Here is a 56,505-nt window from a genome sequence, read left to right on the forward strand (position 1 = left end):
GCAAGGTGCCGCCACTGAAGGTGAGGGCGCCCGCCGCCGCGCCGAGATTGGCGTCGGATGCCACCGAGAGCGTGCCGCCCGACAGCGTCGTTCCTCCGGTATAGGTGTTGGCGCCGGAGAACGCGATCGTGCCCGTCCCGGTGATCGATACGGCGCCCGCGCCGGACACCACGCCGGAGACCGAAAGACCTGCCGTTGCCGAGCTGAAGGTGACGAGAGAGCCGGAGCCGAGCACGACGTTGTTGCCGAGCGTCAGTCCGCCGGCCTGGGCGGCGATGGTCGCTCCGGCGCCGGTGATCAGTTGAATATCGCCGATCAGTGTCGAGCCCGTCTGCAAATTCAAGGCGTTGCCGGTTCCGCCGAAGCGGATCGCGGCCGCGTGGGTCGCCCCATCGATGTTGAGGCCGCCGCTGATCGTGCCGGCATTGTTGATGGTGCTGTTTCCATTCGTCATGACACCGATGCCGGCGGCACCCGTGCCGTTCGCGGCACCGCCCGTGATGGTGCCACTGTTGGCCAGCGTATTGCCGCTGCTGGCCAGATTGACGCCGGTGCCGCTGGCGCCGGCGCTGGATGATCCAGAGGCGCCGGTCGCGCCATTGCCGCCGATGCCTCCGGTAACGCCGCCCGTGTTGACGATCGACGTTCTATCGCCAAGCACCAGCAAGCCGTCGCCGCCGCCACCGCCACCACCGGCGTAGCCGCCGCCGCCGCCGGCTCCGCCCTGTCCTCCCGCGATCGTCCCGGCATTCGAGATGAAGGTATCGGCTGCCGTGGAGACCGCGCCTGCGCCGCCACCACCACCGCCGCCAGCATTACTCACGGAACTGGACGTGGCATTTCCGCCGGCGCCGCCCGCGCCGCCTGTGACGGTCACTCCACTATTGACGGTCAGGGATGTGCCCGAAAAATACACTCCGGTGCCGCCGCCGCCGCCTCCCGACGCGAAACGGAATCCGTCCGGTCCCGTGCCTCCGATAACACCGGTGGTTGGTGCTGCCACCGAGGCCGTTCCGGACATTGCCGAGCCCGGGGCGCCGCCGGTGCCTCCAGCGTTGTCGCCCGCGCCGCCGATCCCGCCCGTGCCCCCGCTGCTGGGGCTGCCGGGCGTTTGCACGGTGTTGCCGCCCACAATGGTGGTGCCGTTGCCGCCGGCGCCATTGCCGTTGCCGCCGATGCCGCCACGCTGCTGTGCGAGATCGACGCTTCCCCCGGCAGCGCTGCAGGCGGTGGTGTCGGCCGTGCAGGCCGCCTGGGCGTGGGCCGGCAGCGTCAGGCCTGTCGTGCCGAGGATCAGTGCAAGCGGTGAGACTGTGGCGAGCGCGCGAAAATACCTTGCGCGCGGCTTCGCGTCAGAACAACCGTCGCGTGTACTGTCGAACTGTCCTACAGCGGGACGTTCCGCTGCGTCTTCCAGTGTGGCCACCGCGTTCAGTTCCCGGTAGTAACTTGAATTGTTGCAACTTTCGCCGGGGCGTGTGCGTTGCAGCCCGAGACGACGTTGCGCGATGTGTCAGAGTCGACACAGCGGAGAGATTCCGTAATCGAATGCGATCTGGCCATTACCCTAAGGGGTATACCAACGCGCGCACGAACGATAAGACGGCGAGCGAGGCTTTGCTGCAACATGTGGGCACGTCGCGACGTTGCAGCGATCGCCAAAAAATCAAATCAAACTTGGTCGATCAGAATCCCATGCAACGGGACAGCAAACTCAACGACGAAATCATTCGTCTCTACGAATCCGAACCCAATCTGCACACGCTGCCTGGCGTCCTGTTCGCCGGCGTCGGCCGTCTGATCGATGCGGAGGTGGTGAGCTTTACCGAGTTCCACCGTCCGAGCTGGGATTTCCGGTCGTTGATCTCGGTCGGCGACGATCCGGACGTCCGCGCCCGTGGCATGCAGGCGTTTGCGAAGCACATGCACTCGCATCCGTTCTGGCAACATGATCCCACGTTCTACGGCGAACGTGCGCTGCGCGAGTCGGATTTCTTCAGCGACGAGGAATTCGTCGAGCTGCCGATTGCCAAGGAGGTGTTCCTGCCGTCGAGAGCGCGGCGGATCATGGGGATTACATTCGAGCACGCCGGTTATGTGGTTACGGTTGTCGGTCATCGCGTGGTGGGACGGCCGGCGTTCAGCGACGATGAGCGCGACTGGATGCAGGGATTTCGTCCGCACATCCTGCGCAGCTACCGCCAGGCGCAGGAACGGACGCTGGCGGCGCTGACGCCGGGCGATCGGCTGCGGCTGGCATTCCCTGCCCTGACGCCGCGCCAGATCGAGGTGGCATCGTGGATCGCCCAGGGCAAATCGAATGAGGAGATCGCGGGCATCCTCGGCGTCGGGCTCGATGCCGTGAAAGCGCACGTCAAGGCGATCAACAGCAAGATCGATTCCGACAGCCGGCGCGCCGCGATCGTCATTGCGCACACCACGCCGCCATTCGCCGATCTGCCGCCGCTGTGGAAGCTCGGGCTCGAGGGCTGAGGCCGGGCCGCGAGGTCATAAAGAAGGCCGCCCAAATGGGGCGGCCTCGAGTGAACGGGTTTGCTTTTCTTCTTGGCCGGTGAAGGGTCGGGGCCAAGTCCCTTCACCGCGTTGCCTTCACCGCGTCCAGTCTTCGCCGGCGCACAGCGTTCCCATGCAGCCGCGAACGTTCAGCGTGCCCGACGACACCAGCGTCACCGAGCTCTCATAGGTCTTGCCGTCGTCGGCGTTGTAGATTCGGCCGGCCCATTTTTTCGGGCCGGCGGGCTGCATGTTGATGAAGAGCGAGATGCCCATCACCGGCCGGGTCCGCTGCGCCGGATCGGCGTTCTTGTCGTCGAGCTGGGCCTTGCCGGTGGCCTTGTCGGTCGGCTCCTTCAGCCAGACGACACGGCCGCACAGTGCGCTGCCGCAGCGGTGGATCTTGACCCTGGCGTCGCCGGACTGGGTCAGCCAGACGCCCGCCGGATCGCTCGTCTTGTCGCTGGCCTTTGCGGCATCGGCGCTGCTGCCGAGCAGCGGGATGTAGAACGCAGCCACGATCAGGCGGCGCGCGAGATGAGCATGGATCAGCTGCTTCAGGGCCTTGTGAAAGCCGTCATGGTCTGGGAGTACCGTCATCATCCACCTTCTTCATGAAAGATTTCATGATAAACATGAAATAAATCACGTTTAAGGTTGAGTCAACAACATTACCGCAGCATGATGTGGCGGGCTCGTAACGGCCCGGATTGCAAATTTTTTTGGATGGATGCGATGGGGAAATCGGTTCGTGAGCAGCGCCAGCTTTGGTTTCGCCGGCTCGATCGGGCGTTCTGGGTGATCTGGGCCGCGTTGCCGGTGGTGCTGTGGCTGGCCTATGACCGCACCACGACCGCCGCGGGCGCGATCGCCGAAAGCCTGAGCGGCGAGCAGGCGAAGTGCGCGGCGATCGTCGCCAACCCGCTCACCATGTCGCCCACCGGCAAGATGCTGTTCTGGTCGTTGTTCGCGCTTGGGGTATCGTTTTACGCCGTGTTGATCGGCATCCTGCATCGCATGGTCAATCGATTCGCCAACGGGCGCATCTTCGTGTCCGAAACGCTGCAGGGGGTGTGGTGGATGGGGATCTTCCTGGTGGTCTGGCCGTTTGTCGATACGATCACAACCGTCGCGGTGAGCTATGCCCTCTATCAACTCGGTGACGTCAAGTTCTTCCTGCCGAGCTACGGCGTCGACGTCAGCACCGTCGCCGGCGGCGTGTTCCTGATGGCGCTGAAATTCGTGCTCGAGCACGCCATCCTGTTGCAGTCCGAAAACGATCTGACGATCTGAGGGTGATGTTCGTGCCCATCGTGGTGAACCTCGATGTCATGCTCGCAAAGCGCAAGCGCCGCCTGGGAGACCTCGCGGACGCGATCGGCATCTCGATCCAGAACCTGTCGATCCTGAAGACCGGCAAGGCCAAGGCGATGCGCTTCTCGACGCTGTCGGCGATCTGCCGCGAGCTGGACTGCCGGCCGGGGGATATTCTGGAATATGTGCCGGGCGATGAGGGCGAGACCGAGAGCGGCGAGGGCGGTTGATCCGACAATCAGTCGCCAAGCATCACGGTGACACAGCGAGCCAAATTCGCTGCGCGAGGCCTCTGCGCCGCCCGTTGATCTGAATCAATGTTGGGTGACCGGCGCTCACTAGATTGACGCCCAAGGCAGCGGCCCGGATGCCGCCCCTCCAACGTCCTGAATGAGAAACACGATCATGGCGGTCGTAAACAGCGATGCGAGCGCGCGGCTTCGCCGAACGCGGATGGAAATCTTCGCCTTCCTGTTCCTGACCGCCATCCTGATGCCGGGGCTCGCGGTCGCGACGGTGGGCTCATACGGGCTCGCGGTCTGGATTTACCAGATGGTCGCCGGCCCGCCCGGTCCGCCTCCGCCACATTGAGACAGGGAGCGACACCGTGCCCGTGCGCGACACCGCAATCAATCGCCGTACGCTGATCACTGGCCGCGCGTTGACGATGGAGCGCGTCGTGGCGCCACCCGGCGGCGAGATCGCCAGCATCCTGGTCCAGGCCAGGCCCGAGCGCCTCGATGCGGTCGAAGCCGACATCCTCGCCCTTTCCGGTTGCGAGATCTTTGGCCGCGATCCCAGGGGCAAGCTCGTTGTCGTGGTCGATGCACCCGATGCCGGCGCGCTCGGGGCGACGCTGAACACAATCGCCCTGTTGCCACACGTCCATTCTGCCTCGCTGGTGTTTCACGCCATCGACCTCTGCTGAAGCGCGCCGGGGAGACCGATCATGACCGAAAGCAAGCTCGACCGCCGCCAGATGCTGAAGCTGGAGGCCGCCGCCATCGCCGCAGCCGCCGGCGGAATGCCGGTCGCGTCGGTCGCCGCAAACCTCGTCACTGACCGCGATGCCAGCGAGCTCGACTGGAACAAGGCTCCCTGCCGCTTCTGCGGCACTGGCTGCAGCGTAATGGTCGCAACCAAGGACAATCGCGTGGTTGCTACCCATGGCGACATCAAGGCCGAGGTCAATCGCGGCCTCAACTGCGTCAAGGGCTACTTCCTCTCCAAGATCATGTACGGCCATGATCGCCTCACGCAGCCGATGTTGCGCAAGACCAACGGCAAGTACGACAAGAACGGAGACTTCACTCCAGTCTCGTGGGACGAAGCGTTCGACATCATGGCCGAGAAGTTCAAGGCGGCGCTCAAGCAGCGCGGGCCGAGCGGCATCGGAATGTTCGGCTCCGGCCAATGGACGATCTGGGAGGGCTATGCGGCTTCAAAGCTGTTCAAGGCCGGCTTCCGCTCCAACAACATCGATCCCAACGCGCGCCACTGCATGGCCTCTGCCGTGGTCGGCATGATGCGCACCTTCGGCATGGATGAGCCGGCCGGCTGCTACGACGACATCGAGGCGACTGACGCCTTCGTGTTGTGGGGCTCCAACATGGCGGAGATGCATCCGATCCTGTGGACACGGGTGACCGATCGCAGGCTCTCCGCTGCGCATGTGCGGGTCGCCGTGCTCTCGACTTTCGAACATCGCTCTTTCGATCTTGCCGACATCGGGATCGTGTTCACACCGCACTCCGATCTCTACATGCTTAATGCGATCGCCAATCACATCATCAAGACCGGACGCGTGAACAAGGACTTCGTCACGGCGCATACCGTGTTCAAGCGCGGCCAGACCGACATCGGCTACGGCCTGAGGCCCGATCATCCGCTGCAAAAGAAAGCGACGGGCGCAGCCAAGGCCAACGATGCGACCGACATCACCTACGACGACTACGTCAAGTTCGTCGCAGACTACACGCTGGAAAAGGCGGCGAAGATGTCGGGCGTTCCGCTCAATCGTCTGGAGGCGCTAGCCGAGCTCTACGCGGATCCGAAGATCAAAGTCGTCAGCTTCTGGACCATGGGTTTCAACCAGCATACCCGCGGCGTCTGGTGCAACAATCTCGTCTATAATCTTCACCTTCTGACCGGGAAGATCTCCGAGCCCGGCAACAGCCCGTTTTCGCTGACCGGCCAGCCCTCGGCCTGCGGCACCGCGCGCGAGGTCGGTACGTTCTCGCACCGTCTGCCGGCCGACATGGTCGTCACCAACAAGGGGCATCGCGACAAGGCGGAGGAGATCTGGAAGCTGCCGGAAGGCACAATTCCGGACAAGCCGGGCTATCACGCGGTGTTGCAAAGCCGGATGCTGAAGGACGGTCTGCTCAACGCCTATTGGGTGCAAGTGAACAACAATCTGCAGGCCGGTCCCAATATCAACGAAGAAATCTATCCGGGCTTTCGTAACCCTGACAATTTCATCGTGGTTTCGGAAGTCTATCCGACTGTGACGGCGCTTGGGGCCGACCTGATCCTGCCGACCGCGATGTGGGTCGAGAAGGAGGGGGCCTATGGCAACGCCGAGCGGCGTACGCAGTTCTGGCACCAGCTCGTGACTGCGCCCGGCGAGTCGCGTTCCGATCTCTGGCAGCTGATGGAGTTTTCGAAGCGATTCAAGATCGAGGAGGTCTGGCCGGAAGAGCTGCTGGCGAAGAAGCCGGAGTATCGCGGCAAGACGGTATTTGATGTGCTCTATCGAAACGGCCAGGTCGACAAGTTTCCGCTCTCCGACATCGCGCCAGACTACGCCAACGATGAGTCCAAGGCATTCGGCTTCTATGTCCAGAAAGGGCTGTTCGAGGAATATGCCGTCTTCGGCCGCGGTCACGGTCACGACCTCGCGCCGTTCGACACCTATCACAGCGAGCGTGGGCTGCGTTGGCCGGTCGTGAACGGCAAGGAAACGAAGTGGCGCTTTCGCGAAGGCTCGGACCCGTTCGTCGGGCAAGGAAGAGGCGTGCAGTTCTACGGTTTTGCGGATGGCAAGGCGCGCATTTTTGCGCTTCCCTACGAACCGCCCGCGGAATCGCCTGATGGCGAATACCCGTTCTGGCTCTCCACCGGCCGCGTGCTGGAGCACTGGCATTCCGGCACCATGACCCGTCGCGTGCCCGAGCTTTACCGGGCGTTTCCCGAGGCGGTGTGCTTCATGCATCCGGATGATGCACAGGAGGCCAAGCTCCGGCGCGGCGACGAAGTCAAGGTGATCTCCCGCCGCGGCTTTATCCGGGCACGGCTGGAGACCCGCGGCCGCGACCGGCCGCCGCGAGGACTCGTGTTCGTGCCATGGTTCGATGAATCGAAGCTGATCAACAAGGTGACGCTCGATGCCACCGATCCGCTCTCGCTGCAGACCGATTTCAAGAAATGTGCCGTGCGCATCGAGAAGGTGCAGCAGTCATGACCAGGAACCTGCACATTGTCCTGCTGGTGTTGGCGATCGGGGCCGGGACCGGCACGTTGGCAGCGCAGTCGCTCAATTCCGGGCTCCGCGGGCCTACACCGCTAAATGATGAAGGCCAAGCGTCGCCGATGGCTCCGACGCGCAACACGTCGGAGCGCGAGGTCAGGAACTATCCCGAGCAGCCGCCGGTGATCCCGCATTCGATTGATGGCTACCAGGTCGACCTGAACAGCAACAAATGCCTGTCCTGTCATGCGCGCGCCCGTACGGGAGAGTCACAGGCGCCGATGGTCTCGATCACGCATTTCATGGATCGTGATGGTCAATTCCTCGCGTCTATTTCGCCGCGCCGGTTCTTCTGTACCGAATGTCACGTGCCGCAGAGCGTGACCAACCCGCCCGTGAGCAACGACTTCGTCGACATCGACACCATGCTGAGCCGCGCGGCTCCGGGCGGCCGTCGATGAGTGCGGATGATTCGAAAGCTGCGAAGGAGGGGCTCGTGCGACGCGCATGGGCCTTCGCGCGCGAGCTGTGGGATGTGCTGGTGCGGCCGAGCACGGTGTTCGGGCTCGGTGTCCTGGTGATCGCGGGCTTCGCCGCCGGCGTGATCTTCTGGGGCGGCTTCAATACCGCGCTCGAACTGACCAACACCGAAAAATTCTGCACCGGCTGCCACGAGATGCGAGAAAATGTGTTCGCGGAGTTGAAATCGACCATCCATTTCACCAATCGCTCGGGCGTTCGTGCCACTTGCCCGGATTGTCACGTTCCGCATAACTGGACTGACAAGATCGCGCGTAAGATGCAGGCCTCGAAGGAGGTTTGGGGCCATCTGTTCGGCTTCATCGACACCCGCGACAAGTTCGTCGACAAGCGGCTCGAGCTTGCGCTGCATGAGTGGGCGCGCTTCAAGGCAAACGATTCACTCGAATGCCGCAACTGTCACAGCGCGGAATCGATGGATATCACCAAACAGTCCCCGCGGGCGTCGGTGGCGCACCAGCGCTTCCTCTTTACCGGCGAGAAGACTTGCATCGACTGCCACAAGGGCATTGCCCATCACTTGCCCGACATGCGTGGAGTGCCGGGCTGGCAATGAGCCACCGGCTTTTGCGCCGCCAACCGGTCTGACGAGGTGCTTGCGCAGCGAACCGCTCATGACGCCGAACCGCCGTCTCAACTCATCCAGCGCGGCAGCGGCAGGTTTTTCTTGCGCAGGAAATCGGCGTTGAAAAGCTTGGACTGGTAGCGTTGGCCGCCGTCGGCGAGGATGGTGACGATGGTCTTGCCGGGGCCGAGCTCGCGCGCGAGCCGCATAGCGCCGACGATGTTGATCGCGCTCGAGCCGCCCAGCACCAATCCCTCGTGCTCGATCAGGTCGAACAGAACGGGGAGCGCCTCCTGGTCGGTGATCCGGTAGGCCATGTCGATCGGCGCGCCTTCGAGATTCCTGGTGATGCGGACCTGTCCGATGCCCTCGGTGATCGAGTCGCCTTCGGTCGTCAGCTCGCCCTTCGTGAACCAGTTGTAGAGGGCGGCGCCCATCGGATCGCTGAGCGCGATTTTGACGTCGGGGTTACGTTCTTTAAGGGCGCGCGCGACGCCGCCCAAGGTGCCGCCGCTGCCGACGGCGCAGGTGAAGCCGTCGATCTTGCCGTCGGTCTGCCGCCAGATCTCGGGACCGGTGGTGTGATAATGGCCATCGCTGTTGGCGACATTGTCGAACTGATTGGCCCAGAATGCGCCGAGCTCTGAGGCGAGGCGGCCGGAATAGCGCGCGTAGTGACGGGGATCGGAATAGGGCACGGCGGGGATCAGGCGCAGATCGGCGCCGTAGAGCCGCAGCATGTCCTGCTTCTCCTGGCTTTGCGTGTCCGGCATCACGATCACCGAACGATAGCCGCGGGCATTGGCGACAAGCGCAATGCCGATGCCGACATTGCCGGCGGTGCCTTCGACGATGACGCCGCCCGGCTTGAGCTCGCCACGCTGCTCGGCGTCGTTGATGATGGCGAGCGCCGCGCGGTCCTTGATGGAGCCGCCCGGATTGAGGAATTCGGCCTTGCCGTAGATGTTGCAGCCGGTGGCTTCCGATGGCCCGCGCAGCCTGATCAGCGGCGTATTGCCGATCGCTTCCAGAACACCCGAGCGAACATTCATGCTGCCGCACCCTTCGTTTTGTTCCGCTATCCTACGTCGGGCCGGCAGCGCGTTGGTGCTGTTCTCGGCTTGATTTGGGAAGTATCTCTATCGTCTGCGTAGCGATGCCGGCGATTTCGTTCTTTTGAAGGGGCGGGGTCACGCGGGCTTTCACTTCAATGCCGCAAGGAGGAGGTGTCCGTCATGCGAACGCTGACTATTCTCACCTTCGCAGCGTTTGTCGCTGTTCCGACATCTGTCGCGGCGCAGTCCATGACTGCGCAGCAATATCACAGAGAGAAAGGTCCCTGCGCTTGCCCCGAGGACAAGGACACGGCCGGAAACAAATGTGGAAGGCGGAGTGCCTTCTGTGAGAGCGACAGCATTGAAATCCAGAATTGCTATCTGAAGGACGCTGAGCGCCGGAAGCAAGCGGAGTGCTCGTTCGTTTACGATCCGGTCCGGCCGCCGCCGCTCGCGCCGAAGAGGTAGTCGAACAGGGCGCTGTTTGCCGCACGGCGTGAAGCCGCTGGCGCGGCCACGTATCAAAGGCGAAATCCAGCCGTTTAGGCGCTTGCCTCGACCAATCAAAGATCGCCGCGGTTGCCCGCGGCTACTTCGTTGTGACGTGGATCACGGCAGCACAATCTTGGCGTGCACTAGGATCGAAAGCAAGCGGGGTCGCCTGGCGAACTCTCGCGATATCAGCTGGCGCCACGACAGCTTCGTGGTTCGCCAGTTTCCAACTGGAGAAACCCTCTCCGAGGAGAAAACGTCATGACAGACATCTGGATTCGTTCCGCGAGCAACTTCTTCGCATTCCTGCGCATGGACACCTCCGCGGTGACCAGCTCCAACGGCGCCGGCAGCGGCACCGTCAACGGTCAGTTCTACGGCCCGGGAAGCGAGCCGATCACCGCGACGGGCAACGACGAGGTCTTCTTCTTCGTTCCAGTCTCCGACACCGCTTTCGCACTCCGATCGATCGTTTCCGCGAATGCATATCTGCGCATGGACGGCTCGAGCGTCACTGGATTCAACGCCGCCGGAAGCGGAACGGTCAACTGTCAGTACTATCCCCAAGGTGTACAGCCGCAAGCTGTGCCCGGAAACGACGAGGTATTCCAGTTCGTCTCGATCCCCAACAGTCCCGTCGTTGCGATCCGCTCCTTCAACTATCCGAATGCCTACCTGCGGATGAATGCCGCCGGAGTCACGTCGCGGCAAGGCAATGGAAGCGGCATTGTCAACTGCCAGTACTATGCCCCGGGATCCCTGCCGCAATGGACGCCCGGCAACCTCGAGGTGTTCCACATCTCCGCCATTCCGATCAGAACGTCCTGAGACGGCGAAAGCGCGCAGGAGAGACGTCGTCGGCGTTGCTTGTTGCAGCGCTGACGATCTGAACCTACGGCGCTGACCACGCATGAAAAAAGGCCGCCGAAACCGGCGGCCTTTGATGGTGAGATGCGCTGGGCTTACTCGGCGGCCTGCTTGCGCGGCGGATCGAGCGCGCCGGAGTCGTGGATCTCGGCGACCTGGTGATCGGAGAAGCCGAGCACCTCGCGCAGGATCTCGTCGGTGTGCTCGCCGAGCAGCGGCGAACGGGCGACTTCGCTCGGCGAATCCGACAGCTTGATCGGGTTGCCGACCGAGATGTACTTGCCGCGGGTCGGGTGATCGACCTCGACCACAGTGCCGGTCGCGCGCAGCGACTGGTCTTCCGCGATCTCCTTCATCGACAGGATCGGACCGCAGGGGATGTCGTCCTTGTTGAGGATCTCCATCGCCTCGAACTTGGTCTTGGTCATCGTCCACTGCTCGATGCGGGCGAAGATCTCGTTGAGGCGCGGCAGGCGGGCCGGCGGCTTGGCGTAGTTCGGATCGGTCTTCCAGGTCGGCTCGCCGATCACGTCGCAGATCTTCTCCCAGACCGGGGCCTGGGTGATGAAGTAGATATAGGCGTTCGGATCGGTCTCCCAGCCCTTGCACTTCAGGATGCGGCCGGGCTGGCCGCCGCCGGAATCGTTGCCGGCGCGCGGCACGGCATCGCCGAACGGAATGCCTTCGCCGAACTGGCTGTATTCCTTCAGCGGCCCATGGGCGAGACGCTGCTGGTCGCGCAGCTTGACGCGGGCGAGATTGAGCACGCCGTCCTGCATCGCCGCGGTGACGCGCTGGCCCTTGCCGGAATGGGTGCGGTGATAGAGCGCGGTGACGATGCCGAGCGCGAGATGCAACCCGGTGCCGCTGTCGCCGATCTGCGCGCCGGTGACCAGCGGCAGGCCGTCGCGGAAGCCGGTGGTCGAGGCGGCGCCGCCGGTGCACTGCGCGACGTTCTCGTAGACCTTGCAGTCCTCATACGGGCCGGGGCCGAAGCCCTTGATCGAGGCGACGATCATCTTCGGGTTGATCGCCTGGATCTTCTCCCAGGGGAAGCCCATGCGATCGAGCACGCCGGGGCCGAAATTCTCCACCAGCACATCGCACTGCTTGATCAGTGCGGTCAGCACTTCCTTGCCCTTCGGGTTCTTGGTGTCGAGCGTGATCGAGCGCTTGTTGTGGTTCAGCATGGTGAAATACAGGCTGTCCACGTTCGGGATGTCCTGCAGCTGGCCGCGCGTGATGTCGCCGACGCCGGGACGCTCGACCTTGATCACGTCGGCGCCGAACCAGGCCAGCAATTGCGTGCAGGTCGGACCCGACTGGACGTGGGTGAAATCGAGAATGCGAACGCCCTTCAGCGCCTTGGTCATATCTATTGCTCCGTACTCTGTCTGCCCCTGCACCCGCAGGGAGTGATGGGGTTTAAGGGGTTACTTCTTCTTGCTCAGCACGCTCTGCGGATTGAGGTTGCCGATGCGGCCGCTCTCCGAGCCCGCCGCCGGATCGATCACCGCGTTGATCAAGGTCGGCTTGCCGGAATCCAGCGCCGCATTGACCGCGCGCTTCAATTCGTCCGGCGAGGTGGCGTTGACGCCGACGCCGCCGAAGGCTTCCATCATCTTGTCGTAGCGCGAGCCCTTGACGAACACGGTGGTCGCCGGATCGTCGCTCGTGCCGTTGACGTCGGTGCCGCGATAGATGCCGTCATTGTTGAAGATCACGACGCAGATCGGCAGCTTGTAGCGGCAGATGGTCTCGACTTCCATGCCGGAGAAGCCGAACGCGCTGTCGCCTTCGACCGCGAGCACCGGCATGCCGGTCTCGACCGCAGCCGCGATCGAATAGCCCATGCCGATTCCCATCACGCCCCAGGTGCCGACGTCGAGCCGCTTGCGCGGCTTGTGCATGTCGACGACGCCGCGGGCGAGGTCGAGCGTGTTGGCGCCTTCGTTGACGAAGATGGTGTCCGGACGTTCCGCGATGATGGCGCGCAGCGCGCCGAGCGCGCCGTGATAGTCCATCGGCGAGGCGTTGCTCATCAGCTTCGGCGCCATCTTGGCGACGTTGTCGTCGCGCTTCTTGGCGACGGTCGCGAGCCAATCGCTCGGTGCGGCCGACCAGTTCGCGCCCATCGCATCGAGGAACGCGGAGACGCAGGAGCCGATATCGCCGACCACAGGCGCGACGATCTCGACGTTGGAATCCATTTCCTTCGGCTCGATGTCGACCTGGATGAATTTCTTCGGAGCTTCGCCCCAGGTCTTGCCCTTGCCGTGCGACAGCAGCCAGTTGAGCCGGGCGCCGATCAGCATCACGACGTCGGCTTCCTTCAGCACGGTCGAGCGCGCAGCACCCGCGCATTGCGGATGCAGGTCGGGCAAGAGGCCCTTGGCCATGCTCATCGGCAGGAACGGCACGCCGCTCTTCTCGACGAAAGTCTTGATCGCCTCGTCGGCCTGCGCATAGGCCGCGCCCTTGCCGAGGATGATCAGCGGACGCTTTGCGCTCTTCAAAACGTCGAGCGCGCGCTTCACCGACGACGGGGAGGGGATCTGCTCGGGCGCCGCATCGATCACCTTGACCAGCGACTTCTGGCCAGCGTCGGCGTTCATCACCTGCGAGAACAGCTTTGCCGGCAGGTCGAGATAGACGCCGCCCGGGCGGCCCGACACCGCGGCGCGGATGGCGCGCGCAAGGCCGATGCCGATGTCCTGGGCGTGCAGCACGCGGAACGCGGCCTTGCACAGCGGCTTGGCGATCGCGAGCTGGTCCATCTCCTCATAGTCGCCCTGCTGCAGATCGACGATCTCGCGCTCGGACGAGCCGGAGACCAGGATCATCGGGAAGCAGTTGGTGGTGGCATGCGCCAGCGCCGTGAGGCCGTTCAGGAAGCCGGGCGCCGACACCGTTAGGCAGACGCCGGGACGCTTGGTCAGGAAGCCGGCGATCGAGGCCGCGTAGCCGGCGTTCTGCTCGTGGCGGAACGAGAGCACGCGAATGCCTTCCGCCTGGGCCATGCGGCCCAGGTCCGTGATCGGGATACCCGGCACACCATAGATCGTGTCGATGCCGTTGAGCTTGAGCGCATCGATGACGAGATGGAAGCCATCGGTTAGTTCCTGCTCGGTGCCCGGTGCCTCGGACTTCGCAGCGGTATTCAGCATCGGCATCGTCTCCCTGATCGTTCTTGTTCGGACGATCTGTTTGTCGTCAGAAGCGAGTGGACTCAAAGTATCTAAGTGAACAGTTCCTGACCGTGCGCCTCGACATAGGCGGCAAGGCCGAGTGTGTGATCGCGTGCGCGCTTTTCGGCGAGCTCGGTGTCGCGTGCTTCCAGTGCCTCGATGATCCCGAGATGCTCGGGCAGCGAGGTCGCGGTGCGGTCCTTGCGGCCGATCGTGAGCTGGCGATAGCCGCGCACATGCAGCAGCAGGTCGTTGGTGAGGTCGACCAAGACAGGGGATTCCGACAGCGAGATCAGCGCCTGGTGGAAAGCGATGTTGGCCTTGGAATATTCCTCGACGTGATCCTGCGGCAGGCGGTCGTCGCTGAAGTCCTTGAAGAAGTCGCGCAGCGCCGAGATGTCCTTCTTGCGCGCGGTGGTGGTGATCAGGCGCGCCGCCATGCTCTCCAGCGCCGCCCAGGCGCGGATCATGTCGACGATCTCCGATTTGGTGCGGCGGACCACGATGATGCCGCGGCGCGGCACGGTCTTCACGAAGCCGTCCTGCTCGAGCATCGCGATCGCTTCGCGGATCGGCGTGCGGCTGACGCCGAGACGCTCGGACAATGCGCGCTCGTCGAGCATCACGGGCTCCGGCGTCGCGTAGATGTCCATCTTCAGGATGGCTTCCTTCAAGGCCTCATAGGCCTTGTTCTTGAAGCTCGTCTCCGGCGCGATGCGGACGATGGCGATATCTGTGTCAGCCATGTTGGGCGACGCCTTGGTCTGTTTCGGGTCAGGCACGACTCGTCTCCTCCTCTTGGAGACGTCTTCTTAGCAGAAGAAATTACCTTAGATTTTTGGCATGCCAAATACCAGAATGTCAAGACGTGCTTATTTTTCGGCATTTTTAGGGGGCGACCGACCTTGACAATTACGTTTTTGGCATACCAAATGCCACGAAATTGTCCCAGGAGGAAGCCGATGTCAAATTCGAAGGATGCGGTCCGCAAAATTCTCGATGCGGTCAAGGCCGACAAGCGCACGAGCCTCACCGCGCCCGAAGGCAAGGTGGTCTGCGATGCCTACGGCATTCCGGTGCCGAAGGAAGGCGTCGCCAAGTCGGCTTCCGAGGCTGGCCGGATCGCCTCCGACATGGGCTTCCCGGTGGTGATGAAGATCGTCTCGCCCGATATTCTCCACAAGACCGAGGCGGGCGGTGTGATTGTCGGCGTCAAGAGCGCCGCTGACGCCGAGAAGAGCTACGAGACCATCCTGGCCAACGCCAAGAAATATAAGGCCGATGCCAAGATCGAAGGCATCCAGGTGCAGCAGATGCTGGGCGGCGGCACCGAGGTGATCGTCGGCTCGATCACCGACGGCTCGTTCGGCAAGCTGGTCGCCTTCGGCCTCGGCGGCGTGCTGGTCGAGATCCTCAAGGACATCACCTTCCGCCTCGCGCCCGCGACCAAGGACGATGCGTTGTCGATGCTCGACGGCATCCAGGCTCATGAGATGCTGAAGGGCGTACGCGGTGGCGAGCCGGTCAATCGCGAGGCGCTCGCTGACGTCATTGTGAAGGTGTCGCAGCTGGTCAGCGATTTCCCTGAAATCGTCGAGCTCGACCTCAATCCGGTGTTCGCGACCAGCAAGAACGCGATCGCCGCCGACGTCCGCATCGTCGTCGACTTCGACTACAAGCCGCGCCCGGCGCCGCGTCCGACCGAAGAGATCGTCGCCGCGATGAGCCGCATCATGCAGCCGAAGGGCGTGGCGGTGATCGGCGCTTCCGCCGAGGACGGCAAGATCGGTAACTCCGTGATGAAGAACCTCATCAATGGCGGTTACAAGGGCGAGATCTATCCGATCCATCCGAAGGCTGCGGAAATCCTCGGCTACAAGGCCTACAAGAGCGTCAAGGACGTGCCCGGCGTGATCGACACCGCGGTGTTTGCGATTCCGGCCAAGTTCGTCGCCGGAGCTCTGGCAGAATGCGGCGAGAAGAAAATCCCCGGCGCGGTGCTGATTCCCTCGGGCTTTGCCGAAGCCGGCGCGCCGGAATTGCAGGCCGAGATCGTCGAGGTCGGCAAGAAGTACAACATCCGCCTGATGGGGCCGAACATCTACGGCTTCTACTACACGCCGGCCAATCTCTGCGCCACGTTCTGCACCGCCTATGACGTCAAGGGCCACGCCGCGCTGTCGTCGCAGTCGGGCGGCATCGGCATGGCGATCATCGGCTTCTCGCGCTCGGCCAAGATGGGCGTGTCGGCGATCGTCGGCCTCGGCAACAAGTCGGATATCGACGAGGACGATCTGCTCGCCTTCTTCGAGCAGGATCCGAACACCAATCTGATCGCGCAGCACTGCGAGGACCTGAAGGACGGCCGCGCCTTCGCGGAAGCCGCCAAGCGCGTCTCCAAGAAGAAGCCGGTGGTCGTGCTCAAGGCCGGCCGCACCTCCGCGGGTGCGAAAGCGGCGTCGTCGCACACCGGCGCGCTCGCCGGTAACGACAAGATCTATGAGGACGTGTTCAAGCAGTCCGGTGTGATCCGCGCCCGCTCGCTCCGGCAGCTCCTGGAGTTCGCCCGCGGCGTGCCGGTGCTGCCGACGCCGAAGGGCGAGAACATCCTGATCATCACCGGCGCCGGCGGCTCCGGCGTGCTGCTGTCGGACTCCGTCGTCGACAATGGCCTGTCGCTGATGGCGATGCCGCCGGACCTCGATGCGGCGTTCCGCAAATTCATCCCGCCGTTCGGCGCGGCCGGAAATCCTGTGGATATCACCGGCGGCGAGCCCCCGATCACCTATGTCAACACCGTGAAGCTCGGCCTGTCGGATGAGCGCATCCACGCGCTGATCCTCGGTTACTGGCACACCATCGTGACACCGCCGATGGTGTTCGCGCGCAACATGGTCGAGGTGAAGAAGGAGATGGAGGCCAAGGGCTTCGTCAAGCCGATCGTCGCTTCGCTCGCCGGCGACGTCGAGGTCGAGGAGGCCGCCGAATATCTCTACCAGCACGGCATTCCGGCCTATGCCTATTCGACCGAATTGCCGGTCGAGGTGCTCGGCGCCAAGTACAAATGGGCGCGGGGCGCGGGCCTGCTCTGATCATCCGATCTGTCGAAGACCACAGGCCGCCCCGGACATCATCCGGGGCGGCTTTTTCATTGGTTCCGCGCGCCATGCGCTTCTTCCCGATCGCATCCGGACCGCCAAGGGAGCTTGCCTTCTACATCTGATGTGCTACTGATATGTCAGATGAAGCGCGATGGAGGGACCCGCGATGGAGTTGGCCGCAACAGGGATGACCGACCGCCAGCGCAAATATCGCGCAACCTACCGCGAACGGGTGGTGGGCTGGTACAATGGCTGGCTGCATGTCGTGCTGATCTACACGATCGGCTTCACGGCGCTGTACGTCTATCTGGCCAATGTGCATGACGTGAAATGGTGGGAATACCTCACCATCCCGGTGGTCTTCCTGATTGCGAACTTCTTCGAATGGGCGGTGCATCGCTTCGTCATGCACCGGCCCTCGAACGTGCCGCTGCTGCGCGCGATCTACAGCCGCCACACACTGATGCATCATCAGTTCTTCACCGAGGAGGAGATGCGCTTCGCCGATCATCACGACTGGCGCGTCACCTTCTTTCCGCCCTATGCGCTCGTCGTGTTTACCCTGATGTCGATCCCGCCGGCGATTGTCGCCGGGCTCGTGATCTCGCCCAATACCGGTTGGCTGCTGATCACCACGACGACGTCGATGTACCTGATCTACGAATTCATGCACTTCTGTTGCCACGTCGAGGAAAATGCCTTCGTGCGCAACATGCCGTTCGTCAACACCATCCGCCGGCATCATACCGCCCATCACAACCAGTCGATCATGATGGAGCGCAACATGAACCTGACCTTCCCGGTGATGGATTATGTGTTCGGCACCTCCGATCTCAATCGCGGCCTGCTTGGCCACGTCTTCAACGGCTACAGCACGCGCCACGTGAAGACCGACATGCGGCGGACGGCGCGGACGCCGCGGGTCGTGGTGAAGGAGCAATCGGTGCCGCATGCCGCAGCTTGAACCCAATCTCGCAGGCCTCGCCTGGTTCGGCTTGTTGTGGAGCGTATGCTGCATCGGCTTCCTGCAACTGGCCGGGATGTATCCGCTGCGCGGCCGCGCCGTTCTGCCGGTGACCATTGCAACGATCTTGTGGGGAATGTTGCTCGCTGGCACGCTGGCATTCGCTTTGGTCGAGCTGCGCTGGACCACCGTCGTGGTCATGGGCGGCGTGCTATTCCTGTTCTTGCCTGCACTTTTCCAAGCGATGCCGGAATGGTGGCGCGACGGACGCGCGGGATTGCGGCTGTCCTGTTGCGCGATGCTTGCGGCACTGGCGCTGCTGGTCGGCGTGGCGGCACCGTCGTTTCACATCTGGATGACCTGAAGGGAGATCGCGATGCCCAGCCACATCAAGCTCATGTTGTCGCTGGCGTGCCTCGTCACGGCGGCCTGCGGGTACTTTTTCATGGTCTATCTGGGACAGCAGGGACCGAGCTACGCGGTCGCTTTCCTCGGCGTATTTGCCACGGTCGCGATGTGGATCTTCCCCGAGGTCGTCAAGAAGAACCTCAAGGTCGGTCCGCCCGGATCCCGATAGGGCGCCTGACAGGATGTTGCAGCACGGGGACGATCCAATGGCGAATTATATTGGGGACCGCACCATCGACGGCATTTCCGTCCTGGTCGACGGCGAGCCGCTGTCACCGCATTACGACCAGCTTCGGCTCACCGAGCATGGTTTTGAATGGAGCTATGAGGGGCCCGAGCCGGCACAACTGGCCTTCGCGCTGCTCCACGATCACCTGCACGACGCCGCTGCCGCGAAAGCGCTGCACGCGGCGTTCATGCGGCGCATCGTCGCCAATTTCGGCAATGAATGGGAGCTGTCCTCGGCCGATCTCGACGAGGCAGTCGCTGCGCTGCGGTCCGGACAGCCGGCCTGATCCCACGCTCGTTTCTCCGGCAGAGAGCCCCTTGAGATGCCCCTGAGCTGTCGCGCTGCGGTGCTGCATCAAAGCGGAACGCCGCTCTCGATCGAGCGCGTTTCGCTGGCGCCGCCCACGTCGACCGACGTCGTGGTGAAGGTGCGGGCCGCGGGGCTCTGCCACACCGATCTGGAGGTGATCGACGGATCGCTGCGCTATCCCTTGCCGATGATCCTCGGACATGAGGCGGCCGGCGTGGTCGAGGAAGTCGGCAATGCGGTGCGCGACATCAGCGTCGGCGATCACGTCATCCTGTCCTGGAATCCGCATTGCGGGCATTGTTTCCAGTGCGATCGCGCGCAGCCGATCCTGTGCGAGACCTATCTCGCCCGCGGCGCGGAAGGCGTGCATTTCGACGGCGCGTCGAAGGCGCAACTCGAGGGCGGCAGGAGCCTGGCGCACCTGATGTTCCTCGGCGCGTTCTCGGAATATGTCGTGCTGCCGGCGCAGCAGGCGATCGTGGTGCCGAAGGCCATCCCGTTCGACCGTGCCTGCCTGATCGGCTGCGGCGTCATGACCGGCGTGGGCGCCGCGCTGAACATCGCCGAGATCGGCCACGGCGATACCGTGATGGTCACCGGTTGCGGCGCGGTCGGGCTCGCAGCGGTGCAGGGCGCACGGCTTGCCGGCGCCGGTGCGATCATCGCGGTCGACCTCGATGATGAAAAGCTCGCGCTGGCGCGAAAGCTCGGCGCGACACAGGTCGTCAACGCGGGGCACGAAGATCCGGTCCAGTTCGCAAGGGAGGTGACGGGCGGGCGGGGCGCCGACGTCATCCTCGAGGCGGCGGGCCATCCGCAGGCGTTCCGGCAAACCGCGGAGGCGGTGCGGCCGGGCGGCGAGGTGATCTGGCTCGGCAAGATCGACGTCTCGCACGACGTGAATTTCCGGTGGGGCGCCTTGATGGGCGAGAAGCGATTTCGCCGCTCGAGCTACGGCGGCGCACGACCGCGGCGCGACTTTCCCTGGCTGGCGCAGGCCTATCTCGATGGCCGGCTAAGGCTCGACGAACTGATCACCGGCCGCTGCAGCCTCGACGGCATCAATGACGGTTTCGAGGCGCTGCGGCGCGGTCGCTCGATCCGCACGGTGGTCGAGTTCTGACACTCTCAGAGCGTCGAACGCGCAAAGCTTTCGATGTAGTTGATCAGGCTGTCGGAGGCCGCGCCGGCCGCGTCGACGCGGCGTTCGGCGATCGCTTCGGCGACGTCCGCGTGCAGGCGCGCCGCGAGCGGCAGATCGGCCGCTTCCTTGTAGTGCTGATACCAGAACCGGCGCGACAGGCCATGCATCAGGCCCATGGCGCGGGCGGCGAACTCGTTGCGCGACGCGGCAGAGACCAGGGTGTTGAACTGGTGGTCCAGCCGCATAAAGAGCAGATCGTCGGATTTTTCCGACGCGCGCCGCATGCCGGCGGCGATCTCGGAGAACTGCGTACGCTGCTCGCTGGTGGCGCGCTCGGCGGCGCCGCGTGCCATCAGCCGTTCCAACTCGCGCCGCACTTCGAGCAGCCGGAGCTGGGCCCGCAGGTCGATCTCGGACACCAGCACGCCGCGACGGGCCAGAATGTTGACGAGGCCGTCGCGCGACAGCCGCTGCAATGCCTCGCGGATCGGGGTGCGGCCGATGTCGAGCCGTTTGGCCAGCACGAGCTCGGAGAGCGCGGTGCCGGGCGGCAACTGCAGCGTCACGATCAGCTCTTCCAGCTCGGCATAGGCACGATCGGTGAGGGTGACGTCGCTCTGCGGGAGAGCCGCCTGCGCGGACCCGCGCGGCTTGTCGCCGGCGGCGGATGATTGCCGTGCCGGCCGGCGGCTCCCTGTCGCGCGCGCGCGCACCGTGCTGGATCGCTTGTTCGAATCTGCCATCGGATCACTGCTGTACAGCAGATATCTCACACGCCCCGATGGGACTGACAAGGCCGCTCGGTCGGCTTAGGCCGAATCGAGCGGCGCGCAGCGCACCGATCAGTGCGAAATGCTCTCCAGCGTCCGGCCGCGGGTTTCCTCGCCGAGCAACAACACCACAAGCGCGGCCACCACGAACGCGCCGGCGCCGAGCGCGAACACGCCGCCCTGTCCAGCCGCCGGCAGGATCACGCCGATCACATAGGGGCCGATCAGCGAACCGATACGGCCGACCGCAGAGGCAAAGCCGGTTCCGGTTGCCCGGACATGGGTCGGGTACAGTTCAGGCGTATAGGCGTAGAGCGCCGACCACATGCCGAACAGGAAGAATTGCATGCAGAGGCCGGCAATGATGAGCTGGGTCTGGTCGACCGCCGAGCCGTAGAAGTGGCAGGCGATCGCGCCGCAGAGCAGGTTCATCACCAGCGTTGCCTTTCGGCCCCAGGACTCGACGAGCCACGCCGAGACCAGGAAGCCGGGGATGCCCGCAAGCGAGATCAGGATGGTGTAGAACACCGATTTGGTGATCGGGAAGCCCTTGGCCTGCAGCAGCGCGCCGAGCCATGTGGTGAGGCCGTAGAAGCCGAGCAGCGCGAAGAACCACAAGGTCCACAACATCGCGGTTCGTTTGGCGTAGATGCCTGAAAACAGCGTCCTCAGGCCCGTCACTTCCGAGGCAGGAGCGGCGGGCTGCCGCATGACCGGCGGCAGATCGCGACTGCCGAGGCGATCGCGCACCTTGGTTTCGATGTCGCGCACGGTCGCTTCGGCCCGCTCTGAATAGCCATGCGACGCGAGCCAGCGCGGCGATTCCGGCACGTAACGCCGCACCACCAGCACGAAGACTGCGGGGATCGCCTGCAGGATGAAGACCCAGCGCCAGTCGGCGACCTGCAGCACGCAGTAGGTCAAGAGGCCCGACGCGATGAAGCCGAGCGGCCAAAATCCTTCGAGGAATGCGATGTAGCGGCCGCGGTTCTTGGCCGGCATGATTTCCGAGACCATCGACTGCGCGACCGGAAACTCCATGCCCATTCCGAAGCCGAGCAGCAGACGGGATGCGCCGAGTGCGGTCGCCGTCGTGGAGAGACCGCAAAACAGGCTGCCCAGTCCCCAGAAGATCATGCTGACCTGGAAGACGCGGGCGCGACCGAAACGGTCGGCAAGCAGGCCGGCGGACGCGGCGCCTATGAACATGCCGAGGAAGCTCATGCTCGACAGCAGGCCGGCTTCCGCCGTCGACAGGCCGAAGGTCTGGCGGATCGAGCCGAGCAGGAAGGTCAGCGCGGCCAGGTCCATGCTGTCGAAGAACCACGCGGTCGCGATGATCCCGAAGATCCAGCGCTGATAGGAGGTCAGTGGCAGGCGTTCGAGCCGTGCCGCGATGTCGGCAACCTGCTGCGCCTGCGCGGTTCGCGCAACGGCGGCTGGAGCCCGGCTTCCGGCCGATGCCGTGACGTCGGAAATGGTCATTGCTGTCCTCCCCAGGTGGACGTTGACGGGTTCTTGCGGCCCTTTAATAAAATGTCACACGGATAGCAGTGATATGTCAATTGCTGATCACGAGTGGGGTGGTGGCTCGGTCCCCCTTGTGATCCGATCGGCCAACGATGTCGCTTCGGCCAGCTTCCGAAGCGCCATCAAGACCCGGTTAACGGCATCCGAGAAATCGGGGGCTAACGGATAATCCGGCTTTAACGGGGGGCCGATTACACGTCGCTTGGTTGCACGGAGGCGTTTTCCCCACATGGCAGTTCAGGTCGATTTGGATTTTGCGAGCGAGGACCGCGCGAGGGCGCAGATCGGCGCGGCGGTGAGCTTTTTGCTCCGGGATGTGAGCGGCGTCGCACGCGAGCATGCCGTCGAGATGATCGTCGAGATGGTGCGCGATGTCGCAAGTCGGCCGGCCGGTCCGGATGCGCCATCGATTCAGCCGCTGATGAGCGGCATCGCCTATCGGGATTTTGTCATCGACGCCTATCGGCGCGATGTCGATCGTTGGCGCGCGACCATCCGCCGGTCGAATGGCAAGAAGATCCGGATTGCGTCGCCGCCGTCGGTGCGCGATGAGGCGACGACGACAGCGGACGCGATCAACGCCGAGAAGGCCATCGAGTTCGCAAGGCGGGCGATCGACATGGGCGAAGTGCTCTGACCCGTACAGCGCCAACGCTGCCGCGGCGGCGAAACTCCGTCTGACAGCCGCTGACTCTATGCTTGGGACGCGCGATGTGCTCCGATACGACGGCTGCGCCGGTTCCGGAGCCGTCGACCGGAATCTCGATCCATCGTGTCCCAGCCGAGAAACGCCATGCCGTCCGAACTCCGTTCGCCCCGTCTCGCCGTCCTGATCGACGCCGACAATGCATCCGCAAAGATCGCCGACGGGCTGTTCGAGGAGATCGCCAAGATCGGCGAAGCCAGCGTGCGCCGTATCTACGGCGACTTCTCCAATCCCAGATCGAGGGCCTGGGCCGATATCCTGTCGAAGCACGCCATCATACCGCAGCAGCAATTCGCCTACACGACCGGCAAGAATGCATCCGACATCACCCTGGTGATCGACGCCATGGACCTGCTGCACAGCGGCCGGTTCGATGGCTTCTGCCTGGTGTCGTCCGACAGCGATTTCACCCGGCTTGCCGCCCGCATCCGCGAGCATGGTATCGACGTGTTCGGTTTCGGCGAGCAGAAGACGCCGGAGAGTTTTCGGCAGGCCTGCCGCCGGTTCGTCTATACCGAGAATTTGCGCGGTGGCGTGACCAGCAATCAGGACGCAGCGGTGCGTGCCCAGCCGTTGCAGCCGCCCGAGGCGGCCGTACCCATCCTCAAGAAGGTGACCAGCCAGATCGCAAGCGAAGACGGCTGGGTGACGCTCGGCGAGGTCGGCCGCCAGCTTGCCAATGTGGCATCCGATTTCGATCAACGGACATACGGTTTCCGCACCCTGGGCGAACTGGTACGCAGGACAAACGCCTTCGAGATCGATCACCCGAAGGGCGGCGCGATGCGGATCCGCATCAAGTCGGTGGCTGCACCGTCGCCAGGCAGGCCAGCTCCAGGTAAACCGGCTCCAAGACGGCGAGCTCCGAGACGGCGCGCCGATCAGAAGCCGCCGGAATGAGCGGCGCGCGGCGCGGGCATGCTCCGAGCCATCCTTGATCTGAACCAGCCATGAATGCCGCTTCGCACATCATCCGAAGCGGCATTTTCAATTTGTGCTGGAACCAAAGCGAGTTGCGGCGGAATTGGAATTTGCGCGCAAGTTGCCGCGCTGGAACTGGAACGTCTCATTCCCTGCGATGTTGAAGGGGCGTCTTGCAACTCGGAGGAGGACAATCATGAACAAGCGTTTAGCCGTTTCCCTTGTCGCTGTTGTCTCGCTGCTCGCGTCCGGTTCGGCCTTCGCTCAGTCGACGACTGCAGCGGGCGCCGTCAACGGTGCGCGGACCGGCGGCGAGATTGCAGGCCCGGTTGGCGAGATCGTCGGCGGCACGGTAGGTGCTGCGGTCGGCGCCGGCCTCGAGATTCCGAATGCGGTGATCACGTCGATCCCGCGCGGCGAGCCGTCGGTGGTGGTGCGCGAACGCGTCGTGGTCGGCGAGCCGCTGCCCGACACCGTCGTGCTGCGCCCGGTGCCGCGCTACACCGAATATCGCTATGCGGTCGTCAATGATCGCCGTGTGGTCGTGGACGCGCGCACCCACCGGATCGTCAAGATCATCGACTGATCGCAGCGAGACTTCTGACGGCGAACACCCTCGCGGGCTTCTCGCCCGCGGGGATCTTACTCGGCCCCATGAAGGTCCCATGAATACCGGCATGGCACGGGCCCGCTTTTTCATGAAGCGACCGGTTTGCCTATCCCCTAGACTGGCTGGCAACGGACGGACACCGCCAGCGTCCGCCTCAATCAAGAGCAGGGGGATGGAAACATGGGTCGGAAGATCGCGATCGTCGGTGCGGGTGCGGTCGGCGGTTACGCCGGTGCGCATATGGTGCAAGCGGGGGAGGACGTTACCTTCATCGATCCCTGGCCCGCGCATGTCGCGCACATGCGCAAGCACGGATTGCGCGTCACCCACGCGATGGACGTTGCCGAGTTCTCGGTGCCGGTGCGCGCGCTTGATGTCACCGATGCGCAGCAGCTGGCCAAGGAAAAGCCGGTCGACATCGCCTTCGTCTGCATGAAGTCCTATGACACGGCCTGGGCCACCATGCTGATCCGGCAATATCTGGCGGCAGACGGCTACGTCGTGTCGCTGCAGAACTGCATGAACGAGGAGACCATCGCCGGCATCGTCGGCTGGGGCAAGACGCTCGGCTGCATCGCAAGCAGCATCACCGTCAATCTGCCCGAGCCCGGCCATATCCACCGCGGCGCGGGGAAGGGCGGGGCGGCTCACACCGTATTCCGCGCCGGCGAGGTGCATGGCCGCATCACCGCGCGCGCCGAAGAGGTGTGCCGGCTGGTCGGTTATTCCGACAGCGCCAAGGTCACCTCGAATCTCTGGGGCGAGCGCTGGTCCAAGCTGGTCGCCAATGTGATGGGCAACGGGCTGTCGGCCTGCACCGGCCTGCCAGGCGGCGAGGTGCTACAGAGCGAGCCGCTGCGCCGCTTCTCGACCCGGCTCGGCAGCGAGGCGATCCGCGTCGGCCAGGCGCAGGGCTATCAGCTCGAGGAGATCCTGCATCTGCCGCCGGAGACGATCGCCCGCGCCGGCGAGGGTGACGAGGCCGCAACCCGCGCCTGCGACGAGCAGCGCTTCAAGGATGCCAAGCGCACCTCATCCGCGCAGCGCCCCTCGATGGGCCAGGACATGCAGAAAGGCCGCCGCACCGAGATCGAATTTCTCAACGGCCTCGTGGTCCGCGAAGGCGAGAAGCTCGGTCTGGCGTGCAATGCCAACGCCGCGTTGACCGACATCGTCAAGCGCGTCGAACGCGGCGAACTCGCACCGGATCCGAAGCACATCACCGAGTTGCGGATGAATTGAGCCGGCGTGCGAGCTGCGACCGCCGCCGGTTCAAAAGCGGACGGCTGGAAGCGGCCAGGTCGCTTTCAGGACGAGAACGTACAGCGCGAAGGTCGCGATCGACGCGATTGCCAGCATGATCCCGTCGTGAAGGGTCAGCCGTTCGAGCTCCATGGTGCGCCCCCCGCTTAGGTAGCGCTGCAGAGCGAACAGCATGAAGGGAATCCCGATCAGGAATGATTGCAGGTAGACGGCCAGGGCGAGGCCGATCAGGATTCCGATCCAGCCAACGATCAGCGCGGACCTCCGGTTCACCGAGCCGACGAGAGCATTCAGGATGAGACCGCCGTCCAGAGGATGGAGTGGAAGCAGGTTGCTCGCGTTGACGATCGCGAACAGCTCCGCCAGCTTTGCGAGATAAAGTTGGCCGGTAGCCTGATAGGCGGCGAACAGGCCGAGCGTCGGAATGATGCTTAGGCCCGGACCCATCAGCGCGATGAAGCCGAGCCGGCCCTCCGTCCGATAAGCCGTCTTGGGAACGGCCGCCCCGCCGAAGAAGGGCACGAGGTAGATGCCGCGCACGCCGACGCCGGCCATCAGCATCGCCGCAGCGTGCCCCGCCTCGTGCAGGACGATGACCACGGTCAGGAGCAGTGCTGCCTTCCACCCCACCAGATACCAGAAGCTGAGCAGGGCCACGATCGACAACAGCCATCCGTTGTTGCCGATCGCGGAGAAGCGGTTGGAGATACCGGCTTCCTTCTCGCACTGCTGTTTGGTCAGGATCGCCATTCGACGCAGGCCGATCGGATAGTTGATGCGGTCACGGAGGGAGCGCGCGGTCAGCTCGCAAAATACCGTGAGTTTGGTGCCGCCGTCTGCCTCCCGGATCGTGAGGCCCGATTCGATATCGCGGCCGCCCTCAGGCGGTATCGACAGAGGGTGTGCCACCGTCTGGCCCCGCATGATCCCCTTGGCCTCGTCGCGTTCGAGCTCGCGCGAGACGGTCTGTATTCGAGGCTGGCCGCCGATGGAAAGGCGGCATAGCCACAATTCGGTGTTGTCGGGCACCGGCTCGAGCGAGATCTCCAAGACCGGCGGTCCGTCGAAGACGATGCGGTCCGCGGTGTTGAAGCGCCACACGGCCTCGCGCGGTGCATTGATCTGGACCGTGAATTCGAAGCGCAGCCGATCGCGCGCCCGCACTGCGTCGATGATGCCTTGTAGCGCATAGTACGCGATACGCAGGAGCACGATGGGGAGTGTCAGTAGTCCGAGCATAACGGGCAACACCTACGCTGGCTTCGGCGGAGCTGCGCCGATGCAATACCATCATAGGTTGTTATCAGGTAAATCGCCGGCAGGCGACGCCGGTCTGTGTTTCCTGGCGCTTTGCCGCCCTACAGCAGCTGCCGCACTCCCATCCCGTTCATGAACCGCTCGCGGATCTGCACGGGATCGCGCCTTGTGGTGCCGGTGCCGGGCTTGTCGTCGATGCGGACGCCGATCAGGGTCGGGCCTGAGGCTTGTTTCGACTGTTCGATCAGCCGCTCGAAATCGTCCTCGTCGGCGGCCCAGGAGCTGTTGGCAAGGCCGCTGGCGATTGCGACCGCGACGATGTCGGTATGGCCCGCCGCAGGCGTCGGTTGCGCGCCGGTGATCTGGTAGATGCCGTTGTCCATCACCACCATGGTGAGGTTCTTCGGCGCGAGCGTCGCGATGGTCGAGAGGCAGCCGAGCTGCATCAAGAGCGAGCCGTCGCCTTCGAGCGCGAACACGCGCCGCTTCGGCTGCGCCAGTGCGACGCCGAGCGCGATCGGAAATGCGAGGCCCATGCTGCCGAGCATGTAGAAATTCTGAGGCCGGTGGCCGGCGGCCCAAAGATCAAAGTTGGTGTTGCCGATGCCGCCGATCACGGCTTCGTCCTTCAACCCGGCGACGAGGCGCTGGGTAAGATCGGCGCGGTTCATCACCTTGGTGTTGCGCGCGGGAGTGTTGGTCATGGCTGATCTCACTTGTCGAAGGTCTTGCCGCCGGTGAGCAGCGGCGAGAGGATCAGTGCCACCGGCGCCTGGGTGGTGACGGCCTGCTTGATCGAGCGGTCGGCGATGAATTCGAGCTCGTCGAGCCTTGTGATGGTGTGATGCTCCATCGCCAGCGAATCCAGCACCGGGCGCATGGTGCGGCAGACCAGCGCCTGGCCGTAATTGAACTCGCCGAGCGTGCCGCGTTCGGAGACGAACATGATCAGCGGGATCTGGTAGGGCACCGCGAGCGAGGCCAGCACGTTGGCGAGCGTGGCAAAGCCCGAGGTCTGCATCAGCACGGCGCCGCGCATCCCCGCCATCCAGGCGCCCGAGACGATGCCGACGGCTTCTTCCTCGCGCGCGGTCGGAAATGTCGTGAAATAGGGATCGGCGTGCAGGTCCTTGATCAGCGTAGTCAACACCCGGTCGGGCACATAGGGCACCAGCCTGATCTCGTTCCGCTTCAGCGTCTGCAGCACGATGCCGTGCCAGGTGGTCGCCGCATCCTGGGACTTATCCTTGGCTTTATCCTTGGACGAGGCTTGTTCCGCGGCCGCCATCCTGTTCTCCCTGCTCGCGCGACGCTGATGGCCGCTTGCGACACAAAACTTGACGCCGGACAGGTGATTGTCAACATGCCTCGACCGCAACGCGATCTGCGCAATTCGGCCATCGCAGCGCCGAACCGACGTGCGATACAGGCGGTAACGACAAAGGGACGGAACGATCAAGGGACGGGAGGCGTCGATGGCCGGATGGGTCTGGCGGACCGCCATTGCGGCAGCGGCCATGTTTGCGGCTGGCCTCGCGTCCGCGCAGCCGTATCCGGCCAAGGCCGTTCACATTCTCGTTCCATATCCGCCCGGCGGCGGCGTCGACGTGCTGACGCGCACGCTAGCCGAAGAGGTGTCGAAGACCTGGACGCAGTCGATCGTGGTCGAGAACCGGCCGGGCGCCGGCGGGGTGATCGCCTCGCAGGCGATCGCGAGCTCCGCGCCCGATGGCTACAATCTGATCATGGTGGCGAGCGGCCACGCCACCAATCCATTCCTCTACCCAAAGCTGCCCTACGACACCTTCAAGGATTTTTCGCCGATCTCGCTATTGGCGTCGTCGCCGAACGTGCTGCTGGTGCGCGCGGACTCGCCGTTCAAGTCGGTCAGCGACGTCATCGCGGCGGCGAAGGCCAAGCCGGGCAGCCTGTCGTTCGCGCATGCCGGCAACGGCACCTCGACCCATCTGGCCGGCGAGCTGCTCAACAGCCTCGCCAAGATCGACCTCAGCGCGATCCCGTACAAGGGCGGCGCGCCGGCAATCAATGATCTGCTCGGCGGACAGATTCCAATGTCGTTCAACAACGGGCCGGAATCGGTCGGGCAGTTGCAGGCAGGCACGGTGCGCGCGCTGGCGGTGACGACGGCGTCGCGCGCGCCGTTCCTGCCTGATGTGCCCAGCATGTCGGAGACCGTGCCGGGCTACGACACCGAGGTGTGGTGGGGACTGCTCGGTCCGGGCAACATGCCCGCCGATCTCGTCGCGAAGATCTCGCGTGACTTCGTCACGGCCGTGAATACCGATGCTGTCAAGGAGCGGCTCGGCAAGCTCGGCGCTGTCTCGATCGGGAGTACGCCGGACAAATTCGCCGCCAAGATCAAGGCCGACTACGACAAATGGGGGCCGATCATCAAGGCCGCCGGTATGAAGGCGGAATAGACAATGGCTACGTCAGAAATTCCCGCCTGCCTGCCGCCGCGTCCGGTGACACCGCCGCGGGAGAAGCTGCCGCCAAAGGCCTGCGATACGCATGCGCATGTGTTCGGCCCGGCCGAGCGATTTCCCTATGCCGGCGATCGCAGCTACACGCCGCCGGACGCGCCGCTTGCGACCTATCTCGGCATGCTCGATGCGCTCGGTTTCACCCGCGGCGTGCTGGTGCAGGGCAGTGCGCATGGCCACGACAATTCGGCGATGCTGGACGCGTTGCAGCGCGAGCCCGCGCGGCTGCGTGGGGTCGCGGTGGCCGATGCCGATGTCGCGGCGGGCACGCTGCGGCAATGGCATGTGCTCGGCGTCCGCGGCCTGCGCTTCAACCATTTCTTCCGCGGCGGACAGCTGCACTATCGCGGCGGCATTCCGCTCGGGGTGGCCGAGACGCATGCGGCCGTGATGGCCGAGCTCGGCTGGCATCTGCAGCTCTGGATCGATGTGAAGGATCTGCCCGACACGATCCCGACGCTGAAGGCGCTGGGCCTGCCGGTCGTGGTCGATCACATGGGCCGCACCGATGCGAGCGCCGGGATCAACACCGCGGGTTTCCAGAGCCTGCTGCGCGCGGTCGGCGAGGGCTGGTGCTGGGCCAAACTCTCCGGCGCGCATCGCCTGAGCCGGCGCGCGCCGGATTATCCGGATGCGCGGCCGTTCCACGAGGCACTGGTCGCGGCGAATCCTGCAAGGCTGGTATGGGGCGGCGACTGGCCGCATCCGCGGGTCGAGGGCGAAATGCCCGACGCCGGCCATCTGCTGACGCTGTTCCAGGCGTGGACGCCGGATGCCGCGACCCGGCATCGCATCCTGGTCGACAATCCCGCACGACTCTATGGCTTCCCAAACTGAAGGCTGCTCGAAGACATGACCGTCAACAACAAGCGCGTGTTCTACGTCAAATACCTCGCCCACGAGATCTACGTCGACATCCTGAAGAAGCGACCGGATGTCCGGCTCGATCGCCTGGAGAACGAGACGCCGGAGACGACGTTCGCGCCGGTCCTGGCCGACGCGCACGCCTATCAGATCGGCGCGGCGCGCGATGAGCTGGCGCCGCATTTCCATGCCCATGCCGAGCTGTTGAAGCGCGCGCCGAACCTTCTGATCGTGTCCTCGAACGGCGCCGGTTTCGACCCCGTCGACGTCGATGCCTGCACGGCAGCGGGCGTGCTGGTGGTCAACCAGTCCGGCGGCAACGCCAATTCGGTCGCCGAGCACGCGCTCGGCATGATGCTGACGCTGTCGAAGCGCATCATCCAGTCCGATCGCCGGCTGCGGCGCGAGGCCAACGTCAACCGCAACGACCTGATCGGCAACGAGCTGAACGAGAAGACCGTCGGTATCGTCGGCCTCGGCAATGTCGGCCGCCGCATCGCCGAGCTGTGCAAGGGTCTCCTGCACATGAAGGTGATTGCCTATGATCCCTATCTGACGGCCGACGAGATGGCGAAGCGGGGCGGAGAGAAGGTCGAGCTCGACGATCTCCTGCGCCGCGCGGATTTCGTCTCGATCTCGTGTCCGCTGGACAGCAAGAGCCGGGGCATGATCGGCGCGCGCGAATTCGCGCTGATGCAGCCGCACGCCTATTTCGTCACGACCGCGCGCGGCTTCATCCATGACGAGAAGGCACTGGAAGAGGCGCTGCGCGATAAACGCATCGCCGGCGCCGGCCTCGACGTCTGGGCCAAGGAGCCGCCGCCGCCGGATCATCCGCTCTTGCAGTTCGACAACGTACTGGCGAGCCCGCACACCGCCGGCGTCACCCGCGAGGCGCGCATCAACATGGGCCGGATCGCCGCCGAGCAGATCCTTGATGCACTCGACGGCAAGCGCCCGCCGCGGATCATCAATCCCGAGGTCTGGCCGGTGTATGCGCGAAGGTTTGAGAAGGCGTTCGGGTTCATGCCGGGGTAGGTGGCGGTGGTAGCTCTCGCCTTGGTCAGGTGAGCGCGCTCGTCTGGCTCCCTCTCCCCTTGCGGGAGAGGGTGGGGAGAGGGGTGGCCCCGGGCGAGAGCATCGATGAAGGCGCAGCTATCGCAATGCGAACCCGCGTTGTTCGAGTGTAAAGTGAGAGAGTGTGCCGTGTGGCACCCCTCTCCCTAACCCTCCCCCGCAAGGGGGGAGGGAACCCTGCCGTTGGTGCGTCCCTCACTAGCGAGGCGTGACCCGACTGCGCGCGGCAAAACGTCGAAAACAACCCCATGCAAAGTAGCCGGCAGCGCGCTGGCATTGGACCAGACAACTTGACCCGTCGGGCAACTCAGGGGTACATTTCCAATATTCCGAAATCGTGCGAGCGCTCGGCCTTTAGGGGGTGGAGACACCGCCATGGCGGAGGGAACCGTTTCGCGGGTGGGTGCCTTGCGAGCGCGGCGAGAAGCGTACGCGAAGGCCCCAAAAGGCCGGAGAAAATCTTCTTCGCCAACCCCTCGATCGAAGCAACAAACCCACTGTCAAACTGCCGCCTCGCGACACGCCCGTTGTTATTTTCCCTTAGATATCGACGGCTTAGCCCGATATCGCCATGTTCCCGGTATGCCCGACCATTCCGGGTACGGAAGGAAGATGTGCCATGCGACAGGTCCAGTCATTGCTCCGCAACGCGCCCGCGAAAATCGGCCGCCGTCTTGCGCAGATCGTCGCGATCGCGGCCGCCAGCCTGCCGCAGGCCGGCGCGTAGTTTTCCACCGGCCGCTCGACGCCACATCCGCGGGCGCCGAATTAACTCAACCCCATTTCGCGTTAGTGCTAAAGCGGTACTCCCGGCTCTTCCGGTCCAGCAGGGAGGGTTCCATGTCACGCTTCGTCGTTCATTTCATGAAGGACGTGCTCGGCGGCAATGGCCGCCAGCGCGAGGTCTGCCAGGGCGCGCTCGAGATCGACGCGTTGAGTGAAGGCCAGGCCACCGAGATGGCCAAGGTCAAATTCTGCCAGGAACAATCGTTGTGCGATTGGTCACTGCATGCCGACCGCATCCGGATCGAGGCGGCCGACTTGCAGATGACATAGCGCAGGCGCGGTTCGCGCGCTGCTACTCCGGCAGGATGCGCACCGCACCCTTCGCCGCGCTGCTCGCGAACGCCGCATAGGCCTTCAGCGCAGTCGAGACGGCGCGCTTGCGCGGCGCCGCCGGCTTCCACGCCGCGTTGCCCTTGGCTTCCATCGCCGCACGGCGGCGCTTGAGTTCGGCATCGTCCACCTTGAGGTTGACCTTGCGGTTCGGAATGTCGAACTCGACGATGTCGCCTTCCTCGACCAGGCCGATCAGGCCGCCTTCGGCAGCCTCCGGCGAGACATGGCCGATCGACAGGCCCGACGATCCGCCGGAGAAGCGGCCGTCGGTGATCAGCGCGCAGGCCTTTCCGAGGCCCTTCGACTTCAGATAGCTGGTCGGGTAGAGCATCTCCTGCATGCCCGGGCCGCCGCGCGGACCCTCATAGCGGATCAGCACGACATCGCCGGCCTTCACCTTGTTGGTGAGGATGGCGTCGACCGACGCGTCCTGGCTCTCGAAGATGCGGGCGGGACCTGAGAATTTCAGGATGCTCTGGTCGACGCCGGCGGTCTTCACGATGCAGCCGTCTTCCGCAAGATTGCCGAACAGCACGGCGAGGCCGCCGTCCTTGGAATAGGCATGCTCGGCGTTGCGGATCACGCCCGCTTCGCGGTCGAGGTCGACCTCGTCGAAGCGGCGATCCTGGCTGAAGGCTTCTTGGGTCGGCACGCCGCCCGGCGCTGCGCGATAGAAATTGCGCACCTTGTCGCTCGTGGTCCGCACCACGTCCCATCGGTTCAGCGCGTCGTCGAGCGTCGCGGCATGCACGGTCGGGCCGTCGGTGGTCAGCAGCTTGGCGCGGTCCAGCTCGCCGAGGATCGCCATGATGCCGCCGGCGTGGTGCACGTCCTCCATGTGGACGTCCTGAACCGAGGGCGCGACCTTGCACAGCACGGGCACCTTGCGCGACAGACGATCGATGTCGGCCATCGTGAACGGCACTTCGCCCTCGCGCGCGGCGGCGAGCAGATGCAGCACGGTGTTGGTCGAGCCGCCCATCGCGATGTCGAGCGTCATCGCGTTTTCGAACGATTTGAAGTTCGCGATATTGCGCGGCAGCACCTTGGCGTCGTCCTGCTCGTAATAGCGGCGGGCGAGATCGACGATCAGGTGGCCGGCCTCGACGAACAGGCTCTTGCGGTCGGCATGCGTCGCCAGCACCGAGCCGTTGCCGGGCAGCGCGAGGCCGAGCGCTTCGGTCAGGCAGTTCATCGAATTCGCGGTGAACATGCCGGAGCAGGAGCCGCAGGTCGGGCAGGCCGAGCGCTCGATCACCTCGACCTCTTCGTCGGAGACGTTGGAGTCGGCGGCAGCAACCATCGCGTCGATCAAGTCGACCGCGCGCTTCTTGCCCTTGAGCAGGATCTTGCCCGATTCCATCGGACCGCCCGAGACGAACACGGTCGGGATGTTGAGGCGCAGCGTCGCCATCAGCATGCCGGGGGTGATCTTGTCGCAGTTGGAGATGCAGACCATCGCGTCGGCGCAATGCGCATTGACCATGTATTCGACGCTGTCGGCGATCAGCTCGCGCGAGGGCAGGCTGTAGAGCATGCCGTCATGGCCCATCGCGATGCCGTCATCGACCGCAATCGTGTTGAATTCCTTGGCGACGCCGCCGGCCTTCTCGATCTCGCGCGCGACGAGCTGGCCGAGATTCTGCAGATGGACGTGGCCGGGCACGAACTGGGTGAAGGAATTGACCACCGCGATGATCGGCTTGCCGAAATCCTCGTTCTTCATGCCGGTGGCGCGCCAGAGGCCGCGTGCCCCCGCCATGTTGCGGCCGTGGGTGGTGGTGCGGGAGCGATAGGCGGGCATCGTAAATCCTTGGGCTGTAGGCATTTTTTAAGGGGAGATAAGGGTCCTTATGCCCGCCCGCGGCAGCCGATTCAAGCGCGGAACCGCATGGCTGAACCCCGCAATTCGGACAAGGCTGGGCGGTCGGCTTGATCTCAGTCGGCCCGCAGCATTAGGTGGACGCGCCGGGAAGCCGGACGTGACGACAATGAACAAAAACAAAGGGAGAGACGCGTGGCAAGGCTGCCCCTGATTGATCCGGATACCACGAGCGGCGACATCCGCATGGCGTTCGACCGTATGCCGGTCAAGCTCAACATCTTCCGCATGATGGCCCATGCCGAGACCAATGCGATGCCTCTGATGCGGCTCGCCAACTCGATCCTGCACAAGCAGAAGCTCTCCGCGGTCAATCGCGAGCTGTTGATCCTGCAGGCCGCGCAGCTCGAGGGCGGCGCCTATGAATGGCGCCAGCATGTGCCGATCGCGCTCGGCGTCGGCGTGACGCAAGCGCAGATCGATGCCGTCGAGCGCGGCGATTATCAGGATGCGGCGCTGAACGCCGCGGAGCGCGCGCTGCTCGGCTTCGGCCGCGAGGTGGTCGAGAAGGTCCGCGTCGGCGACGCCGCTTTCGCCGGCGTGCGCGAGCATTTCAGCAACCAGGAGATCGTCGAGGCGATCGTCGCGCTCGGCTTCTACATGATGATGGCACGGCTGACGGAGGCGACCGAGACCGATCTCGATCCGGCCGCGGGCATGGTGGTCTATGAGAGCGGCAAGAAGCGGGGTTGATGGATGTCGGAGACTTCGCAAGACACGAAACCGGAGCGATACGTCCGGCCGCTGAGCGCGGAATCCTCAGGCACCGCGCCGGGCAGGGGACGCCTCAACGGTCGCCGCATCCTGGTGGTCGGCGGTGGCCAGCGCGTGTTCGACGCCGCGACCGATCCGATCGGCAACGGCCGCGCCATGAGCCTTTTGTTCGCGCGCGAGGGCGCGCATGTCGCGGTCGCCGACCTCAACCGTACTTCGGCCGACGATACCGTCGCGCGCATCAAGGCGGATGGTGGTCGTGCGTTCGCGATCGCGGCCGACGTCACCCAAGAGGCCGATGTCATCAGGATGATTGATGAAGCTCATCACGAAATGGGTGGGCTCGACGGCATGGTGCTGAACATCGGCACCTTCGGCAAGACCGGGCTCGACAATGTCAGCGCGGAAGAATGGAACAAGATCTACGATGTCAATGTGCGCGGGCCGATGCTGTGCTGCCGCGCCGCCTTGCCGAAATTTGCAGACGGCGGCGCGATCGTCTTCATCTCCTCGATCGCGGCGCTGAAGGCGGGATCGCAGATGGCGGTCTATGATTCCTCCAAGGCCGCGCTCGGCGGCCTGATGCGCAACATCGCGCATAGCGGCGCGCGGCGCGGCATCCGCGCCAACCTGGTGTATCCCGGGCTGGTCGACACCCCGAACGGCCGCGAGGCCGGCGCGGGCCGGCCGTCGCGCGGCAAGGGCCACGTGCCGTTCGGCCGCCAGGCAACCGCATGGGAGATCGCCTATGCGGTGCTGTTCTTCATGTCGGAAGAAAGCGTCTACGTCACCGCGCAGACGCTTGCGGTGGATAGCGGACTAAGCGGGATGTGAGCGGCGCGTTGAACGCCAGTTGAGTCAGCCGGTCCGCAGATTCGCTTCGCCTCTCCCGCTTGCGGGGGAGGCCGACGCGCATAGCGCGGCGGGTGGGGGTTCTCTCCACCAGGTGACTCGCGGTGAAACCCCCACCCCAGCCCTCCCCCGCAAGCGGGAGAGGGAGCGCACCGCCTTTGCGACTCTATTTAAATCTAATCGTATCGCCGCCGCTATTCTGCGGCGAGACTGGTGGGCACCGGAATGCCGACCTTGGGACGTGTTTTTGCTGCGCGCCGGTTGTTCTTGCTGAAGCGGCTGCCGGCCAGCGATGCTGCTGCGGCGCGCAGCTGCTCGCGCAGCCATTGATTGGTGGTGTCGTCTTCGGCAGTGGCATGCCAGTAGAGATAATTGACGTGCGGGCTGATCGGGAACGGGCAGGGGAAGCATTGCAGTTGCCCGGGATCCTCCAGCACGGAGGCGGCGCTCTCCGACGCCGTCAGCAGCATGTTGCTGCGGCTCACGACGTGGCAGGCGGTCGCGAAATTCTGGCAAGTCAGGCGCACCATGCGCGTCAGGCCGAGGCGCTGGAGCTGAAAATCCTCGAACGAGACGCCGCTGCGCCGCGACGTCACGCAGACATGCTCCATGCGCAGATAGGCCTTCTTGTCGAGCCGCGTGCGGAGCTCGGGATGGCCGCGCCGCGCGAACACCGCGATGTGCTCGGTCAGGATCTGCTCGCGCCGCACCTCCGCCGACAGCGGCAGCAGCGTGTCGATCGCGACATCCAGCGTGCCGGCGGCGAGCTCGCGCTCCAGATTGTTGCGCTCGCAGCGCACCGTGGCGATCTCGACCAGCGGCGCCACGGCGCTGATCCGGTTGATCAGCGCGCCCAGCATCGGCGCCTCCAGATTGTTGCGCAGGCCGATCACGAACCGCTTCGATGTCCGCGCCGGATCGAACCGGTCGGTGTGGGTCAGCGTGGTTTCGAGACCGTTGAGGGCCTGGCGCACCGTGGTGATGATCTGGCGTGCCAGCGGGGTCGGCGTCATCACATGGTTGCGGCGCACGAACAGCGGATCGTTGAACATCGCGCGCAGCCGGCTCAACGCATGGCTGACCGCAGGCTGCGTCAGGTTGAGGCGGAAGCAGGCGCGGCTGACGCCACCCTCGGAATAGATCGCGTCAAACACGACGAACAGGTTCAGGTCGACATCACGCACATGCATGGAAATAATCTACTCGTATCCGTCGAATGCATTTGACGAATATGAGTTGCCACTCTTAAAGTCTCAAGCAAAATAATACCTGGAGGAAACGATGAGCGTGCAATCGCCATCGCGCGGCGTTGCTGTCCCTGCGGCATCATCTCGCCCGGCTGCAATGTTTGCGAAACCGAGTCAGGAGCAGATCGTGCTCCTGATCACCGTCGCGCTTCTTGTCGTGTTCGGCCTGACGCTGAATGGCTTTGCCACCGTCTCCAATCTGCTGAATCTGCTGCGCAGTATTTCAATCCTTGGCGTGCTCGGCCTCGGCATGGGGCTGATCGTGATCAGTCGCGGCATCGACCTCTCCGAGGTCGCGATCATGGCGGGTTCCTGGGCGATCGCGCTGATCTACATGCAGAATGGCATGCCTGTTTTCACGGCAGTGCTGCTGGCGCTGGCGATCGCGGTGCTGATCGGCGTCGTCAACGGCGTGATGGTCGCCTTCGTCGAGGCGCCTGCGCTGTTCGTGACGCTGGCCGCCGGCTTCGTGATCTACGGTCTCGCGTTCTGGATCGCGCCGGCCTGGGTGGTCTATGCGCCGAAGGACGCGCCGGGCCTGATGTATCTCGGCGCCGGACGGCTGCTCGGCATCCCGGTTCCGATTCTGGTGTTCGCGGTCGCAGCGATCGCGATGCACTTGTTCCTGTCGCGCACCTCGATTGGCCGCTTCATCTATGCGCAGGGCGACAATCCCGAGGCCGCGCGGCTGACCGGCATTCCGCTGCGGCCGCTGATCGTGCTGGAGCACGTGCTGGTTGCGCTGCTCGCCTGGATTGCAGGCCTGGTCTGGGTCGGTACCACCGGCAGCATGCAGATGGCGATCACGCAAGGGACCATGATCTTCGACGTCGTGCTGGTTGTCGTGATCGGCGGCATCAGCCTGATCGGCGGCCGCGGCAGCGTGTTCAGCGTCGTGGTCGGCTGCATCCTGATCGGCACGCTGCTCAACGCCTTCACCATCATGGACGTCAACAGCGAGGTGCAGAACATCATCAAGGGCGTGGTGCTGCTGGCCGCCATTGTGCTCGACAACTGGCTGCATCCCCGCGACGAGGAGACCGCGCGACAGGGCGATTAGCCCTTCGCGCCAATCAATCATAACAATTCCAAATCAATCAAAAGAATTTTGTGTGGAGGAGACGATGACGACGACCAAGTTCTGGACGATCCTGCTCGCCGGTGTGGCGGTTGCCGCGATGCCCTTCGTGGCATCGGCGCAGGAGGAGGGCACCAAGGCCGGGCGCGAATTGCGCGCCGCCTACGACAAGTCGCTGCAGGGCAAGACCATCGCCTATCTGCCGATCGCGCTCGGCGTGCCGCTGTCGGACGAATGGGGCCGCGTGGTGCAGGAAGAGGCCGAGTGGCGCGGCATGAAGTACGTCGTGCGTGATCCCAACAACAATCCCTCGGCCATGCAGCAGGCGCTGACCGCGCTGGTCGACCAGAAGCCCGACGTCCTGATCGTGCAGAACCCGAGCGTGACCTTGCTGATGAAGGATCTCAAGCGCGCCGAAGCCCAGGGCACGCATGTGATCCAGGTCAACATGGCCTCGAACTACAAGTCGGGCGCCTTCGTCGGCGTCGACTGGCGCGAGATCGGCAGGATGCTCGCCAACGAAACCGTCAAGGCTTGCGGCACCGGTTCCGGCAAGTCGGGCAAGGTCCAGATCGTGCAGGGCGAACTGACCGCAGCCGCCAGCGTCGACCAGGTCGGCGCCATCATGGACGTTCTGAACAAGGACCCGAATATCAAGGTGGTCTCGAACCAGGCGGCGAACTGGGATGCCAACACCGCGCTCAACATCACCGCGACGGTGATCCAGCAGCATCCCGATCTCTGCGCCTCGATCGGCTTCTGGGGCATCATGGAGTCGGGTGCCGCGCAAGCGATCCGCAATGCCGGCAAGATCGACGACGTCAAGGTGTTCGCCTCGGGCGAGGGCTCGCAGCTCGATTGCGATCAGGTCAACTCGGGGAATTTCAACAAATTCCTGAGCTACAAGGCGACCGAGCAGGGCCACGACCTGATGTTCGCAGCCGAGACGCTGCTGATGTCCGGCGACAAGCCGGGCACGAAAAACCTGTCCTATTATACGCGGCCGATCTGGCTCGATAAGTCGAACGCCTCCGGCGCCAACTGTTTCGCGCTACCCAAGAAAAACTAACAAGGCGCGGGGCAGCCGGCGCGGGGGGCATTCCCGCGCCGGCTGCATCAAGGATTAGAATCCGGAAACGCGGAAACCGGATCAAGGGAGAGCTTTGGCGATGTCGATGGCAGTTGATTCCTTTTCCGCATCGGTGCGGCGGTTCTCACCCCGGCTGCTGCTGTCGGAGCTGTTGCTGAAACAGTGGTTCGAGCCGGTCGTGCCGTTCACCGTGATGATCGGGCTGTGGGCCTATTTCGCGCTCACCATCCCCGATTATGCCTCGGTGCAGAACTCGGTGTCGCTGCTGCGGCTGTTCGCCGAATTCGGCTTCGTCGCGCTGGCGATGGGCTTCTGCCTCGTCACCGGCGGCATCGACCTCAGCGTCGGCGCGATCTTCGCGCTGTGCAATTTCGCGGCGCTGTACTTCCTGCTGGTGCGCGAATGGCCGGTCGGCGTTGCCATTCCGGCGACGCTGCTGGTCGGCGCGCTGCTCGGCAGCATCAACGGCTTCCTGATCGGCTTCCTGAAGACGCGGCCGTTCCTGACCACGCTGGTGACGCTGATCATCCTGCGCGCCTCGGTCAATCTGCTCAACACCAGCTATGCCCAGGTGTTCGCGACCAACTCGATCGACAGCGATGCCTGGGACTTCGTCGGCGGCGGCAGCGTGCTCGGCATCCCCGTCAACGCGGCGACGCTGTTCGTGGTGCTTTTGATCTGCCACATCTTCCTGTCGCGCTCGCGCTATGGCTGGCATCTCACCGCGATCGGCGCCAGCCGCAAGGCGGCGCGCCACGCCGGCATCCGCGTTCGCCTGATGCTGTTCATGACCTATGTGCTGTCGGGCACGCTGTGCGCGGCGAGCGGCATCTTCTACGCCGCACGGCAGGCCTCGACGGATTCCACCACCGGCGTGGGCTGGGAATTCCAGGCGCTCACCGCCGTGGTGCTCGGCGGCGTATCGCTCGCCGGAGGCAAGGGCACGGTGTGGCGGGCGATGATCGGCGCGCTGATCATCTTTCTGCTGATCAATGGCCTCGTGCGCATGGGCATCCCGGGCTACGTCACCTCGGCGGTGACGGGCATGATCCTGCTCGCGGCGGTCGGCATCGACGTCAAATGGTCGAAGAACCGCGGCAAGGCGATCCAGAAGATCTACGTCAACCCGGCCTTCGTGCCGCTGGCCTCTGCGCCCGCGGTGCAGCCCGGCGCGGCATCGCCCTACGCGCAGAACGACCGGCTGATCAAGGCGCAGGCGATCGGCGTCGATCAGGTCGAGGGGCCCGAGGACGTCATCCTCGACCGCCAGGGCCGACTCTACGGCTCGACCCGCGACGGCAATGTGATCCGCTTCTCCGGGCCGAATTTTGAGACCCGCGAGGTGTTCGCGCATATCGGCGGCCGGCCGCTCGGCATGCAGTTCGATCGCGACGAGAATTTGATCGTCGCGGTCGCCGGCATGGGCGTCTATGGCGTCGCGCCGGATGGCCGCATCTTCAAGGTCACCGACGAGACCAACCGCACCTGGTACAAGCTGAACGACGATAGCCGCCTGCGCATGGCCGACGATCTCGACATCGCGCCCGACGGCAAGATCTACTTCAGCGACTGCACCACGCGCTACGAAATGACCACCAACACCCTCGACATTCTGGAGGGCCGGCCGAACGGCCGCGTGGTCTGCTACGACCCGGCGACCAAGACCACGCGCACCGTGATCAACCACTTCTATTTCCCGAACGGGATCTGCGTCTCGCATGACGGCAAGTCGATCCTGATCGCGTCGACCTCGCTGTGCAAGGTGTTCCGGCACTGGATCGACGGCCCGAACAAGGGCAAGACCGAAGTGCTGATGGATGAGTTGCCGGGCAACCCGGACAACATCAACCGCGCCTCCGACGGCACCTATTGGCTGGCGCTGGTCGGCATCCGCACGCCGACCTTCGACCTTTCGTGCCGCAAGCCCGGCTTCCGGCTGCGCATGGTCAAGCAGGTGCCGACCGACGAGTGGCTGGCGCCCGCGCTCAACCATGGCTGCGTGCTGAAGTTCAACGAGAAGGGTGAGGCGCTGGAATCCTGGTGGGATCCGACCGGCATCTCGCATTCGACCCTGACCTCGATGCGCGAGCATCAGGGCTATCTCTATCTCGGTGGGCTCGAGAACAACCGGATCGGCCGCATCAAGCTCGACGGCGTCGACGACAGCTGGACCGGCTACGACGCGTATTGGGGCGCCAAGAGCCGCGTAACAGGCAGGGTGACGACATAATGGGATTCTTCGATCATCTTCTGCGCGACATCCGCAGCGTCATCGACCGTGACGGCGGCCAGAATGCGATCCCGCCGCTCGACGGCGCGCTCAGCCCGAACGACCGGCTCGATGTGGCCACGCCGATCGGCGAGCCGCTGCCGGGCGTCGACGACGTCATCGCCACCGGCGACGGCGCGGTCTATGTCTCCGCCGGCCGCCAGGTGCTGAAGCTCAGCGGCGCGGATCTTGCGACCCGCACGGTCATCGCCGAATTCGAGGACGATGCCGGCGGGCTGGCGCTGCATCCGGACGGCCGGATTCTGGTCTGCGTTGCGGGCAGGGGGCTTGCAGCGATCGATCCCGCCAAGCCCGAGCCGCGCTGGCTGGAGTCTGCCGGCGGCAGCGCGCTTACCGGGCTGTTGTCGGTGACGGCGGCGCCCGATGGCCGCATCTATGCCGTCGAAGGCAGCGTCGGCCGCCGCCCAAGCGAGTGGCGGCACGATCTGATGGAGAAGCGCGCTGGCGGCCGCCTGATCAGCTGTGGTGCCGGCTTCGACAATCCGCAGGTCTTGCTGCGCGACCTGCCATATCCCTACGGCGTGGTGGTGTCCGCCGACGGCAAGAGCCTGTGGCTCACCGAGAGCTGGGCGCATCGGCTCAGCCGGTTCGCGCTCGGCGGCACTGGGCTCGGCCCGCGCGAAGCCGTCGCGGCCAACATGCCGGGCTATCCGGCGCGGCTGCATCCGGACGGCCATGGCGGGCTGCTGCTCGGCATGTTCGCCCGCCGCACCCATCTGATCGAGTTCGTGCTCAAGGAAGACGATTTCCGCGAGGAGATGATGGCGACGATGCCGCCGGAATACTGGGTCGCGCCGGCGCTGGTCGGCGGCAGCGATTGCCTGGAGCCGATGCAGATCGGCAGCGTCAAGGCGCTCGGCATCCAGAAGCCGTGGGCGCCGCCGCGCTCCTATGGCCTGCTGGTGCATCTCGACGCCGAAGGCGATGCGATCGACAGCCTGCACAGCCGCGCCGGCGGCCGCTTTCACGGCATCACCGCCGCCTGCGCGACGCCGTCAGGCATTGTGATCGCGGCGCGTGGCGCCGGACGGCTGCTCACCACGGGAGACCTGCGATGAATGACGGCGTGATGCAGGCCGCGGCCGCAACTCAATCGGCAGCCCGCGAGCCGGTGCTGCGGATCACGAACGGCTCCAAGATCTATGGTGGCGTCCACGCCATCGAGGGCGTCAATTTCGATCTCTATCCCGGCGAGGTGCATGCGCTGGTCGGCGAGAACGGCGCCGGCAAGTCGACGCTGTGCAAGGCGATCGCAGGCGCGATCAATCTCACCTCCGGCGACTATCTGCTCGACGGCAAGCCCGCCAATTTCGAGCAGCCGCGCGACGCGCTCGATGCCGGCATCTGCATGGTCTATCAGGAGACCAGCCTGGTGCCGACCATGACAGCTGCGCAGAACATCGAGCTCGGCAATGAAAAGCTGCTGACGCGCTTCCGCACCTTGAACATCCAGGCCCAGCAGCTGTTGCAGTCGCTCAATTTCCACGTCGATCCGGCGACGCCCGTCGCGCTGCTCGGCACCGCCAAGAAGCAGATGGTGGAGATCGCGCGTGCGATCTACAACAAGGCGCGCATCATCATCTTCGACGAGCCGACCGCATCGCTGACGCCGGAGGAGATCGTCCACTTCTTCCACCTGGTGCGCGATTTGCGCGCCCGCGGCGTCTCGATCATCTACATCTCGCATGCGCTGGAGGAATCGCTCCAGATCGCCGACCGCATCACCGTGCTGCGCGACGGCAAGCTGGTGATCACGGCGCCGGCCAGGCAGCTGACCCGCGATGCGCTGGTGCAGCACATGGTCGGCCGCGAGGTGGCGCAGGCGGTCTATGGCGGCAAGGCGAAGACACATCAGCGCCGCGAGAAGGTGCTGACGGTCGAGAACGTCACCATGGGCATGGCGGTCAAGAACATGTCGTTCTCGGTCTATGCCGGCGAGGTGGTCGGCATTGCCGGCCTGATCGGCTCCGGCCGCACCGAGATCGCCAAGATCGTCTACGGCGCGCTGAAACGCAATCTGGTCAATGGCGGCACTATCCGGCTGCGGGGAAAACCGATCCGCTACCGGGTGCCGCGGCAGGCGATCAATGACGGCATCGCCTACATCACCGAGGACCGCAAGGCCAACGGCTTCTTCGAGACCATGGTGGTCGACGACAACGTCTATCTCGGCAGCCTTGCCACAAAGAAGGGCTGGAGCTTGCTGCTGTCGCGCGCCAGGCGCAGCAAACTCGCCAACTACTGGGTCGACCGGCTCAAGATCAGCGCGTTGCAGCGCAAGGCGCGGATCATCGAGCTGTCCGGCGGCAACCAGCAGAAGGTGGTGCTGGCCAAGACGCTGGTGCAGGAGCCTTCGATCATCTTCTTCGACGAGCCCACGCGCGGCGTCGACGTCGGCACCATCCCGCACATCCACGGCGAAATCCGCAGGCTTGCCGACGAGGGCAAGGCGGTGGTGGTGATCTCGTCCTATCTGCCGGAAATCCTCGCGGTCTCCGACCGCATCCTGGTCGCCCGCACCGGCCGCATCGTCGCCGAGTTCGACGCCGCGGACGCGACGCAGGACAAGATCCTGTACGCCGCGGTGCATTGAGCTGTCATCGCCGCACGTGAGGCGAGCGCGCCTCTCTGGCTCTCTCTTCCACAAGGGGAGAGGGAGCCACTCCGCTCGCGCGTCCCTCACGCCTTGAAGCTCGGGCGAATTACGTCGCGAGTACGCGCGTCAGCCACCAGCCGTGCAACGAGATCGGTGTCGTCCCTGCGAAGGCAGGGACCCATAACCTCAGGCCCTCGTTGTTGAAATGGGCTGCGGCCCAGGCGCTGCAAACCAACAATAATTGGTGGTTATGGGTCCCTGCTCCCGTGCGCAATTGCGCACTAGGCAGGGACGACAGCCGCGGGCGTGGTCCATCCCCGCCCTTGACAATTATTTTAAGTATAAAATAATATGCCGTATCGGCTGAGGGGTGGAACCTGCCCAGCGCCGAAGCCAACGGGAGAACGCCATGCGTATCGCTTGCATTGGAGGCGGGCCGGCCGGGCTTTACTTCGGCATCCTGATGAAGATGCTGGATCCCACGCACGTGATTTCGGTGGTCGAGCGCAACCGGCCCTACGACACCTTCGGCTTCGGCGTGGTGTTCTCGGATGCGACCATGGACAACATGCGCAAATGGGACCCGGTCACCGCCGACACGATCGAGCAGGCGTTCAACCATTGGGACGACATCGAGGTCCTGATCAAGGGCCGGCGGATGCGCACGACCGGGCACGGCTTCGTCGGCATCGGCCGCAAGCGGCTACTCAACATCCTGCAGGCGCGGGCCGAGGAGCTCGGCGTCGAGCTGATCTTCGAGCGCGAGGTGAATTCCGATCTCGAATTCCCGGACGCAGACCTGATCGTGGCGTGCGACGGCGTCAACTCGAAGATCCGCACCAAATATGTCGAGGCTTTCCAGCCCGATATGCTGATGCGGCCGAACCGCTATATCTGGCTCGGCACCAACCGGCCATTCGATGCCTTCACCTTCGACTTCCGCAAGACCGAGCACGGCTGGTTCCAGGCGCACATCTACAAGTTCGAGGAGGGCGCGGCGACCTTCATCGTCGAGACCACCGAGGAGGCGTATCTCGCCCACGGCCTCGACAAGATGGAGCAGGGCGATTCCATCGCGTTCTGCGAGAACGTGTTCAGTGAGATCCTCGAGGGGCATCATCTGGTCTCTAACGCGCGGCATCTGCGCGGCTCGGCGTGGCTGTCATTCCCCAGGCTGATCTGCGGCAAGTGGACGGCGTTCAACGGCAACAGCCATGTCGTGCTGATGGGCGATGCGGCACACACCGCGCATTTCGCGATCGGCTCGGGCACCAAGCTGGCGCTGGAGGATGCGATCGAGCTGACCAACCAGTTCAAGATCCACGGCGCGACCAAGGACAGCATTCCCGCGGTGCTGACGGCTTACGAGGAGCTGCGCCGGGTCGACGTGGCGCGGATCCAGAACGCCGCACGCAATGCGATGGAATGGTTCGAGGTGGTCGGCTCGCGCTATGCCGATACGCTGGAGCCGGAGCAGTTCATGTATTCACTGCTGACCCGCTCGCAGCGCATCAGCCACGAGAATTTGCGGCTGCGCGACAAGACCTGGCTCGAAGGCTATGAGCGCTGGTTCGCGGAGCGCAACGGCGTGCCCGCGACCAACGACCGCGTCACGCCGCCGATGCTGACGCCGTTCCACATCCGCGGCCTGTCGCTGCATAACCGGATCATCGTCTCGCCGATGGCGATGTATTCGGCGGAGGAGGGCGTGCCGAACGATTTCCATCTGGTGCATTTCGGCTCCCGCGCGCTCGGCGGCGCTGGTCTGCTGTTCACCGAGATGACTTGCGTCTCGCCGGAAGCGCGGATCACGCCCGGCTGCTGCGGGCTGTGGAATGAGGAGCAGGCGTCGGCTTACAAGCGCATCGTCGACTTCGTGCATCGCAATTCGGAAGCGAAGATCGGCATCCAGCTCGGCCATGCCGGCCGCAAGGGCTCGACCCGCGTCGCCTGGGAAGGTATGGACGAGCCGCTGCCGGACCACAACTGGCCGCTGGTGTCGGCTTCGTCAGTGCCTTATCTGCCCGACGGCCAGATCCCGGAGCCGATGAGCCGCGCCGAGATGGACGAGGTGCGCGACCAGTTCGTTGCCGCCGCCAGGCATGCCGCCAGCGCGGGCTTCGATATTCTCGAGCTGCACTGCGCTCACGGCTATTTGCTGTCGAGCTTCCTGTCGCCGTTGACCAACCGCCGCACCGACGACTACGGCGGATCGATCGAGAACCGTGCGCGTTATCCGCTGGAAGTGTTCCGCGCCATTCGCGCGGTCTGGCCGGAGGACAAGCCGATGTCGGTCCGCCTGTCCTGTCACGACTGGGCCGAGGGTGGTAACACGCCCGAGGATGCACTGGCCTTCGCAAAACTGTTCAAGCAGGCCGGCGCCGACCTGATCGATTGCTCCTCGGGCCAGGTCTGGGCCGACGATCATCCGATCTATGGCCGGCTTTACCAGACGCCGTTCGCCGACAAGATCCGCAACGAGGTCGGCATCGCCACCATCGCGGTCGGCGCGATCTCGGAGGCTGATCACGCCAACTCGATCATCGCTGCCGGCCGCGCCGATCTCTGCGCCATCGCCCGGCCGCATCTCGCCGATCCCGCCTGGACGCTGCATGAGGCCGCGAAGATCGGCATCAAGCAGATCGCCTGGCCGAAGCAGTATGTGTCGGGCAAGTCGCAATATGAGGCCAATATCGAGCGCGCCGCCGCGGGAGGGAAGGCATGACACGGTTCTGGCCCAACGCACATGCGCTCGTGACAGGGGCTGGTTCCGGCATCGGCGCCGCGACGGCGATCGCGCTGGCAAATGCCGGGGTGCGCGTCAGCATCGCCGGACGCCGGATCGATGCGCTGAAAGCGACGGCGGCGTCGCTCGGCAAGCAGGCCGGCGCCGTCGTTTCGATCGACGTGACCGATGAAGCTGCAGTGACTAAAGGCGTCGCGCAGATCGAGACCGAAGCGGGTCCGATCGACATCCTCGTCAACAATGCCGGCAAGGCCGGGAGCGCGCCGTTCGACAAGACCAACGCGGCGCTGTGGGCCGACATGCTGGCGAGCAATCTCTCCAGCGTGTTCCTGGTGACGCAGGCCGTGTTGCCCGGGATGGCGCAGCGTGGCCGCGGGCGGGTGATCAACGTGGCCTCGACTGCGGGTCTCACGGGCTATGCTTACGTCTCGGCCTATGTCGCCGCCAAGCACGGCGTCATCGGCCTGACGCGCTCGTTGGCGCTGGAATATGCCCGGCGCGGCGTCACCGTGAATGCGGTCTGCCCTGGTTATACCGATACGCCGCTGGTGGCGGATGCTGCCGCCAACATCGTCGCCAAGACAGGGCGCAGCGAGCAAGAGGCGCGCGCCGCGCTCGCAAAGGTCAATCCGATGCAGCGGCTGGTGACGCCGGAGGAGGTCGCCGACACCATCCTCTGGCTTGCGTCTGAGGGTGCATCGTCAATCAACGGACAAGCCGTCGCGGTTGCCGGCGGCGAAGTCTTTACCGGGTGAAGGAAAAAACCATGTCCGAGATGAAAGCAAAGCTCCGGCCGTTCAAGGATTATCCCGCAAAACACTTCCGCTGGCAGACCGACGCGAGCGGTCGTGTCGCGACCATCACGCTGAACCGGCCGGATAAGAAGAATCCACTGACCTTCGAGTCCTATGAGGAGCTGCGCGACCTCTTCACCAACCTCAAATCTGCCTCCGACGTCCGCGCGATCGTGCTGACCGGCGCCGACGGCAATTTCTGCTCCGGCGGCGACGTGTTCGAGATCATCGAACCGTTGACGCGGATGGCGATGCCGGACCTGCTCGCCTTCACCCGGATGACTGGTGAGGTGGTGCGGGCGATGCGCAAATGCCCGCAGATCATCGTTGCTGCGATCGACGGCATCTGCGCCGGGGCCGGCGCTATGCTGGCGCTGGCATCCGACCTGCGGCTGGCGACGCCGCAGGCCAAGACCGCGTTCCTGTTCACCCGCGTCGGCCTCGCCGGCGCCGACATGGGCGCCTGCGGATTGCTGCCGCGCGTGATCGGGCAGGGCCATGCCGCCGACCTGCTCTATACGGGCCGCGCGATGAGCGCCGACGAAGGCTTTGCGTGGGGCTTCCATAACCGCCTGGTGCCGCCGGCGGAGCTCGCCTCTGCCGCGCAAGACCTGGCGCGCTCGCTTGCGGACGGACCGTGGTTCGCGCATGGCGTGACGAAAACGATGTTCAACCAGGAATGGGCGATGGGCGTCGACGAGATGATCGAATCCGAAGCGCAGGCGCAGGCGATCTGCATGGTGACCGGTGATTTCCGCCGCGCCTTCGAGGCCTTCGCCGCCAAGCAGAAACCCGCCTTCGAGGGCAATTGAGATGATCGAGATCCTGCAACCCCAGGGGTGGGCGAAGCCGATCGGCTACGCCAACGGCATGGCCGCGCGCGGTAAACAGATATTCATCGCCGGCCAGATCGGCTGGAACGGGCAATGCGTGTTCGAGACCGACGATCTCGTGGCGCAGATCGGCCAGACCCTGCGCAACATCGTCGCGGTCGCCGCCGCCGGTGGCGCCGGGCCTGAGCACATCGTGTCGATGACCTGGTTCCTGCTCGACCGTAAGGAATATTCCGCGCGGCTGAAGGAGATCGGCGCTGTCTATCGCGACGTGATCGGCCGGCGCTTCCCGGCGATGACCGCGATCCAGGTTGCCGGCCTGATCGAGGACCGCGCCAAGGTGGAAATCCAGGCGTTCGCGGTGGTGCCGGATTAACTGTCCCGGCGGCCGATTGCCAAACCCGTCATCCCCGCGCAAAGGCTCCGCCTTTGTCGCTGGAGGAGCGCGTAGCGCGTCTCGAAGGATGCACGGTCCGGCTCGTGGCCGTCGACCCTTCGAGACGCCGCTTCGCGGCTCCTCAGGGTGACGGTGATAGAAGGGAATGTGCTGAGCGAATGTTAATCCTAAGGCGAACCAGCACGGCTCAGCCAAGGGGCAGCGCGACAAAGCCGCTTGCGGCCGGGCAATGGGCCATGCGACCCTAGGCCAAAGCGTATAAACGTCCTGTTGTGAGTGGAGTAAGGGACGATGAAGGCGATTATCGTCGGAGGCGGAATCGGAGGCCTCACCACCGCATTGATGCTGCGCTCGCGTGGCATTGCTTGCGAGCTGTACGAGCAGTCGGAGACGATCCGGGAGCTCGGTGTCGGCATCAACACGCTGCCGCATGCGATCCGCGAGCTGGCGGGGCTTGGCCTGCTCGACAAGCTCGACGAGGTCGCGATCCGCACCTCAGAGCTGTTCTACCTGACGCGGCATGGCCAGCAGGTCTGGCACGAGAAGCGCGGGCTTGATGCGGGCCACGACGTGCCGCAATTTTCGATCCATCGCGGCCGCCTGCAAGGCGTGATCCATCAGGCCGTGATCGACCGGCTCGGCGCGGATGCGATCCGCACCGGCTGCAGGCTCGGCTCCTTCACGCAGGATGAGGGCGGCGTGTCGGCCTATTTCTTCGACCGCAGTGGCGCCCATGTGCACACCGCGCGCGGCGATATTCTGATCGGCGCCGACGGCATCCACTCAAAAGTGCGGCAGACGCTGTTTCCGGATGAGGGCGGGCCGTGCTGGAACGGGCTGATGCTGTGGCGCGGCGCCACCGACTGGCCGGCGTTCCTGACCGGTCGCTCGATGATCATCGCCGGCGGGCTGAACGCCAAGGCTGTGATCTATCCCATCGCGCCGGGCTCGAGCCCGGCGAGCCGCCTCACCAACTGGGCGGTGTTGGTGCGGATCGGCGACGGCTCCTCGCCGCCGCCGCGTCGCGAGGGCTGGTCCAATCTCGGCCGCCGCGACGAGATGATGCCCTATGTCACTGGTTTCACGATCCCGCAGGTCGACTTCGCCGGCCTGATCAACGCGACGCCGGAGTTCTGGGAGTATCCGTGCTGCGACCGCGATCCGCTGCCCCACTGGTCGAGCGGCCGGGTCACGCTGCTCGGCGACGCCGCGCATCCGATGTATCCGGTCGGTTCGAATGGCGCCTCGCAGGCGATCCTCGATGCGCGCTGCCTCGCCGACATGCTGGCGCGATCGGAGCATCCGCGTCAGGCGCTGGCGGCCTATGAGCGGCAGCGGCTGCCGATGACCGCCGACATCGTCGCCTCCAACCGCCGTGGCGGGCCGGAGGGCGTGATCGACGCCGTCGAGCAGCTCGCGCCGCAGGGCTTCACTGACGTCGACACCATTCTCAACTACGAAGCGCGCGAGGCGATCGTGCGCGGCTATGCCGCCAAGGCCGGCTTTGCCGCGCGCGTGGTGGCGCGGCAGTAGGAGCAATGTCCGATCCGTCACCCCCGCGCAAAGGCTTCGCCTTTGTCGCTGGAGGAGGCCGCAACGCGGCCGTCTCGAAGGGGGCGACGGCCACCAGCGGGGCCGTGCATCCTTCGAGACGCCGCTTCGCAGCTCCTCAGGATGACGGGGAGAGAACTGCGGGCGTGCTACGCCGGAGGCGGCGGCAGGAAGTGGATGTTGTGCTCGGCGGCGAGCCGCACCACGTCGTCCGGGTTCTGCTCCTTCATGTTGTGGATCGCCCAGAACAGATCGTAGAGCCGGCGCGTCGGTGACACCCAGAACAGCGTCTTGGCGGGCTGCTGCGACTTGTTGAAGATGCCGTGCGGCTTGCCCGCCGGCAGGCGGACCAGATCGCCTGGCGTGGCTGATTCATCGGCGCCGTCGAGCATGAAGTCGAGCTTACCCTCGAGGATGTAGAGATACTCGTCCTGGTCGGGATGGATGTGCGGCGGCACGAAGGTGCCCGGCGGGAAGGTGGCGTGCCAGGAGAAGGAATGCTCGGTGCGGCTCTTCGGCACGTAGGTCTGCCCAAGGATGCTCCAGGAAATGCCCTGCATGCCTTCGTTGGCGCGCGTGATGCCGGCGATCTCGTCTTTCATCGTCATGTTTCCCTCTCTTTTGTTCGAGGCGTTTTCTTCACGCGAACCGGTGCCCACTTCGCTTGAAAACGCTTTGCGAGTTATTTGGCGGCGCAGTCCTTGGCGTAGCGGTCGCCATAATTCGAGAACACCTTTTCGACGATCTCGGTCTGGAATTTGCCGTCCGGCCGCTTCGCGACCTTGGTGAGGTAGAAATCCTGGATCGGATAGCCGTTGTTGTTGAACTTGAAGTTACCGCGCAGCGAGGTGAAGTCGGCCTTCTTCAGCGCCGCCGCGACCGCGTCCTTGTTGGAGAGGTCGCCTTTCACGGCTTTCACCGCGCTGTCGATCAGCATCGCCGCGTCATAGGCCTGCATGGCATAGGTGCCGGGCACGCCGTTGTAGGCTGCCTCATAGGCCGCGACGAACTTCTTGCTTTGGGGATTGTCGAGGTTCGGGGCCCAGTTGGCGCCGCCGAACATGCCGACCGCTGCGTCCTGCTGTGCCGGCAGGGTAGACTCGTCGACGGTGAAGGCCGAGAGAACCGGCACGGTGGCGCCGGCCTGTTTGTATTGCTTGACGAGGTTCACGCCCATGCCGCCGGGCATGAAGGTGAACAGCGCGTCCGGCTTCTGCGCCGCGATCTTGGAGAGCTCGGGCTGGAAATCCAGCGTGTTCAGTGGTGTGTAGGATTCTTCAGTTATCTCGCCCTTGTAGTCGAGCTTGAAGCCGGCGACGGAATCGCGGCCGGCCTGATAGTTCGGCACCAGCAGGTAGACGCGCTTGTAGCCGCGGTCCTGTGCCACCTTGCCGAGGATCTCGTGCACCTGGTCGTTCTGATACGACGTCACATAGAAGAACGGATTGCAGTCCTTGCCGGCGTAGCTGGAGGGACCGGCATTCGGGCTGATCAGGAAGGTCTTGCTGTCCGTGACCGGCCGGTGGATCGCCAGCAGGATGTTGGAAAAGATCGGGCCGACCACGAAGTCGACCTTGTCGCGCTCGAGCAGGCCGCGGACCTTGACCACGGCGGCGTCGGGCTTGAGCTCGTCATCGGCATTGATGATCTCGACATCGCGGCCGGCCATCTTGCCGCCGAGGTCCTTGATCGCGAGCGCAAAGCCGTCGCGGACCTGCTGGCCGAGTGCCGCGGCCGGGCCCGACGTCGTCACCAGCACGCCGATCTTGATCTTCTCCTGGGCCGTCGCCGGGGCGATCGCGATCCCCAGCAGCGCCGCCAGTCCCACGAGCTTCGTCAATTGTTTCATGTCTCTCCCCCAACCAATGGCCTGATGCCTCGGCCTCTTTATTTGGCCTCAGCTTAGTCTGACGCGTGCAACCGCTGCAAGCGATGTGGCATTGCGTCAGGGCGATCGTCGCACTCCATGCAGGCGCTGCCCATGCAAGCGCCGCGCCAATTGCTTGAAGTTTAAAGAAATTGCAGGATCGAGCGGGCGCATCGGCCAGGATTCGCAATTGTCCTTGCGGCGCGCCGCGAATTGCTTGAAGCTCAAAACAACCGGTCCGGCCGGAACCCGCCGCGGAGGCACGATCGCCGCATGATCCTTGATTCCGAAACCAAAGCCGTCGAACTGCCCGACGATCACGGCACCGAGCTCAGGCTATGGCTGCGGCTCTTGACCTGCACCACGCTGATCGAGGGTGAGGTGCGCAGCCAGTTGCGCGAGAAGTTCGACGTCACGCTGCCGCGCTTCGACCTGATGGCCCAGCTCGACAAGGTGTCCGACGGCATGACGCTGTCGGACCTGTCAAAGCGGATGATGGTCTCCAACGGCAACGTCACCGGGCTGGTCGAGCGGCTGGTTGAGTCAGGCCATCTCGACCGCCGCACCTCGGAGACCGATCGCCGCGTGCAGTTCATCCGGCTGACCAAGCTCGGCCGGGCCGAATTCCGCAAGATGGCGGCCGAGCACGAGAAGTGGATCGCCGATATTTTCGGCGACCTGTCGCCGAAGGATATCCGCGAACTGATGCGGCTGCTCGCCAAGGCCAAGGGCTCGGCGCAGCGCTCCGCCAAGGCGAGGACTGCTTGAGCCGTGAGCGCGATCGATTACGAGGTCGAATACAACAACCGGGCACGGGTGCCGGAAAACTCGGCGCTGATGGCCGGCTGGGCGAGGGACTCCGCGGCCTATCGCGAGCAGCATCCGCCGCGGCGGCTGAGCTATGGTCCGGGCGAGCGCAACGTCATAGACCTGTTCGAGGGTAACAGCGACGGGCCTCTCGTGGTGTTCATCCATGGCGGCTATTGGCAGGCGCTGGACGGCTCGTCGTCCAGCCACTGCGCGCGGGGCCTCAATGGTCACGGCATCAGCGTCGCGGTGCCGAGCTACGATCTCTGCCCCAACGTCTCGGTCGCTGACATCGTCGGCGAGATGCGGGCGGCGTGCCGTGGACTTGCAAAACTCGGCCGGCCGCTGGTCGTGTCGGGGCACTCCGCCGGCGGGCATCTTGCCGCATGCATGCTGGCGACCGATTGGTCCGCCTACGATGCGGCGCTGCCGAACAATCTGGTCAGGGCTGCTTACGCGATCTCCGGCCTGTTCGAACTCGAGCCACTGGTCGGCACCTCCATCAACAAGGCGCTCGGTCTCGACCGCGACGCAGCACGGGCGGTGAGCCCGCTGCTCTGGAAGGCTCCCGCCGGCGCGAAGCTGGACGCGGTGGTCGGCGGCGCCGAGAGCGCCGAATATCACCGCCAGAGCCGGACTATCGTCGATGTCTGGGGCCAGGCAGGCGTGGCGACGCGGTTCGGTATTGTGCCCGATGCCAATCATTTCACCGCCATCGCGCCGCTCGCCGATCCGGCATCGGACATGGTCGCGCGGTTGAAGCAGCTCACGCAGCTCTGAGGTTCTAGGCGATCGTCCGCGATAACCGTGCGATTTCCACCCTTGCGCCAAATTATTTTAAGTATAAAATGATTGGCGATCGGAACGCTGCCGGGCGTCCTCGATACGATGTTGGTCTTCTCGATGTTTGGTCTTGGCCTTTCTGGATAGAAAGCGAGGGGCAATCGAATGTCAGGTGAATTTCCCGGGCTCGGCCCATCCGGGCATGTCGACGATTTCGCGCGACGCAATTTGCCGCCATCAGAGCAATGGCCGCAGCTAGTGCTCGATCGGCCGGAGTTCAGATATCCCGACTATCTCAACGCTGCGGTCGAACTCACCGACCGCATCGTCGAGCAGGGGATGGGCGACCGCATCGCGCTGATCGGCAATGGCCGTCAGCGCACCTACAAGGAATTGACGGACTGGTCGAACCGCCTGGCGCACGCGCTGGTGGAGAATTACGGCGTCAAGCCCGGCAATCGCGTCCTGATCCGCTCTGGCAACAACCCGGCGCTGGTCGCGGCCTGGCTCGCGGCGACCAAGGCGGGCGCCGTGGTCGTCAACACCATGCCGATGCTGCGTGCTGGCGAACTGGCCAAGATCGTCGACAAGGCCGAAATTGCACTGGCGCTGACCGACAGCCGGATCGCAGACGAGCTGGTGGCCTGCGCCAAGACCAGCAAATTCCTCAAGCAGGTCGTCAATTTCGACGGCACGCAGAACCACGATGCCGAGCTCGACCGGATCGCGCTGAACAAGCCGGTCAAATTCGATGCGGTGAAGACCGGCCGCGACGACGTTGCATTGCTCGGCTTCACGTCGGGCACCACGGGCGAACCCAAGGCGACGATGCATTTCCATCGCGATCTCCTGATCGTCGCGGACGGCTATGCGCGGGAAGTGCTGAAGGTGACGCCGGACGATGTCTTCGTCGGCTCGCCGCCGCTTGCCTTCACGTTCGGCCTCGGCGGGCTCGCGATCTTCCCGCTGCGCTTCGGCGCCACCGCGACGTTGCTGGAGAATGCGGCGCCAAGCGAGATGATCCGGATCATCGAAACCTACAAGGCGACGATCTGCTTCACCGCGCCGACCGCCTATCGGGCGATGATGGCCGCGATGGACAAGGGCGCCGATCTGTCGTCGCTGCGGCTCGCGGTCTCGGCCGGCGAGACGCTGCCGGCCCCGGTATTCGAGAACTGGACCAAGAAGACCGGCAAGCCGATCCTCGATGGGATCGGGAGCACCGAGCTGCTGCACATCTTCATCACCAATCGCGCGGGCAGCGCCGTCGCGGGCACCACGGGCACGCCCGTCTCCGGCTACCAGGCCCGGGTCGTCGACGAAGACATGAATGAGCTGCCACCGGGGCAGGTCGGCAAGCTGGCGGTGCGCGGCCCGACCGGTTGCCGCTATCTCGCCGACTCCAGGCAGACCAAATATGTCCGCGATGGCTGGAATATTACCGGCGATGCCTTCGTCAGCGACGAGAACGGCCGGCTGTCCTTCGTGGCGCGGGCCGACGACATGATCATCTCGGCCGGCTACAACATCGCAGGTCCCGAGGTCGAGGCGGCGCTGCTTGGACATCCTGATGTCGCGGAATGCGCGGTGATCGGCGCACCCGACGAGGAGCGCGGACAGATCGTCTCGGCTTTCATCGTGCTGAAGCAGGGCGCGCGCAGCGACGATGCCGAGGTCAAGCTGTTGCAGGATCACGTCAAGGCGACGATTGCGCCGTACAAATACCCCCGCGCGATCGCTTTCGTCGAAGCGCTGCCGAAGACCCAGACCGGGAAGATCCAGCGCTTCAAGCTGCGCGAGGCAAGCTAGAAATCGGGCGGCGGCTTTTGGCCGCCGCCCAAGAAATCAACAAGCGATCAATAAGGGCTCAATGCGCCGCGCCGCCGCCGGCCGTATTCTTCGGCTTGCCGGTCAACAGGATCGCGATCGCGGCGAACACCAGCACGATGCCGATCACGGCAAAGGTGTCGCTGAAGCCCAGCACCAGCGCCTGCCGCTTGACGATGTTGCCGAGCGCCACGATCGCCTGGTTGTGCGCGGTCGCTGGATCCGAGATGCCGTGGCTCAGGAAGTAGTTGGTGACCTCGGCGATCCGGGTGCGGACTTCCTCGCGGCCGAGGTCGACCGACTGGCCGATGATATTGGAGTGGAACTGCTCGCGCTTGGTGACGATGGTGGCGAGCAGGGCGGTGCCGATC

At 64.4% G+C, this 56,505-nt stretch carries 53 protein-coding genes and 1 pseudogene (1 of these 54 only partly in view); 38 read left to right on the top strand and 16 right to left on the bottom strand.

The features are described 5' to 3' along the window. Positions 1–1,426: pseudogene (locus JQ616_RS36155) on the bottom strand (hypothetical protein); the annotation flags it as partial. A 269-nt stretch (positions 1,427–1,695) separates the two neighbouring features. Between JQ616_RS36155 and JQ616_RS36160 the strand changes: the two are divergent. Continuing rightward, positions 1,696–2,493 (top strand): helix-turn-helix transcriptional regulator, encoded by a 798-nt coding sequence (locus JQ616_RS36160; RefSeq protein ID WP_212022955.1) that lies wholly within the window; start codon positions 1,696–1,698, stop codon positions 2,491–2,493. A 117-nt stretch (positions 2,494–2,610) separates the two neighbouring features. On the opposite strand, the gene JQ616_RS36165 is transcribed toward JQ616_RS36160, so the two are convergent. Continuing rightward, entirely contained in the window at positions 2,611–3,117 is a 507-nt protein-coding gene (locus JQ616_RS36165) for a DUF2147 domain-containing protein (protein WP_212022956.1), read from the bottom strand. 132 nt (positions 3,118–3,249) lie between these two features. Here JQ616_RS36165 and JQ616_RS36170 point away from each other — a divergent pair, with 132 nt between their 5' ends. From JQ616_RS36170 to JQ616_RS36200, 7 genes are all read left to right on the top strand, one after another. Then, positions 3,250–3,807 carry a DUF2975 domain-containing protein gene (locus JQ616_RS36170; protein WP_212022957.1) on the top strand — a complete coding sequence of 186 codons (558 nt, stop codon included), beginning with the start codon at positions 3,250–3,252 and terminating at the stop codon, positions 3,805–3,807. 5 nt (positions 3,808–3,812) lie between these two features. Further along, positions 3,813–4,058: a helix-turn-helix domain-containing protein gene (locus JQ616_RS36175; protein ID WP_212022958.1), complete on the top strand. Its 246-nt coding sequence runs from the start codon at positions 3,813–3,815 to the stop codon at positions 4,056–4,058. 175 nt (positions 4,059–4,233) lie between these two features. Continuing rightward, the gene (gene napE, locus JQ616_RS36180; protein ID WP_212022959.1) at positions 4,234–4,419 is read left to right on the top strand and encodes a periplasmic nitrate reductase, NapE protein; all 186 of its coding nucleotides are present in this window, start codon (positions 4,234–4,236) and stop codon (positions 4,417–4,419) included. Between the two features lie 76 nt (positions 4,420–4,495). Next, positions 4,496–4,756 (top strand): chaperone NapD, encoded by a 261-nt coding sequence (locus JQ616_RS36185; RefSeq protein ID WP_212023120.1) that lies wholly within the window; start codon positions 4,496–4,498, stop codon positions 4,754–4,756. Positions 4,757–4,777: 21 nt separating this feature from the next. After that, complete coding sequence (napA, locus tag JQ616_RS36190) at positions 4,778–7,291, top strand: nitrate reductase catalytic subunit NapA (protein ID WP_212022960.1); 2,514 nt, start codon at positions 4,778–4,780, stop codon at positions 7,289–7,291. After that, positions 7,288–7,758 (top strand): nitrate reductase cytochrome c-type subunit, encoded by a 471-nt coding sequence (locus tag JQ616_RS36195; RefSeq protein ID WP_433996035.1) that lies wholly within the window; start codon positions 7,288–7,290, stop codon positions 7,756–7,758. The genes napA and JQ616_RS36195 overlap by 4 nt, the downstream gene beginning before the upstream one ends. Continuing rightward, positions 7,755–8,393: a NapC/NirT family cytochrome c gene (locus JQ616_RS36200; protein ID WP_249137778.1), complete on the top strand. Its 639-nt coding sequence runs from the start codon at positions 7,755–7,757 to the stop codon at positions 8,391–8,393. Before JQ616_RS36195 ends, JQ616_RS36200 begins: the two co-directional genes overlap by 4 nt. A 77-nt stretch (positions 8,394–8,470) precedes the next feature. Here the strand turns inward: JQ616_RS36200 and JQ616_RS36205 are convergent, their stop codons facing one another. After that, positions 8,471–9,454, bottom strand: a complete 984-nt coding sequence (locus JQ616_RS36205) for a cysteine synthase A (protein WP_212022962.1) — start codon at positions 9,452–9,454, stop codon at positions 8,471–8,473. A 756-nt stretch (positions 9,455–10,210) separates the two neighbouring features. On the opposite strand from JQ616_RS36205, the gene JQ616_RS36210 reads away from it, so the two are divergent. After that, positions 10,211–10,777 (top strand): fascin domain-containing protein, encoded by a 567-nt coding sequence (locus tag JQ616_RS36210; protein WP_212022963.1) that lies wholly within the window; start codon positions 10,211–10,213, stop codon positions 10,775–10,777. 134 nt (positions 10,778–10,911) lie between these two features. On the opposite strand, the gene frc is transcribed toward JQ616_RS36210, so the two are convergent. From frc to JQ616_RS36225, 3 genes are all read right to left on the bottom strand, one after another. Further along, a complete protein-coding gene (gene frc / locus JQ616_RS36215; protein WP_092125280.1) occupies positions 10,912–12,189 on the bottom strand; it encodes a formyl-CoA transferase in 1,278 nt (425 codons plus the stop codon). A 60-nt stretch (positions 12,190–12,249) separates the two neighbouring features. Beyond that, positions 12,250–13,983: an oxalyl-CoA decarboxylase gene (gene oxc / locus JQ616_RS36220; protein ID WP_212022964.1), complete on the bottom strand. Its 1,734-nt coding sequence runs from the start codon at positions 13,981–13,983 to the stop codon at positions 12,250–12,252. A gap of 71 nt (positions 13,984–14,054) precedes the next feature. Further along, on the bottom strand, positions 14,055–14,750 hold the full coding sequence (locus JQ616_RS36225; RefSeq protein ID WP_163160266.1) for a GntR family transcriptional regulator: 696 nt from the start codon (positions 14,748–14,750) through the stop codon (positions 14,055–14,057). A gap of 216 nt (positions 14,751–14,966) precedes the next feature. Here JQ616_RS36225 and JQ616_RS36230 point away from each other — a divergent pair, with 216 nt between their 5' ends. From JQ616_RS36230 to JQ616_RS36255, 6 genes are all read left to right on the top strand, one after another. Then, positions 14,967–17,096 (top strand): acetate--CoA ligase family protein, encoded by a 2,130-nt coding sequence (locus JQ616_RS36230; RefSeq protein ID WP_212022965.1) that lies wholly within the window; start codon positions 14,967–14,969, stop codon positions 17,094–17,096. A 175-nt stretch (positions 17,097–17,271) separates the two neighbouring features. Further along, on the top strand, positions 17,272–18,069 hold the full coding sequence (locus JQ616_RS36235) for a sterol desaturase family protein (RefSeq protein WP_212022966.1): 798 nt from the start codon (positions 17,272–17,274) through the stop codon (positions 18,067–18,069). Continuing rightward, the gene (locus JQ616_RS36240) at positions 18,056–18,433 is read left to right on the top strand and encodes a hypothetical protein (protein ID WP_212022967.1); all 378 of its coding nucleotides are present in this window, start codon (positions 18,056–18,058) and stop codon (positions 18,431–18,433) included. Before JQ616_RS36235 ends, JQ616_RS36240 begins: the two co-directional genes overlap by 14 nt. A 12-nt stretch (positions 18,434–18,445) precedes the next feature. After that, complete coding sequence (locus JQ616_RS36245; protein ID WP_212022968.1) at positions 18,446–18,646, top strand: hypothetical protein; 201 nt, start codon at positions 18,446–18,448, stop codon at positions 18,644–18,646. Positions 18,647–18,683: 37 nt separating this feature from the next. After that, positions 18,684–18,992, top strand: coding sequence for a DUF6166 domain-containing protein (locus JQ616_RS36250; RefSeq protein ID WP_212022969.1), 309 nt, complete (start codon positions 18,684–18,686; stop codon positions 18,990–18,992). 36 nt (positions 18,993–19,028) lie between these two features. Further along, complete coding sequence (locus tag JQ616_RS36255; protein WP_212022970.1) at positions 19,029–20,138, top strand: Zn-dependent alcohol dehydrogenase; 1,110 nt, start codon at positions 19,029–19,031, stop codon at positions 20,136–20,138. A 5-nt stretch (positions 20,139–20,143) separates the two neighbouring features. Here JQ616_RS36255 and JQ616_RS36260 read toward each other — a convergent pair whose 3' ends face one another. Together JQ616_RS36260 and JQ616_RS36265 are read right to left on the bottom strand one after the other, a co-directional pair. After that, a complete protein-coding gene (locus tag JQ616_RS36260) occupies positions 20,144–20,902 on the bottom strand; it encodes a GntR family transcriptional regulator (protein ID WP_212022971.1) in 759 nt (252 codons plus the stop codon). A gap of 99 nt (positions 20,903–21,001) precedes the next feature. Next, the gene (locus JQ616_RS36265) at positions 21,002–22,414 is read right to left on the bottom strand and encodes an MFS transporter (protein WP_212022972.1); all 1,413 of its coding nucleotides are present in this window, start codon (positions 22,412–22,414) and stop codon (positions 21,002–21,004) included. 274 nt (positions 22,415–22,688) lie between these two features. Here JQ616_RS36265 and JQ616_RS36270 point away from each other — a divergent pair, with 274 nt between their 5' ends. From JQ616_RS36270 to JQ616_RS36285, 4 genes are all read left to right on the top strand, one after another. Beyond that, a complete protein-coding gene (locus JQ616_RS36270) occupies positions 22,689–23,096 on the top strand; it encodes a hypothetical protein (protein WP_212022973.1) in 408 nt (135 codons plus the stop codon). 156 nt (positions 23,097–23,252) lie between these two features. Then, positions 23,253–24,065 carry an NYN domain-containing protein gene (locus JQ616_RS36275; RefSeq protein ID WP_212022974.1) on the top strand — a complete coding sequence of 271 codons (813 nt, stop codon included), beginning with the start codon at positions 23,253–23,255 and terminating at the stop codon, positions 24,063–24,065. Positions 24,066–24,282: 217 nt separating this feature from the next. Further along, complete coding sequence (locus tag JQ616_RS36280) at positions 24,283–24,672, top strand: DUF1236 domain-containing protein (RefSeq protein ID WP_212022975.1); 390 nt, start codon at positions 24,283–24,285, stop codon at positions 24,670–24,672. Between the two features lie 204 nt (positions 24,673–24,876). After that, on the top strand, positions 24,877–25,938 hold the full coding sequence (locus tag JQ616_RS36285) for a ketopantoate reductase family protein (RefSeq protein ID WP_212022976.1): 1,062 nt from the start codon (positions 24,877–24,879) through the stop codon (positions 25,936–25,938). A gap of 30 nt (positions 25,939–25,968) precedes the next feature. Here the strand turns inward: JQ616_RS36285 and JQ616_RS36290 are convergent, their stop codons facing one another. The 3 genes from JQ616_RS36290 to JQ616_RS36300 form a co-directional block, all read right to left on the bottom strand. Beyond that, positions 25,969–27,171 (bottom strand): hypothetical protein, encoded by a 1,203-nt coding sequence (locus JQ616_RS36290; RefSeq protein WP_349630094.1) that lies wholly within the window; start codon positions 27,169–27,171, stop codon positions 25,969–25,971. 146 nt (positions 27,172–27,317) lie between these two features. Further along, a complete protein-coding gene (locus tag JQ616_RS36295) occupies positions 27,318–27,920 on the bottom strand; it encodes a thiamine pyrophosphate-dependent enzyme (RefSeq protein ID WP_212022978.1) in 603 nt (200 codons plus the stop codon). 8 nt (positions 27,921–27,928) lie between these two features. After that, positions 27,929–28,504, bottom strand: a complete 576-nt coding sequence (locus JQ616_RS36300; RefSeq protein ID WP_212022979.1) for a thiamine pyrophosphate-binding protein — start codon at positions 28,502–28,504, stop codon at positions 27,929–27,931. A 187-nt stretch (positions 28,505–28,691) separates the two neighbouring features. Between JQ616_RS36300 and JQ616_RS36305 the strand changes: the two genes are divergently transcribed. The 4 genes from JQ616_RS36305 (at position 28,692) to JQ616_RS36320 (ending at position 32,717) form a co-directional block, all read left to right on the top strand. After that, positions 28,692–29,657: a Bug family tripartite tricarboxylate transporter substrate binding protein gene (locus JQ616_RS36305; RefSeq protein WP_212022980.1), complete on the top strand. Its 966-nt coding sequence runs from the start codon at positions 28,692–28,694 to the stop codon at positions 29,655–29,657. A gap of 3 nt (positions 29,658–29,660) precedes the next feature. Next, positions 29,661–30,557 carry an amidohydrolase family protein gene (locus JQ616_RS36310; RefSeq protein ID WP_212022981.1) on the top strand — a complete coding sequence of 299 codons (897 nt, stop codon included), beginning with the start codon at positions 29,661–29,663 and terminating at the stop codon, positions 30,555–30,557. A gap of 15 nt (positions 30,558–30,572) precedes the next feature. Next, positions 30,573–31,622 (top strand): hydroxyacid dehydrogenase, encoded by a 1,050-nt coding sequence (locus JQ616_RS36315; RefSeq protein ID WP_212022982.1) that lies wholly within the window; start codon positions 30,573–30,575, stop codon positions 31,620–31,622. An 879-nt stretch (positions 31,623–32,501) separates the two neighbouring features. Next, positions 32,502–32,717: a hypothetical protein gene (locus JQ616_RS36320; protein ID WP_021082086.1), complete on the top strand. Its 216-nt coding sequence runs from the start codon at positions 32,502–32,504 to the stop codon at positions 32,715–32,717. A gap of 22 nt (positions 32,718–32,739) precedes the next feature. On the opposite strand, the gene ilvD is transcribed toward JQ616_RS36320, so the two are convergent. Further along, positions 32,740–34,584, bottom strand: a complete 1,845-nt coding sequence (gene ilvD, locus JQ616_RS36325; protein WP_212022983.1) for a dihydroxy-acid dehydratase — start codon at positions 34,582–34,584, stop codon at positions 32,740–32,742. Between the two features lie 213 nt (positions 34,585–34,797). Here ilvD and JQ616_RS36330 point away from each other — a divergent pair, with 213 nt between their 5' ends. Together JQ616_RS36330 and JQ616_RS36335 are read left to right on the top strand one after the other, a co-directional pair. Continuing rightward, positions 34,798–35,355, top strand: a complete 558-nt coding sequence (locus JQ616_RS36330) for a carboxymuconolactone decarboxylase family protein (protein ID WP_212022984.1) — start codon at positions 34,798–34,800, stop codon at positions 35,353–35,355. Between the two features lie 3 nt (positions 35,356–35,358). Beyond that, entirely contained in the window at positions 35,359–36,210 is an 852-nt protein-coding gene (locus tag JQ616_RS36335; protein WP_212022985.1) for an SDR family NAD(P)-dependent oxidoreductase, read from the top strand. 212 nt (positions 36,211–36,422) lie between these two features. Here JQ616_RS36335 and JQ616_RS36340 read toward each other — a convergent pair whose 3' ends face one another. Continuing rightward, entirely contained in the window at positions 36,423–37,418 is a 996-nt protein-coding gene (locus JQ616_RS36340) for a LysR family transcriptional regulator (protein ID WP_212022986.1), read from the bottom strand. 184 nt (positions 37,419–37,602) lie between these two features. Between JQ616_RS36340 and JQ616_RS36345 the strand changes: the two genes are divergently transcribed. The 10 genes from JQ616_RS36345 to JQ616_RS36390 all read left to right on the top strand — a co-directional run bounded on the left by JQ616_RS36345 (position 37,603) and on the right by JQ616_RS36390 (position 50,832). Beyond that, positions 37,603–38,535 carry an ABC transporter permease gene (locus JQ616_RS36345; protein ID WP_349630095.1) on the top strand — a complete coding sequence of 311 codons (933 nt, stop codon included), beginning with the start codon at positions 37,603–37,605 and terminating at the stop codon, positions 38,533–38,535. Between the two features lie 64 nt (positions 38,536–38,599). Beyond that, positions 38,600–39,622, top strand: a complete 1,023-nt coding sequence (locus tag JQ616_RS36350) for a sugar ABC transporter substrate-binding protein (protein WP_212022987.1) — start codon at positions 38,600–38,602, stop codon at positions 39,620–39,622. Positions 39,623–39,728: 106 nt separating this feature from the next. Beyond that, positions 39,729–41,873 carry an ABC transporter permease gene (locus JQ616_RS36355; protein ID WP_349630096.1) on the top strand — a complete coding sequence of 715 codons (2,145 nt, stop codon included), beginning with the start codon at positions 39,729–39,731 and terminating at the stop codon, positions 41,871–41,873. After that, positions 41,873–42,991, top strand: coding sequence for an SMP-30/gluconolactonase/LRE family protein (locus JQ616_RS36360; protein WP_212022989.1), 1,119 nt, complete (start codon positions 41,873–41,875; stop codon positions 42,989–42,991). Before JQ616_RS36355 ends, JQ616_RS36360 begins: the two co-directional genes overlap by 1 nt. Continuing rightward, positions 42,988–44,526 carry a sugar ABC transporter ATP-binding protein gene (locus JQ616_RS36365; protein WP_249137779.1) on the top strand — a complete coding sequence of 513 codons (1,539 nt, stop codon included), beginning with the start codon at positions 42,988–42,990 and terminating at the stop codon, positions 44,524–44,526. The genes JQ616_RS36360 and JQ616_RS36365 overlap by 4 nt, the downstream gene beginning before the upstream one ends. 412 nt (positions 44,527–44,938) lie before the next feature. Then, entirely contained in the window at positions 44,939–47,254 is a 2,316-nt protein-coding gene (locus tag JQ616_RS36370; protein ID WP_212022990.1) for a bifunctional salicylyl-CoA 5-hydroxylase/oxidoreductase, read from the top strand. After that, positions 47,251–48,030: an SDR family NAD(P)-dependent oxidoreductase gene (locus JQ616_RS36375; RefSeq protein ID WP_212022991.1), complete on the top strand. Its 780-nt coding sequence runs from the start codon at positions 47,251–47,253 to the stop codon at positions 48,028–48,030. The genes JQ616_RS36370 and JQ616_RS36375 overlap by 4 nt, the downstream gene beginning before the upstream one ends. Before the next feature lie 11 nt (positions 48,031–48,041). After that, positions 48,042–48,881 (top strand): enoyl-CoA hydratase family protein, encoded by an 840-nt coding sequence (locus JQ616_RS36380; RefSeq protein WP_212022992.1) that lies wholly within the window; start codon positions 48,042–48,044, stop codon positions 48,879–48,881. Position 48,882: 1 nt separating this feature from the next. Continuing rightward, on the top strand, positions 48,883–49,278 hold the full coding sequence (locus JQ616_RS36385) for a RidA family protein (protein WP_212022993.1): 396 nt from the start codon (positions 48,883–48,885) through the stop codon (positions 49,276–49,278). A 312-nt stretch (positions 49,279–49,590) separates the two neighbouring features. After that, the gene (locus JQ616_RS36390) at positions 49,591–50,832 is read left to right on the top strand and encodes a flavin-dependent oxidoreductase (protein WP_212022994.1); all 1,242 of its coding nucleotides are present in this window, start codon (positions 49,591–49,593) and stop codon (positions 50,830–50,832) included. A 167-nt stretch (positions 50,833–50,999) separates the two neighbouring features. On the opposite strand, the gene JQ616_RS36395 is transcribed toward JQ616_RS36390, so the two are convergent. Then, positions 51,000–51,452 (bottom strand): cupin domain-containing protein, encoded by a 453-nt coding sequence (locus tag JQ616_RS36395; protein ID WP_097670768.1) that lies wholly within the window; start codon positions 51,450–51,452, stop codon positions 51,000–51,002. Between the two features lie 80 nt (positions 51,453–51,532). After that, positions 51,533–52,699, bottom strand: coding sequence for an ABC transporter substrate-binding protein (locus JQ616_RS36400; RefSeq protein WP_212022995.1), 1,167 nt, complete (start codon positions 52,697–52,699; stop codon positions 51,533–51,535). Positions 52,700–52,990: 291 nt separating this feature from the next. Between JQ616_RS36400 and JQ616_RS36405 the strand changes: the two genes are divergently transcribed. The 3 genes from JQ616_RS36405 to JQ616_RS36415 all read left to right on the top strand — a co-directional run bounded on the left by JQ616_RS36405 (position 52,991) and on the right by JQ616_RS36415 (position 56,116). Then, positions 52,991–53,485 (top strand): MarR family winged helix-turn-helix transcriptional regulator, encoded by a 495-nt coding sequence (locus tag JQ616_RS36405; protein WP_029080721.1) that lies wholly within the window; start codon positions 52,991–52,993, stop codon positions 53,483–53,485. A 3-nt stretch (positions 53,486–53,488) separates the two neighbouring features. After that, positions 53,489–54,304, top strand: coding sequence for an alpha/beta hydrolase (locus JQ616_RS36410; protein ID WP_212022996.1), 816 nt, complete (start codon positions 53,489–53,491; stop codon positions 54,302–54,304). A 168-nt stretch (positions 54,305–54,472) separates the two neighbouring features. Beyond that, positions 54,473–56,116, top strand: a complete 1,644-nt coding sequence (locus JQ616_RS36415) for a benzoate-CoA ligase family protein (protein WP_212022997.1) — start codon at positions 54,473–54,475, stop codon at positions 56,114–56,116. 58 nt (positions 56,117–56,174) lie between these two features. Here JQ616_RS36415 and JQ616_RS36420 read toward each other — a convergent pair whose 3' ends face one another. After that, positions 56,175–56,505 carry the 3' portion of an MDR family MFS transporter gene (locus JQ616_RS36420; protein ID WP_212022998.1) on the bottom strand. Its footprint extends 1,283 nt past the window's final position, so only the last 331 of its 1,614 coding nucleotides appear in the window; the start codon falls outside the window, past its right edge; the stop codon is at positions 56,175–56,177.

The sequence above is a fragment of the Bradyrhizobium tropiciagri genome (assembly GCF_018130545.1).
GTDB lineage: Bacteria > Pseudomonadota > Alphaproteobacteria > Rhizobiales > Xanthobacteraceae > Bradyrhizobium > Bradyrhizobium tropiciagri_A.

Excerpts from the sequence above, each read along its gene's own strand:
- JQ616_RS36160 (WP_212022955.1), top strand. The coding sequence starts at position 1,696 with ATGCAACGGGACAGCAAACTCAACGACGAAATCATTCGTCTCTACGAA.
- JQ616_RS36165 (WP_212022956.1), bottom strand. The coding sequence starts at position 3,117 with ATGATGACGGTACTCCCAGACCATGACGGCTTTCACAAGGCCCTGAAG.
- JQ616_RS36170 (WP_212022957.1), top strand. The coding sequence starts at position 3,250 with ATGGGGAAATCGGTTCGTGAGCAGCGCCAGCTTTGGTTTCGCCGGCTC.
- JQ616_RS36175 (WP_212022958.1), top strand. The coding sequence starts at position 3,813 with ATGTTCGTGCCCATCGTGGTGAACCTCGATGTCATGCTCGCAAAGCGC.
- napE (WP_212022959.1), top strand. The coding sequence starts at position 4,234 with ATGGCGGTCGTAAACAGCGATGCGAGCGCGCGGCTTCGCCGAACGCGG.
- JQ616_RS36185 (WP_212023120.1), top strand. The coding sequence starts at position 4,496 with ATGGAGCGCGTCGTGGCGCCACCCGGCGGCGAGATCGCCAGCATCCTG.
- napA (WP_212022960.1), top strand. The coding sequence starts at position 4,778 with ATGACCGAAAGCAAGCTCGACCGCCGCCAGATGCTGAAGCTGGAGGCC.
- JQ616_RS36195 (WP_433996035.1), top strand. The coding sequence starts at position 7,288 with ATGACCAGGAACCTGCACATTGTCCTGCTGGTGTTGGCGATCGGGGCC.
- JQ616_RS36200 (WP_249137778.1), top strand. The coding sequence starts at position 7,755 with ATGAGTGCGGATGATTCGAAAGCTGCGAAGGAGGGGCTCGTGCGACGC.
- JQ616_RS36205 (WP_212022962.1), bottom strand. The coding sequence starts at position 9,454 with ATGAATGTTCGCTCGGGTGTTCTGGAAGCGATCGGCAATACGCCGCTG.
- JQ616_RS36210 (WP_212022963.1), top strand. The coding sequence starts at position 10,211 with ATGACAGACATCTGGATTCGTTCCGCGAGCAACTTCTTCGCATTCCTG.
- frc (WP_092125280.1), bottom strand. The coding sequence starts at position 12,189 with ATGACCAAGGCGCTGAAGGGCGTTCGCATTCTCGATTTCACCCACGTC.
- oxc (WP_212022964.1), bottom strand. The coding sequence starts at position 13,983 with ATGCTGAATACCGCTGCGAAGTCCGAGGCACCGGGCACCGAGCAGGAA.
- JQ616_RS36225 (WP_163160266.1), bottom strand. The coding sequence starts at position 14,750 with ATGGCTGACACAGATATCGCCATCGTCCGCATCGCGCCGGAGACGAGC.
- JQ616_RS36230 (WP_212022965.1), top strand. The coding sequence starts at position 14,967 with ATGTCAAATTCGAAGGATGCGGTCCGCAAAATTCTCGATGCGGTCAAG.
- JQ616_RS36235 (WP_212022966.1), top strand. The coding sequence starts at position 17,272 with ATGGAGTTGGCCGCAACAGGGATGACCGACCGCCAGCGCAAATATCGC.
- JQ616_RS36240 (WP_212022967.1), top strand. The coding sequence starts at position 18,056 with ATGCCGCAGCTTGAACCCAATCTCGCAGGCCTCGCCTGGTTCGGCTTG.
- JQ616_RS36245 (WP_212022968.1), top strand. The coding sequence starts at position 18,446 with ATGCCCAGCCACATCAAGCTCATGTTGTCGCTGGCGTGCCTCGTCACG.
- JQ616_RS36250 (WP_212022969.1), top strand. The coding sequence starts at position 18,684 with ATGGCGAATTATATTGGGGACCGCACCATCGACGGCATTTCCGTCCTG.
- JQ616_RS36255 (WP_212022970.1), top strand. The coding sequence starts at position 19,029 with ATGCCCCTGAGCTGTCGCGCTGCGGTGCTGCATCAAAGCGGAACGCCG.
- JQ616_RS36260 (WP_212022971.1), bottom strand. The coding sequence starts at position 20,902 with ATGGCAGATTCGAACAAGCGATCCAGCACGGTGCGCGCGCGCGCGACA.
- JQ616_RS36265 (WP_212022972.1), bottom strand. The coding sequence starts at position 22,414 with ATGACCATTTCCGACGTCACGGCATCGGCCGGAAGCCGGGCTCCAGCC.
- JQ616_RS36270 (WP_212022973.1), top strand. The coding sequence starts at position 22,689 with ATGGCAGTTCAGGTCGATTTGGATTTTGCGAGCGAGGACCGCGCGAGG.
- JQ616_RS36275 (WP_212022974.1), top strand. The coding sequence starts at position 23,253 with ATGCCGTCCGAACTCCGTTCGCCCCGTCTCGCCGTCCTGATCGACGCC.
- JQ616_RS36280 (WP_212022975.1), top strand. The coding sequence starts at position 24,283 with ATGAACAAGCGTTTAGCCGTTTCCCTTGTCGCTGTTGTCTCGCTGCTC.
- JQ616_RS36285 (WP_212022976.1), top strand. The coding sequence starts at position 24,877 with ATGGGTCGGAAGATCGCGATCGTCGGTGCGGGTGCGGTCGGCGGTTAC.
- JQ616_RS36295 (WP_212022978.1), bottom strand. The coding sequence starts at position 27,920 with ATGACCAACACTCCCGCGCGCAACACCAAGGTGATGAACCGCGCCGAT.
- JQ616_RS36300 (WP_212022979.1), bottom strand. The coding sequence starts at position 28,504 with ATGGCGGCCGCGGAACAAGCCTCGTCCAAGGATAAAGCCAAGGATAAG.
- JQ616_RS36305 (WP_212022980.1), top strand. The coding sequence starts at position 28,692 with ATGGCCGGATGGGTCTGGCGGACCGCCATTGCGGCAGCGGCCATGTTT.
- JQ616_RS36310 (WP_212022981.1), top strand. The coding sequence starts at position 29,661 with ATGGCTACGTCAGAAATTCCCGCCTGCCTGCCGCCGCGTCCGGTGACA.
- JQ616_RS36315 (WP_212022982.1), top strand. The coding sequence starts at position 30,573 with ATGACCGTCAACAACAAGCGCGTGTTCTACGTCAAATACCTCGCCCAC.
- JQ616_RS36320 (WP_021082086.1), top strand. The coding sequence starts at position 32,502 with ATGTCACGCTTCGTCGTTCATTTCATGAAGGACGTGCTCGGCGGCAAT.
- ilvD (WP_212022983.1), bottom strand. The coding sequence starts at position 34,584 with ATGCCCGCCTATCGCTCCCGCACCACCACCCACGGCCGCAACATGGCG.
- JQ616_RS36335 (WP_212022985.1), top strand. The coding sequence starts at position 35,359 with ATGTCGGAGACTTCGCAAGACACGAAACCGGAGCGATACGTCCGGCCG.
- JQ616_RS36340 (WP_212022986.1), bottom strand. The coding sequence starts at position 37,418 with ATGCATGTGCGTGATGTCGACCTGAACCTGTTCGTCGTGTTTGACGCG.
- JQ616_RS36350 (WP_212022987.1), top strand. The coding sequence starts at position 38,600 with ATGACGACGACCAAGTTCTGGACGATCCTGCTCGCCGGTGTGGCGGTT.
- JQ616_RS36355 (WP_349630096.1), top strand. The coding sequence starts at position 39,729 with ATGGCAGTTGATTCCTTTTCCGCATCGGTGCGGCGGTTCTCACCCCGG.
- JQ616_RS36360 (WP_212022989.1), top strand. The coding sequence starts at position 41,873 with ATGGGATTCTTCGATCATCTTCTGCGCGACATCCGCAGCGTCATCGAC.
- JQ616_RS36365 (WP_249137779.1), top strand. The coding sequence starts at position 42,988 with ATGAATGACGGCGTGATGCAGGCCGCGGCCGCAACTCAATCGGCAGCC.
- JQ616_RS36370 (WP_212022990.1), top strand. The coding sequence starts at position 44,939 with ATGCGTATCGCTTGCATTGGAGGCGGGCCGGCCGGGCTTTACTTCGGC.
- JQ616_RS36375 (WP_212022991.1), top strand. The coding sequence starts at position 47,251 with ATGACACGGTTCTGGCCCAACGCACATGCGCTCGTGACAGGGGCTGGT.
- JQ616_RS36380 (WP_212022992.1), top strand. The coding sequence starts at position 48,042 with ATGTCCGAGATGAAAGCAAAGCTCCGGCCGTTCAAGGATTATCCCGCA.
- JQ616_RS36385 (WP_212022993.1), top strand. The coding sequence starts at position 48,883 with ATGATCGAGATCCTGCAACCCCAGGGGTGGGCGAAGCCGATCGGCTAC.
- JQ616_RS36390 (WP_212022994.1), top strand. The coding sequence starts at position 49,591 with ATGAAGGCGATTATCGTCGGAGGCGGAATCGGAGGCCTCACCACCGCA.
- JQ616_RS36395 (WP_097670768.1), bottom strand. The coding sequence starts at position 51,452 with ATGAAAGACGAGATCGCCGGCATCACGCGCGCCAACGAAGGCATGCAG.
- JQ616_RS36400 (WP_212022995.1), bottom strand. The coding sequence starts at position 52,699 with ATGAAACAATTGACGAAGCTCGTGGGACTGGCGGCGCTGCTGGGGATC.
- JQ616_RS36405 (WP_029080721.1), top strand. The coding sequence starts at position 52,991 with ATGATCCTTGATTCCGAAACCAAAGCCGTCGAACTGCCCGACGATCAC.
- JQ616_RS36415 (WP_212022997.1), top strand. The coding sequence starts at position 54,473 with ATGTCAGGTGAATTTCCCGGGCTCGGCCCATCCGGGCATGTCGACGAT.